At 59.0% G+C, this 57,671-nt stretch carries 50 protein-coding genes and 1 tRNA gene (2 of these 51 only partly in view); 31 read left to right on the top strand and 20 right to left on the bottom strand.

Annotation, left to right across the window (positions count from 1 at the left end; all coding sequences use genetic code 11):
* The 4 genes from EA797_RS06000 to EA797_RS05985 all read left to right on the top strand — a co-directional run.
* A protein-coding gene (locus EA797_RS06000; RefSeq protein WP_122164217.1) for a glycosyltransferase crosses the window boundary here: on the top strand, positions 1-156 show its final stretch. 954 nt of this gene lie to the left of the window's left edge; only the last 156 of its 1,110 coding nucleotides appear in the window; the start codon falls outside the window, past its left edge; it ends in the stop codon at positions 154-156.
* A 5-nt stretch (positions 157-161) separates the two neighbouring features.
* Positions 162-1,121 carry a UDP-glucose 4-epimerase family protein gene (locus EA797_RS05995; protein WP_122164216.1) on the top strand — a complete coding sequence of 320 codons (960 nt, stop codon included), beginning with the start codon at positions 162-164 and terminating at the stop codon, positions 1,119-1,121.
* Between the two features lie 4 nt (positions 1,122-1,125).
* Positions 1,126-1,674, top strand: a complete 549-nt coding sequence (locus EA797_RS05990; RefSeq protein ID WP_122164215.1) for a sugar transferase — start codon at positions 1,126-1,128, stop codon at positions 1,672-1,674.
* Between the two features lie 244 nt (positions 1,675-1,918).
* Positions 1,919-3,931, top strand: a complete 2,013-nt coding sequence (locus tag EA797_RS05985; protein ID WP_425275564.1) for a polysaccharide biosynthesis protein — start codon at positions 1,919-1,921, stop codon at positions 3,929-3,931.
* A gap of 287 nt (positions 3,932-4,218) precedes the next feature.
* Here EA797_RS05985 and EA797_RS05980 read toward each other — a convergent pair whose 3' ends face one another.
* Together EA797_RS05980 and EA797_RS05975 are read right to left on the bottom strand one after the other, a co-directional pair.
* Positions 4,219-5,145 (bottom strand): hydroxymethylglutaryl-CoA lyase, encoded by a 927-nt coding sequence (locus tag EA797_RS05980; protein ID WP_122164214.1) that lies wholly within the window; start codon positions 5,143-5,145, stop codon positions 4,219-4,221.
* Between the two features lie 123 nt (positions 5,146-5,268).
* Complete coding sequence (locus EA797_RS05975) at positions 5,269-6,471, bottom strand: CaiB/BaiF CoA transferase family protein (RefSeq protein ID WP_122164213.1); 1,203 nt, start codon at positions 6,469-6,471, stop codon at positions 5,269-5,271.
* Between the two features lie 175 nt (positions 6,472-6,646).
* On the opposite strand from EA797_RS05975, the gene EA797_RS05970 reads away from it, so the two are divergent.
* Together EA797_RS05970 and EA797_RS05965 are read left to right on the top strand one after the other, a co-directional pair.
* The gene (locus EA797_RS05970; protein ID WP_122164212.1) at positions 6,647-7,588 is read left to right on the top strand and encodes a LysR family transcriptional regulator; all 942 of its coding nucleotides are present in this window, start codon (positions 6,647-6,649) and stop codon (positions 7,586-7,588) included.
* 104 nt (positions 7,589-7,692) lie between these two features.
* The gene (locus tag EA797_RS05965; RefSeq protein WP_122164211.1) at positions 7,693-8,694 is read left to right on the top strand and encodes a DctP family TRAP transporter solute-binding subunit; all 1,002 of its coding nucleotides are present in this window, start codon (positions 7,693-7,695) and stop codon (positions 8,692-8,694) included.
* Between the two features lie 52 nt (positions 8,695-8,746).
* Here the strand turns inward: EA797_RS05965 and EA797_RS05960 are convergent, their stop codons facing one another.
* Positions 8,747-10,087 carry a DUF2254 domain-containing protein gene (locus EA797_RS05960; RefSeq protein WP_122164210.1) on the bottom strand — a complete coding sequence of 447 codons (1,341 nt, stop codon included), beginning with the start codon at positions 10,085-10,087 and terminating at the stop codon, positions 8,747-8,749.
* 246 nt (positions 10,088-10,333) lie between these two features.
* On the opposite strand from EA797_RS05960, the gene acs reads away from it, so the two are divergent.
* Positions 10,334-12,292 (top strand): acetate--CoA ligase, encoded by a 1,959-nt coding sequence (gene acs, locus EA797_RS05955; protein ID WP_122164710.1) that lies wholly within the window; start codon positions 10,334-10,336, stop codon positions 12,290-12,292.
* 39 nt (positions 12,293-12,331) lie between these two features.
* On the opposite strand, the gene EA797_RS05950 is transcribed toward acs, so the two are convergent.
* The 3 genes from EA797_RS05950 to EA797_RS05940 form a co-directional block, all read right to left on the bottom strand.
* Positions 12,332-13,453, bottom strand: coding sequence for a mechanosensitive ion channel family protein (locus tag EA797_RS05950; protein ID WP_122164209.1), 1,122 nt, complete (start codon positions 13,451-13,453; stop codon positions 12,332-12,334).
* A 136-nt stretch (positions 13,454-13,589) separates the two neighbouring features.
* The gene (locus tag EA797_RS05945) at positions 13,590-13,964 is read right to left on the bottom strand and encodes a rhodanese-like domain-containing protein (RefSeq protein ID WP_425275563.1); all 375 of its coding nucleotides are present in this window, start codon (positions 13,962-13,964) and stop codon (positions 13,590-13,592) included.
* A gap of 639 nt (positions 13,965-14,603) precedes the next feature.
* A tRNA-Ser gene (locus EA797_RS05940) sits at positions 14,604-14,693 on the bottom strand.
* A gap of 230 nt (positions 14,694-14,923) precedes the next feature.
* Between EA797_RS05940 and EA797_RS05935 the strand changes: the two genes are divergently transcribed.
* From EA797_RS05935 to EA797_RS05915, 5 genes are all read left to right on the top strand, one after another.
* Complete coding sequence (locus EA797_RS05935) at positions 14,924-16,228, top strand: HD-GYP domain-containing protein (protein ID WP_122164208.1); 1,305 nt, start codon at positions 14,924-14,926, stop codon at positions 16,226-16,228.
* A gap of 130 nt (positions 16,229-16,358) precedes the next feature.
* Positions 16,359-17,054, top strand: coding sequence for a crotonase/enoyl-CoA hydratase family protein (locus tag EA797_RS05930; RefSeq protein ID WP_122164207.1), 696 nt, complete (start codon positions 16,359-16,361; stop codon positions 17,052-17,054).
* Between the two features lie 118 nt (positions 17,055-17,172).
* A complete protein-coding gene (locus EA797_RS05925; RefSeq protein ID WP_122164206.1) occupies positions 17,173-18,393 on the top strand; it encodes an aspartate aminotransferase family protein in 1,221 nt (406 codons plus the stop codon).
* Between the two features lie 58 nt (positions 18,394-18,451).
* Positions 18,452-18,739 carry a topoisomerase II gene (locus EA797_RS05920; protein ID WP_122164205.1) on the top strand — a complete coding sequence of 96 codons (288 nt, stop codon included), beginning with the start codon at positions 18,452-18,454 and terminating at the stop codon, positions 18,737-18,739.
* Positions 18,711-19,736, top strand: coding sequence for a succinylglutamate desuccinylase (locus EA797_RS05915; RefSeq protein WP_305127014.1), 1,026 nt, complete (start codon positions 18,711-18,713; stop codon positions 19,734-19,736). The genes EA797_RS05920 and EA797_RS05915 overlap by 29 nt, the downstream gene beginning before the upstream one ends.
* Before the next feature lie 91 nt (positions 19,737-19,827).
* On the opposite strand, the gene EA797_RS05910 is transcribed toward EA797_RS05915, so the two are convergent.
* A complete protein-coding gene (locus tag EA797_RS05910; RefSeq protein WP_122164204.1) occupies positions 19,828-20,184 on the bottom strand; it encodes a YgaP-like transmembrane domain in 357 nt (118 codons plus the stop codon).
* 123 nt (positions 20,185-20,307) lie between these two features.
* Positions 20,308-22,341, bottom strand: coding sequence for a S9 family peptidase (locus EA797_RS05905; RefSeq protein ID WP_122164203.1), 2,034 nt, complete (start codon positions 22,339-22,341; stop codon positions 20,308-20,310).
* A 440-nt stretch (positions 22,342-22,781) separates the two neighbouring features.
* Here EA797_RS05905 and fadB point away from each other — a divergent pair, with 440 nt between their 5' ends.
* From fadB to EA797_RS05875, 5 genes are all read left to right on the top strand, one after another.
* A complete protein-coding gene (gene fadB / locus EA797_RS05895; protein WP_122164201.1) occupies positions 22,782-24,929 on the top strand; it encodes a fatty acid oxidation complex subunit alpha FadB in 2,148 nt (715 codons plus the stop codon).
* 17 nt (positions 24,930-24,946) lie between these two features.
* Positions 24,947-26,122 (top strand): acetyl-CoA C-acyltransferase FadA, encoded by a 1,176-nt coding sequence (gene fadA / locus EA797_RS05890; protein WP_122164200.1) that lies wholly within the window; start codon positions 24,947-24,949, stop codon positions 26,120-26,122.
* A gap of 80 nt (positions 26,123-26,202) precedes the next feature.
* Positions 26,203-26,430 carry a DUF1653 domain-containing protein gene (locus EA797_RS05885; protein WP_122164199.1) on the top strand — a complete coding sequence of 76 codons (228 nt, stop codon included), beginning with the start codon at positions 26,203-26,205 and terminating at the stop codon, positions 26,428-26,430.
* Positions 26,431-26,741: 311 nt separating this feature from the next.
* Entirely contained in the window at positions 26,742-29,354 is a 2,613-nt protein-coding gene (topA, locus tag EA797_RS05880; RefSeq protein ID WP_122164198.1) for a type I DNA topoisomerase, read from the top strand.
* Between the two features lie 53 nt (positions 29,355-29,407).
* Positions 29,408-29,926, top strand: coding sequence for a DUF6586 family protein (locus tag EA797_RS05875; protein WP_122164197.1), 519 nt, complete (start codon positions 29,408-29,410; stop codon positions 29,924-29,926).
* Positions 29,927-29,962: 36 nt separating this feature from the next.
* Here EA797_RS05875 and EA797_RS05870 read toward each other — a convergent pair whose 3' ends face one another.
* Entirely contained in the window at positions 29,963-30,802 is an 840-nt protein-coding gene (locus EA797_RS05870; RefSeq protein WP_122164196.1) for a DMT family transporter, read from the bottom strand.
* Between the two features lie 154 nt (positions 30,803-30,956).
* Here EA797_RS05870 and EA797_RS05865 point away from each other — a divergent pair, with 154 nt between their 5' ends.
* Entirely contained in the window at positions 30,957-31,193 is a 237-nt protein-coding gene (locus EA797_RS05865; RefSeq protein ID WP_122164195.1) for a hypothetical protein, read from the top strand.
* 52 nt (positions 31,194-31,245) lie between these two features.
* On the opposite strand, the gene sulA is transcribed toward EA797_RS05865, so the two are convergent.
* A complete protein-coding gene (sulA, locus tag EA797_RS05860; protein WP_122164194.1) occupies positions 31,246-31,722 on the bottom strand; it encodes an SOS-induced cell division inhibitor SulA in 477 nt (158 codons plus the stop codon).
* Positions 31,723-31,732: 10 nt separating this feature from the next.
* Entirely contained in the window at positions 31,733-32,341 is a 609-nt protein-coding gene (gene lexA, locus EA797_RS05855; protein WP_122164193.1) for a transcriptional repressor LexA, read from the bottom strand.
* A 195-nt stretch (positions 32,342-32,536) separates the two neighbouring features.
* Here lexA and EA797_RS05850 point away from each other — a divergent pair, with 195 nt between their 5' ends.
* From EA797_RS05850 to EA797_RS05815, 8 genes are all read left to right on the top strand, one after another.
* Complete coding sequence (locus tag EA797_RS05850; RefSeq protein WP_122164192.1) at positions 32,537-33,244, top strand: TetR/AcrR family transcriptional regulator; 708 nt, start codon at positions 32,537-32,539, stop codon at positions 33,242-33,244.
* 39 nt (positions 33,245-33,283) lie between these two features.
* Positions 33,284-33,808 (top strand): L,D-transpeptidase, encoded by a 525-nt coding sequence (locus EA797_RS05845; RefSeq protein WP_122164191.1) that lies wholly within the window; start codon positions 33,284-33,286, stop codon positions 33,806-33,808.
* Between the two features lie 16 nt (positions 33,809-33,824).
* The gene (gene nagZ / locus EA797_RS05840; protein WP_122164190.1) at positions 33,825-34,823 is read left to right on the top strand and encodes a beta-N-acetylhexosaminidase; all 999 of its coding nucleotides are present in this window, start codon (positions 33,825-33,827) and stop codon (positions 34,821-34,823) included.
* Between the two features lie 14 nt (positions 34,824-34,837).
* Positions 34,838-35,575, top strand: a complete 738-nt coding sequence (locus EA797_RS05835; protein WP_122164189.1) for an S-methyl-5'-thioinosine phosphorylase — start codon at positions 34,838-34,840, stop codon at positions 35,573-35,575.
* A 195-nt stretch (positions 35,576-35,770) separates the two neighbouring features.
* Positions 35,771-36,268: an LEA/WHy family protein gene (locus EA797_RS05830; protein WP_122164188.1), complete on the top strand. Its 498-nt coding sequence runs from the start codon at positions 35,771-35,773 to the stop codon at positions 36,266-36,268.
* An 8-nt stretch (positions 36,269-36,276) separates the two neighbouring features.
* Positions 36,277-36,468 (top strand): SEC-C metal-binding domain-containing protein, encoded by a 192-nt coding sequence (locus EA797_RS05825; RefSeq protein WP_122164187.1) that lies wholly within the window; start codon positions 36,277-36,279, stop codon positions 36,466-36,468.
* 7 nt (positions 36,469-36,475) lie between these two features.
* Positions 36,476-36,940 carry a DUF2489 domain-containing protein gene (locus EA797_RS05820; protein ID WP_122164186.1) on the top strand — a complete coding sequence of 155 codons (465 nt, stop codon included), beginning with the start codon at positions 36,476-36,478 and terminating at the stop codon, positions 36,938-36,940.
* Between the two features lie 70 nt (positions 36,941-37,010).
* Positions 37,011-39,548, top strand: a complete 2,538-nt coding sequence (locus EA797_RS05815; protein ID WP_122164185.1) for a penicillin acylase family protein — start codon at positions 37,011-37,013, stop codon at positions 39,546-39,548.
* A gap of 56 nt (positions 39,549-39,604) precedes the next feature.
* Here EA797_RS05815 and tsaA read toward each other — a convergent pair whose 3' ends face one another.
* Complete coding sequence (gene tsaA, locus EA797_RS05810; RefSeq protein ID WP_122164184.1) at positions 39,605-40,303, bottom strand: tRNA (N6-threonylcarbamoyladenosine(37)-N6)-methyltransferase TrmO; 699 nt, start codon at positions 40,301-40,303, stop codon at positions 39,605-39,607.
* 377 nt (positions 40,304-40,680) lie between these two features.
* On the opposite strand from tsaA, the gene EA797_RS05805 reads away from it, so the two are divergent.
* The 3 genes from EA797_RS05805 (at position 40,681) to betA (ending at position 46,056) form a co-directional block, all read left to right on the top strand.
* The gene (locus tag EA797_RS05805) at positions 40,681-42,747 is read left to right on the top strand and encodes a choline transporter (protein ID WP_122164183.1); all 2,067 of its coding nucleotides are present in this window, start codon (positions 40,681-40,683) and stop codon (positions 42,745-42,747) included.
* Positions 42,748-42,847: 100 nt separating this feature from the next.
* Positions 42,848-44,320 carry a betaine-aldehyde dehydrogenase gene (betB, locus tag EA797_RS05800; protein ID WP_122164182.1) on the top strand — a complete coding sequence of 491 codons (1,473 nt, stop codon included), beginning with the start codon at positions 42,848-42,850 and terminating at the stop codon, positions 44,318-44,320.
* A 59-nt stretch (positions 44,321-44,379) separates the two neighbouring features.
* Positions 44,380-46,056 carry a choline dehydrogenase gene (gene betA / locus EA797_RS05795; RefSeq protein ID WP_122164181.1) on the top strand — a complete coding sequence of 559 codons (1,677 nt, stop codon included), beginning with the start codon at positions 44,380-44,382 and terminating at the stop codon, positions 46,054-46,056.
* Between the two features lie 127 nt (positions 46,057-46,183).
* On the opposite strand, the gene EA797_RS05790 is transcribed toward betA, so the two are convergent.
* From EA797_RS05790 to EA797_RS05780, 3 genes are all read right to left on the bottom strand, one after another.
* Complete coding sequence (locus tag EA797_RS05790) at positions 46,184-47,155, bottom strand: 2-oxoglutarate and iron-dependent oxygenase domain-containing protein (protein WP_122164180.1); 972 nt, start codon at positions 47,153-47,155, stop codon at positions 46,184-46,186.
* Between the two features lie 150 nt (positions 47,156-47,305).
* Positions 47,306-48,397, bottom strand: a complete 1,092-nt coding sequence (locus tag EA797_RS05785; RefSeq protein ID WP_122164179.1) for a BMP family ABC transporter substrate-binding protein — start codon at positions 48,395-48,397, stop codon at positions 47,306-47,308.
* Positions 48,398-48,774: 377 nt separating this feature from the next.
* Complete coding sequence (locus tag EA797_RS05780) at positions 48,775-49,455, bottom strand: SDR family oxidoreductase (protein ID WP_122164178.1); 681 nt, start codon at positions 49,453-49,455, stop codon at positions 48,775-48,777.
* A 203-nt stretch (positions 49,456-49,658) separates the two neighbouring features.
* On the opposite strand from EA797_RS05780, the gene EA797_RS05775 reads away from it, so the two are divergent.
* Entirely contained in the window at positions 49,659-52,376 is a 2,718-nt protein-coding gene (locus tag EA797_RS05775) for a cation-transporting P-type ATPase (protein ID WP_122164177.1), read from the top strand.
* Positions 52,377-52,436: 60 nt separating this feature from the next.
* Here EA797_RS05775 and EA797_RS05770 read toward each other — a convergent pair whose 3' ends face one another.
* From EA797_RS05770 to EA797_RS05750, 5 genes are all read right to left on the bottom strand, one after another.
* The gene (locus EA797_RS05770) at positions 52,437-53,363 is read right to left on the bottom strand and encodes an ABC transporter permease (protein ID WP_122164176.1); all 927 of its coding nucleotides are present in this window, start codon (positions 53,361-53,363) and stop codon (positions 52,437-52,439) included.
* A 55-nt stretch (positions 53,364-53,418) separates the two neighbouring features.
* Positions 53,419-54,525 (bottom strand): ABC transporter permease, encoded by a 1,107-nt coding sequence (locus tag EA797_RS05765; protein WP_122164175.1) that lies wholly within the window; start codon positions 54,523-54,525, stop codon positions 53,419-53,421.
* Between the two features lie 10 nt (positions 54,526-54,535).
* A complete protein-coding gene (locus EA797_RS05760) occupies positions 54,536-56,080 on the bottom strand; it encodes an ABC transporter ATP-binding protein (protein WP_122164174.1) in 1,545 nt (514 codons plus the stop codon).
* A gap of 256 nt (positions 56,081-56,336) precedes the next feature.
* Entirely contained in the window at positions 56,337-56,789 is a 453-nt protein-coding gene (locus tag EA797_RS05755) for a carboxymuconolactone decarboxylase family protein (protein ID WP_122164173.1), read from the bottom strand.
* 10 nt (positions 56,790-56,799) lie between these two features.
* Positions 56,800-57,537, bottom strand: a complete 738-nt coding sequence (locus EA797_RS05750; RefSeq protein ID WP_122164172.1) for an SDR family oxidoreductase — start codon at positions 57,535-57,537, stop codon at positions 56,800-56,802.
* 80 nt (positions 57,538-57,617) lie between these two features.
* Here EA797_RS05750 and EA797_RS22100 point away from each other — a divergent pair, with 80 nt between their 5' ends.
* On the top strand, positions 57,618-57,671 hold the 5' end (the start) of the coding sequence (locus tag EA797_RS22100) for a hypothetical protein (protein WP_255830579.1). Its footprint extends 72 nt past the window's final position; 54 of the gene's 126 nt are visible here — the first part of the coding sequence; it begins with the start codon at positions 57,618-57,620; its stop codon lies beyond the right edge, outside the window.

Below are 57,671 nucleotides of genomic sequence, written 5' to 3'. Positions count from 1 at the left end.
GATCATGTGGCGCTGCGTCAGGCGATGCTGCGTTTGCACCATGAACCGGAACTATCGGCACGCATGGGTGAGAAGGCAGCGCAGCGGTTCGAGCGGGTGTTTCGTGCCGAGTCGATGCTGTCGGCGTATGGCGACCTCTATCGCGAACTGGTGTAGCGGTCATGCGCATACTGGTGACCGGCGCTTCAGGCTTTTTGGCTTCGGCATTGCTGCCGGGGCTGAAGCAACAAGGTCATGACGTGGTCGCTACAACGCGAAGTTCTGTATCAGCACGTGTTGATGGAGTCGACTATCATCTTGGCGGAGATCTGAGCGAAGCTCAGGACTGGCATTTGCCATTGCAGGACGTTGAAGTCGTGGTTCATACAGCTGCTCGTGTCCATGTCATGGACGAGTCTAGCGATGACCCATTACAAGCCTTTCGCCGAATCAACGTTTTCGCAACGCTCGACTTAGCGCGCCAAGCGGCGGAGGCCGGGGTAAGCCGCTTCGTGTTCATCAGCTCTATTAAGGTATCGGGTGAGCAGACCCGGCTGGGCATGCCCTTTCGTCCGGACGATGTACCTCGCCCCGCCGATCCGTATGGAGTCTCCAAGCGGGAGGCGGAGGACGGTCTTTTGGCGCTGGCGGCCGAATCCGGCATGGAGGTGGTAATCGTCCGCCCGCCGTTGGTATATGGCCCAGGCGTAAAGGGCAACTTTGCCAGCATGATAGAACTGTTGGATAAGGGGGTGCCGCTCCCGCTGGGCGCTGTCTACAACAAGCGCTCGCTGGTGGGCATCGGCAACCTTGTCGATCTAATCATCCTTTGTCTCGACCACTCGGCAGCGGCTAATCAGGTCTTTTTTGTGAGCGATGATGAAGATCTGTCAACCACCGAAATGCTGAGGTGCGTAGCCGAGGCGATGGGCAAGCCTGTACGGCTGGTTCGTGTTCCCGCAAGCATGCTCCAGATCGGCGCTACGTTGCTTGGAAAAAAGGCGATGGCTCAACGATTGCTGGGCTCGTTGCAGGTAGATATCACCAAGACGCGCGGGCTTCTGGGTTGGACGCCACCATATACAGTAGAAGAGGGGCTCAGGTACTGCTTCGAGTCTTTCAAACCGTCCGTAGGTAGGTGAACGTTTGATTCGCATCTTTGATTTGATCTTTTCGGTGCTGGGCTTGATTGTCTGTTTTCCGGTGCTGCTGGCGTTGGCGATAATCGGCCTGTTCGATACAGGCTCTCCTGTTTTTCGGCAGGTGCGTGTCGGGCGTCACCAGAAGCCCTTCACCCTGGTCAAGTTCCGGACCATGAAGGTAGATACCGCTTCGGTTGCGACGCATCTTGCCAGCAGTGCTTCCGTAACTCCGTTCGGTCGTTTTCTGCGCAAGACCAAACTGGACGAACTGCCCCAGTTGTGGAATGTGCTTAAAGGCGATATGAGTCTGGTCGGTCCGCGTCCTGGCTTGTTCAATCAAGTAGAGCTGACCGAGCATCGCGCCGAACGCGGGGTGTTCGAGGTTCGCCCGGGGATCACCGGGCTAGCGCAGGTGAGCGCAATCGATATGTCGACACCAGCATTGTTAGCCGAAACAGACCAAAAGATGATCCAGAGCCTAACGCTGGTGGATTACTTCAAATACATCTTCATGACTGTAACAGGCAGAGGCGCAGGAGACCGGATTAGGTAGTGCGTATGAATGTTGAATATGAGCCTTTGATCCTGGTTTACCTTCAAGGGGCCGCCGAACAAACGATTGCTAAAAGTGCTGGTCTGCTTGCAGACGTACGGCGAGGAGTTCTGCGTTTGCTTCTTCAGCGGCGCAGCTAACGGCACTCCTGACCCTTTCTGCCACCTGATTGATCAAAAAATTTGCATCTATCTTACTGGCTTGTTGCTGGAGCAGCTTCAGCCCGGCGACTTGAGGCTTTTATATGTTGAGGTTGGCTGAAAAATTGCGCATGCATTTAGTGCGTTTACCTAGACGGCAGAAGCGCCTGGTCCAGGTTGCTGCGGATGTGTTGTTGGTCTGGCTTTCGCTGTGGCTGGCTTTTTTTATTCGGCTTGGAGAGGCTGATTTTGTTGAACCGTTTGGCGGCCACGCTTGGTTATTCGCCATCGCTCCCCTTTTGTCGCTCCCATTCTTCATCCGTTTAGGTATGTATCGCGCAGTCATGCGCTATTTCGGAAATGATGCGCTCGTTGCGATAGCCAAGGCTGTAACTCTCTCGACGTTACTGTTGGCGCTGGCTATCTATTGGCGATCCGACGCTCCCAAGTTGATACCCCGTTCGATGGTATTCAACTATTGGTGGCTGAGCCTTGTGATGATCGGAGGCCTGCGGCTGCTGATGCGCCAGTATTTCCTCGGCGATTGGTTCACTGTGGGACAGCCGCTTGGCTTGAGCCGACGGGAAATGGCGCTAACCAGGATAGCCATATATGGCGCCGGAACGGCTGGTAATCAGCTGGCGGCGGCGCTGCGTCTTGGAAGGGTGATGAGGCCGATCGCATTTATTGATGACGACCCCAACCTTGCCAATCGAATCATTGCCGGTATCCGCGTCTATTCGCCAAGGCACATCCAGCAGATGATCGATGAGACGGGCGCCGACGAGATTCTGCTAGCCATTCCTTCGGCCACGCGTGCACGGCGGCGTGAGGTTTTGGAGACGCTCGAGAACTATCCGCTACACGTGCGTAGCGTGCCGGGATTCATGGATCTGGCTAGCGGACGGGTTAAGGTCGAGGACATCCAGGAGGTGGACATCGCCGACCTGCTAGGCCGCGATGCTGTACCGCCGCAGCAAGCGCTGTTTGAGAAGTGCATCCGCGGCAAGGTGGTGATGGTGACCGGGGCTGGCGGGTCGATCGGCTCGGAGCTGTGCCGGCAGATCCTGTCTAACAAGCCCAAGGCGTTACTGCTGTTCGAGCACAGTGAGTTCAACCTTTACAGCATTCACATGGAACTGGAGCGGAGGATCGAGCGGGCCTCGTTGTCCGTCAAGCTGGTTCCAATTATGGGGTCGATTCGTAATCCGGATCGTCTAGTGGACGTGATGCGCACCTGGCAGGTGGAGACTATCTACCATGCTGCGGCATACAAGCATGTGCCGATGGTGGAGCATAACGTCGCCGAGGGCGTACTGAACAACGTGCTGGGCACCATGAATACGGCCCAAGCCGCTGTGCAAGCGGGCGTCGCCAACTTCGTGCTGATCTCCACCGACAAAGCGGTTCGGCCTACCAATGTGATGGGCAGTACCAAGCGCGTCGCGGAGATGATTCTGCAAGCACTGAGCAGAGAGTCTGCGCCTGTGCTGTTCAATGCGGACGGGGCGGTGCATCACGTCAACAAGACCCGCTTCACCATGGTTCGCTTCGGCAACGTGCTGGGCTCGTCCGGGTCGGTGATTCCTCGGTTCTATCAGCAGATTCGCAGCGGTGGGCCGGTGACTGTGACCCACCCGAAGATCACCCGTTACTTCATGACCATCCCCGAGGCGGCGCAGTTGGTGATCCAGGCGGGCTCCATGGGGCAGGGTGGCGATGTGTTCGTATTGGATATGGGGCAGCCCGTGCGCATTGCCGAATTGGCCGAGAAGCTGATTCACCTGTCTGGCTTAAGCGTTCGTTCGGAGAAATGCCCGCACGGCGACATCGCGATCGAATTCACAGGATTGCGTCCAGGTGAGAAGCTCTATGAGGAGCTGCTGATCGGCGACAATGTGAGCCCCACTGAGCATCCAATGATCATGCGTGCCGATGAGGAGTACTTCACCTGGGACGTATTGCGTGGCGTATTGGCCAAACTGCTGAAGGCCGTCGAGCAAGATGATTACCCACAGGTGCGGATGTTGCTGCGCGAAGTGGTGAGCGGATACGTTCCGGAAGGGGAGATAGTCGACTTAATCTATCAGCAACGGCGAGTGGGCCCGACTGAGTGAGGGGCCAGTTGCTTTGGTCGGGGGAATGCCTCCAGTAGCGCGCTTGGTATTTAGCGTGTCGATAGGGCTACTGAAGGTATGAGCTTGCTCGCGATCGCTTGAGTTGCGGGAATGACGGGGCAAAGGTTGGGCGGCAGGGATCACCTCACCGTTGGCAACCCGTTAGCCTCCAAGCCCTTGGCGGCCGCGCGGACGCTTCAATGCAGTCGCTGCGGTAACAGAACGCTTTTCGGGTTAGCCATCGTGACATCAATGCTTGATTGTCGGGTCGGTAGTGCAGTGACAGATCAGACCTCCATCCACTTCGGCTTCGGATAACGGCGGTCCGCTTTACCTGCTTTAAGCACGGCCCCGGGCACCTCATGGCCGACCAGCTCGGGCAGGCTGGCAGCGCATTGAAGCAGCCTGTCCAGATCAACGCCCGTATCCAAACCCATGCGCTGGAACATGTGTACCAAATCCTCTGTGCAGATGTTGCCACTGGCACCGGGTGCGTAGGGGCAGCCGCCGAGGCCGCCAAGCGAGGCGTCGAAGCGGTCGATACCGGCGTTCAGCGCGGCCAGGGCGTTGGCCAGGCCCATGCCCCGTGTGTTGTGGAAGTGCGCGGTGAACACTGCGTCGGGCCAGTGGTTCTTTGCGTGCCGGCATAGCCGTTCGACCTGTGCCGGGTCGGCCATGCCCGTGGTGTCGCAGAGGGTAATGCCTTGCACGCCAATCTCGACTAGGCGCTGTATCAGTTCATGGATTCGCGTATCGGAGACCTCGCCCTCGAACGGGCAACCGAATGCGGTGGACAGCGAGGCATTGATGAAAACATCAGTGCCTCGAGTGACTTCGATTATTTCGCCAAACTGCAGTAGCGATTGCTCTGGCGTCATTCGCAGGTTGGCCAGGCCATGGGTGTCGCTGGCGGACATCACCAGATTGACCTCATCCACATCGCAAGCTAGGGCGCGCTCGCAGCCTTTCACATTGGGTACCAGTACGGTGTATACGACACCCGGAACTCGGCGAATGCCGCGCATAACTTCTTCGGCATCCCGCAAATTTGGGATGGCCTTTGGCGAAGTGAAGGAGGTGACTTCGATCTTGGCGAGCCCTGTTTCGGAGAGACGATCGATCAAGGCGATTTTGTCTTCGGTGGGAATGAAGTTCGCTTCGATCTGAAAGCCGTCGCGGGTGGCGACGTCCTGGATGTAGAGGCGTTTAGTCATGGGTATCTCCGTTCGTGAAAGCGCTGCTTGTTGGAGCGTGATAAAAGGCGACAGCGCCGTGAAGGGGGATCGCAGAAATACTGAAACGTGGGGTGAAGCCCACCCTACGATGGCCGCGGTCGCTTAGATGACCCCGCGTTCACGCAACCCCCTGACTTGCGCTTCGGTCAGGCCAAGCCCCGCCAAAACATCCTCGGTATGCTCGCCCAGTTTCGGGCCTCCAGCGCCGATACGCCCGGGTGTACGACTGAGTTTGGGAAGCACGCCCGGCACCTTGAGCGGGCCGGCGAAAGTCTGCACCTGCTCGATCATCTGCCGGGCCAGGTAGTGCGGGTCCTTGACGATATCGGCGGCGGTGTAGGGGTAGCCGGCCGGGACGCGCGCTGCTTTCAGCGCCTCAATGACGTCATCGCGACTATGTTGAACGGTCCATTCACCAATAGCCGTGTCTATCAGCTCGGCATGTAAGGCGCGGCCATCGTTATGGGCGAAGCGCGGATCGTCGGCCAGATCCTGGCGGCCCATCAGCATCATCAAACGCTTGTAGATACTGTCGCCATTGCCGGCGATCAGCACATAGGCACCATCGCTGCATAGGTAGGAGTTCGATGGCGTGATTCCTGGAAGGGCACTGCCGGCCGGCTCGCGGACATAGTCGAAAGCATCGTACTCAGGCACCAGGCTTTCCATCATCGCGAACACGGATTCGTACAGCGCCACATCGATTTCCTGGCCAATGCCGCTGCGGTTGCGCTCTTGCAGGGCGAGCAGAACACCGATGACGCCATATAGCGATGACAGCGAATCGCCGATGCTTACACCCACGCGTACCGGAGGCTGGCCCGGGTATCCGGACAGGTGCCGCAGGCCGCCCATGGCTTCACCGATTACGCCGAAGCCTGGGAGGTCGCGGTAAGGTCCGGTTTGACCGTAGCCGGAGATGCGCAACATGATCAGGCGTGGGTTGAGCTTCGACAGCTCGTCCCAGCCCAGCCCCCAGCCTTCAAGCGTGCCAGGGCGAAAGTTTTCCACCAACACGTCCGCTTCGGCGACCAGCTGGCGGACGATCTGCTGGCCTTCGGGTTCCTTCAGGTCTAGCGTTACCGACTGTTTGTTGCGTGACTGCACGTGCCACCAGAGCGAGGTGCCGTCCTTGAGTTTGCGCCATTTGCGCAGCGGGTCACCGACGCCCGGCGGTTCGATCTTGACTACTTCCGCACCGAATTCGCCGAGCATTTTGCTTGCGAAGGGTCCGGCAATCAGCTGGCCCATCTCGATGACCTTCAGACCTTGCAGTGGCAGGCCGGCCCCATTCTGTTCACTCATCGCTACACCTGTGGCGGGTCGATTCATGTGTGCAGGATGACCGACCGGATCGCTGCGGACAATTACCGAATAGCAAAGGTTGGTTTCGTAAAGCACGAAGGATGGCGGGTGATGCCTTTTAGCCCTGGCCGGTTTATTGTCCTCGGTTCGTCATCTGCGAATACGAGAGTCAATTATGCTGCGTGTCGATTTCGTAACCCTGCGCCTGTTCGTGGCTGTTGCCGACGAACGCAGCCTTACCCGGGCCGCCGAACGTGAGCACTTGGCGCTTGCGGCAGTGAGCAAGCGCATCAGCGATCTGGAAAGCCAGCTGGGCGTGAACCTGTTGTATCGCCAGCCCAAGGGTGTTGAGTTATCGCCTGCCGGTCACGCGCTGTTGCATCACGCTCGTAATCTGCTCGATGGCCTGCAACAGATGGATGCCGATCTCAGCGAATTCAGCCAGGGCGTGAAGGGCCACGTCCGCATCCACGCCAACACTTCGGCGGTAATCGAGTTCCTCCCTGAGGATCTTAGCGACTTCGCTCGCTTGCATCCTGAGGTGAAGATCGACCTCGAGGAGCGGGTCAGCAGTGACACGTTACGAGCGTTGCGTGAAGGGCTGACCGATATCGGTATCTTCGCTGGGCATATGCCAGCCGACGACCTACAGGTGTTTAGCTATCGCGAGGACAGACTGGTGCTTGTGACGCCGCGAGACCATCCACTGGCCAATCACAGCGACATAGCCCTACGAGATGCTGCCGGTTTCGACTTCATCGGGCTGCAGCAGGATGCTTCGCTTCACGCGCTGTTGCAGCAGTCCGCGCAGCAGGTGGGTACGCCGCTAAGGCTGCGCATTCAGGTGCGCAGCTTTGAAGCGATCTGTCGCATGATTCATACAGGCATGGGAATTGGTGTACTCCCCGAGCAGGTGGTCCGTAACTATTTGCCGGCACTGGATGTGGCGATCGTGCCACTGACGGATCCATGGGCCCTGCGGGAACTGAAGCTGGGTGTGCGCAACCTTGAGAGCCTGTCGGTGACTGCGCGGCAAATGCTCGATCATCTCACCGCCCGCGAAGGCAGTGGTTACAGGGCTACGGAAAGCGACCGGTTTGCATCGAAGCCTTCGTAAGAGGCGAAGCCCTGGTTGGTCAAATATGAATGTCGGCGATAAAGAACCGCAGAGTAGAGTCGTCCTAGCAACCCGGCTCACACAATTACAAAACGGAGCTTTCCATGGCACGACTTTCCCGAGGTTTCACCCTTCTGATTGCTGTATCGGTCCTATCCAGCCTGGTGACCGCTCACGCGGCCGATCCGATTCTCATCAAGTTCTCCCACATCACCGCTGACAGCACGCCGAAAGGGCAGGGCGCTCTGATGTTCAGGAGCCTGGTGGAGGAGCGACTTCCTGGCCAGGTGGAAGTGCAGGTTTACGCCAACTCCTCGTTGTACGGTGATGGCAAGGAGATGGAAGCGCTGCTACTCAACGAAGTCCAGATGCTTGCTCCGGCGCCGTCAAAGCTGGAGCAGTACACCAAGCAGTTGCAGCTCTTCGACCTGATGTTCCTGTTCGATGACGTTGCGGCAGCGCAGCGTTTCCAGCAATCGGACAGGGGCAGGGCCATGCTCAAGTCCATGGAGGACAAGGGCATCACCGGTCTGGCGTTCTGGCTCAACGGCATGCGCCAGTTCACGGCGAACAAACCTTTGAGGGACCCTGCTGATGCTCGGGGCCTGAAGTTCCGCGTACAGCCATCGGATCTTCAAGCGGCTCAGTACACCGCTTTGCGTGCGGTTCCGCGCAAGATGGCCTTCGCCGAGATTTACCAAGGCCTGCAAACCGGTGTGGTCAATGCGCAGGACAACCCCTGGTCGAACATCTACAGCCAGAAGTACTTCGAAGTACAGAAGTACATGACCGAGTCCAACCATGGCGTTGGCAATTATTTGCTGATTACCAATACCCAATTCTGGAATGGCTTACCCAAGCCGGTGCGTGCCGAACTCGAGAAGATCATCGATGAGGTTACCGTTGAGGTGAACAAGCAGGCCGAGGCGCTAAATGAAAAGGCCAAACAGGACATCATCGCGACTGGGAAAAGCGAGCTGTTGGTTTTGACAGACGAACAGCGCAACGCATGGCGCGACGCTGTACGCCCCGCCTGGAAAAAGTTCGAAGCGGGTATTGGCCCGGATCTGATCAAAGCAGCCGAGGCCGCCAATCGGGCGCAGTGATCGAGGCTTTCACCTGCCGTGTCAGGCTTAAAAGGCTGAGCGGCAGTTTGAATCAGTCAGGCACCAGGCTTTTGCTTTCGATTGGCAACAACTGCACGCATGGATGCTTTCTTCCTTCCAGCTTTAACAGCCTCTGAAGTGCATCGTTCACTGCCTGCCGGTCCCGCCAGTTCTCCACATGGGCGTCTGCCTGATCGCGCAAGGCCCGGATCTCCTCATGGATGGCAGCTATCTGTTCTTCGCTTGGACTGTCGAGGATGGCGTTCTTCATGCATTGCAGCAGCGTGATCATTACTAGCGGATCCTGACTGGCATAGACCCGAATTGGAGCGATCACCATTTCCAGCATCCGTTGCATGGCTAACTGCGGGTAGTACAAGCGCGGTTGGCCTTGGTCGAAACAGCCGACATCGAATGGTGGGACCCCGCCCAGGCGCTGCAGCAGCACGCTGATCAGGTTGATCGCCCGCATGGCAGTGCCTGGGTCGTTGATTGCCGGGCTGATCGCCTTGACGGCGATTTCAGAGATTTGCCGCATGCCATATGAGACGTTAGCGCTGGCAAATTCGTTATTGTGGAAGTCGAAACAGTCGCTCGCCCTCGCCTGATCGTCTTCGCTCAAAGGCTGGCTGAAACGGATCAGTGGATGGCCCACTACCAGAAAGAAGCCCGGCTCCACCTGCACCACGGCCTTCAGGCTGCGCGTGCTCAACAGTTCGCCCAAGCGTCGCTCGTTCACCGCACGCAGGTAGCCAGGCTTGGCTGCTGGCAAACACCACCAGTCCTGATCATCTGGCATCGCGCCTGCGCTGGCGAGACGTTTCTTGCGTTTGTCCAGCGTCGCGCATGCGCCGCTATAGAGCTGGCTCAGCACCCAGTCGACCTGAATCGATTGCGAAACAGAGCGGATGAACACCACGAACATCGCCAGGCTGAAAATGCCCATCAGTAAAGCGAGTAGCAGTCCGGTCGAGGGGAGATCGTTCGGGTGGCTCTTGTTGATGGTGCTGATCAGCAGCAGATAGTAGAGCGTGCTCCCCAGGTAAATGCCGAGGATCACCCGGTTACGGGTGTCGCTGATCAGCCCCGGAAGGACGCGAGGCGTCAGTCTGGCGGCTGCGCCGTTGAGTACGACCATTACCATGGAGAAGCTGAAGACGGTCAGCGAGACGATACTGGTGATCAACGTGCCGAGAATCTCCCGGCCCGTGTCGGTATCGGTCAGGCCGGACGGGAAATAACCACGTATCGACGCAGCCAATGAAGTCGCCTCGAAGGCGAGCATCCCAGCTGCAAGCATGGCGTAGAGGCTCGTAATCAGCGCCGGATAGAAGGCGATGCTTTCCGAAACTCTCTTGACGAGACGGTAAATGGTGTTCGAGGGGGCTGACATCAGTGAGGCTGATCTGGCGTGGCGGGCTTGGTGCGCCGGTAGTGTTTCGACAGCCTTCTAACGGGAAGTACACATCCGGTGAAGGGTCTATGCTCTTTTGGAGACGGCCGGTCGCGCGCCGGAACACTGCGGCCCGGCGTAGCTCGAATATTAAGTCTGCCAGGCGCTTGGTTTGGATTCGTATGGTTCGCCTGTAAGACAGGGGTTATTCAAACAATAACGAGACCGACGAGTGAGGTAATGACCATGAGCGCTGCGTCACTGTATCCCGTGAATCCTGAAGTGGCCGCCCGGTCGTTGACTGACGAGGCCGCTTATAAGGCCATGTATCAGCAGTCAGTGGTCAACCCTGACGGCTTCTGGCGCGAGCAGGCCTCGCGCCTCGATTGGATAAAACCCTTTACGCGCGTCAAGCAGACCTCCTTTGACGATCATCACGTCGACATCAAATGGTTCGCCGACGGTACGCTAAATGTCTCCTCCAATTGCCTGGACCGCCATCTGGAACAGCGCGGCGATGAGGTGGCGATCATCTGGGAAGGCGATGACCCTTCCGAGCATCGCCGCATCACCTATCGTGAACTGCACCATGAAGTGAGCAAATTCGCTAATGCCCTTCGTGGGCAAGATGTGCACCGTGGAGATGTGGTAACCATCTACATGCCGATGATTCCCGAGGTGGCCGTGGCGATGCTCGCCTGTGCGCGTATTGGTGCCATTCATTCGGTAGTGTTCGGTGGCTTTTCGCCCGAGGCGCTCGCCGGGCGTATTATCGACGGCAGTTCCAAAGTGGTGATAACGGCCGACGAAGGTTTGCGCGGTGGTAAGACTGTGCCGCTCAAGGCCAATGTCGACGAGGCCCTGACCAACCCGCAGACCGGCTGCGTTCAGAAGATCATTGTGGTGCGGCGTACTGGCGGTGACATCAAGTGGAATCAGCATCGCGATATCTGGTACGAGGATCTGATGCGGGTCGCGGGGGATGTCTGCGCGCCGAAGGAAATGGGGGCTGAAGAACCGTTATTCATCCTCTATACATCCGGTTCTACCGGAAAGCCCAAGGGCGTGCTGCATACCTCTGGCGGCTACCTGCTATACGCGGCGCTCACCCACGAGCGGGTCTTCGACTACCGGGCTGGCGAGGTCTATTGGTGTACCGCCGATGTGGGCTGGATCACTGGCCATAGCTACCTGGTCTACGGGCCCTTGGCCAACGGCGCGACGACACTGATGTACGAGGGTGTCCCCAACCATCCGGATGTCACCCGTATCGCCAGCATCATCGACAAGCACAAGGTAAATATCCTCTACACCGCGCCCACGGCGATCCGCGCGATGATGGCTGAAGGTGCGGCGGCGATGGAGGGCGCCGATGGTTCGAGCCTGCGGCTGCTCGGCAGTGTCGGCGAACCGATCAACCCTGAGGCTTGGCACTGGTATTACGAGACGGTGGGGAAATCGCGCTGTCCGATCGTCGATACCTGGTGGCAAACCGAGACGGGCGGCATTCTGATCACACCGCTGCCAGGCGCGACTGCGTTGAAACCCGGCTCAGCCACACGGCCTTTCTTTGGTGTGGTGCCGGGTCTGGTGGACAACCTGGGTAATCTGCTCGAGGGCGCGACTGAAGGCAATCTGGTTATCCTCGATTCCTGGCCGGGTCAGATGCGCAGCATCTATCGTGACCACGACCGCTTCGTCGACACCTACTTCAAGACGTTCCGTGGCATGTACTTCACCGGTGATGGCGCGCGGCGCGACGAAGACGGCTACTACTGGATCACCGGGCGGGTAGACGACGTACTCAACGTCTCTGGCCATCGCATGGGCACCGCGGAAATAGAGAGTGCCATGGTCGCTCATCGGAAGGTGGCCGAAGCGGCGGTAGTTGGAGTACCTCATTCGCTCAAGGGCCAGGGCATCTACGTGTATGTGACCTTGGTGGCGGGCGAAGAACCATCTGATCAACTGCGCCAGGAGCTCCAGCAGTGGGTACGTAAGGAGATTGGCCCCATCGCCGTGCCAGATGTGATTCAGTGGGCGCCCGGCTTACCGAAAACGCGGTCCGGCAAGATCATGCGCCGCATCCTGCGCAAGATTGCGACTGACGAGTTTGATCAATTGGGCGACATCTCGACCCTCGCCGATCCGGGGGTCGTTCCGCAATTGATCGATATCCATAAACGGATGCGCGCGCAGGGATGAACACGACGGCGGCCTGTTGTGGGCCGCCGCGCGATGCCTTCACGCAGTTGGGAGGGCGGCTGGTGAGTCCTGATTGGCGGCAGGCTTTTCCTTCGGTACACCGGCGACGGTCAGTTCGGGGAAACTTCCTCCGATGAATTCTACGCTGCGAGTAGGGAAAGCGAATTGCACGCCCATGCCGCGTATGCCGTCAAGCAGCTGCAGGTTGATCTCCTGCTGCGCATCCATGTACTTGTTGTAGTCCGAGACTTGCATGATGTAGACGACCTCGAAGGTCAGCTGGCTGTCATCGAATGCAAGGAAATGCGCGCGGTCGAATTTGGCGTTCTCTACCCCATCAATGATCTGCCTCACCAGTGCCGCAACCTCGCGCACCTTCTCGGAAGGGGTGTTATAGGTGATACCGAACTTGAAGACGATGCGGCGCGTATTCATGCGCTTGTAGTTATGCAAGGTCTGCTTGAGCAGATCGGCATTTGCACAGACGATCTGCTCGCCGCTGAGCGCGCGGATGCGTGTGGTCTTCAGGCCGATGTGCTCGATGTTGCCCGCGACCTCACCGAATACTACGAAGTCGCCGATCTCGAACGGCTTGTCCACGCCGATGGACAGTGAGGCGAACACATCACTGAGCAGCGTCTGGACGGCCAGGGCAATAGCGATACCGCCGACGCCAAGGCTGGCGACCATTGCGGTAATGTCGACGCCGAGGTTGGCGAGGACCGATAGCAGCATCATCGTCCATACAACGATGCGCACCATGATGCCGATGATCGTAGTCGTTACCGGGTTACGCGTCTTGCCGTCATGGGTCAGGCTATCCATCCACAGGCGTACGCCTGTATCAAGCCAAAGCGCGATTTGAAATGCCAGAGCGATGAACCAGCCATGGGACATCGCCGATTCCCAGCGCTCCGGTAGTTGCACAACCTTCAGTGCAACCAGCAATGACAACGCGATCAGGAGGATGTGGCTGGTGCGGCTGAGCATTTCAGCGGCAATACCGACGAAACCGCTTCTGGATCCCTTAGCCAGTTTGCGCAATCGATTGGTGACGATTCGCACAACGGTCTGCAACACGAGATAGCTGGCTATGGTGACGCCGGCGATTATGGCGATGTTGATCCAAAGGCCTTCGTTCAACATCACATCCCAATTCATCAATTCGTTTCCTCCGGGCATGCGCAACCAGGCGCTGAAGCTGTGGGTCCTTTTTCAGTAGCCACGGCCGCGCATTAGTTCCCGCAAATCGAAGGGAAGGCGAAACGAGGTGGAGATGACGCTGAGCGTAAACTGGTCAGGGATACTGCACGACTGTTTTCAGATCATCATAAGCACCCGCATTGATGACCCTGCTGTAGCCCAGCTCCTGAAGCAGATCCTGAGCAGCCGATGAACGCCTTCCGCTGCGACAGTACAAAACGATTGGCGCATCCTTGTCAGGTGCGACGGAGCCAATACGCTCAGAGAGCTCTGCTGTCTCGATCCGCTTGGCGCCGGGAAGGGCACCTTCGGCATGTTCCTGCTCCGTGCGTACATCGATCAATACGCTGTTGGACTCCTGCAGGGCCGAGAGGGCTGCAGGCTTGTCGATGTCGCCAGCATTTGCGGTCACTGCTGTGGCGAGTAGCAGGGGAGTGAAGCGATACATGCCTGCGCGCGTTTTCTTCATGATGATCTCAACTGAAAAGACGGGTCAGATTCGGAAGGACCAGTATTATCGTTGTGGCCAAAAGGATCATCGTAGCCTGTCTGATCTTTTTCTCTTTGAACATGATGGCGGCCTTGTTGATTGTTATAACGCTTTGCCTCCGGCACCGGAATGTATGGCGGCGGAGAAGCGGCCCTCGTACTTGTCTGGTTTGAGTCAAGCAATATGCAGACCAAAGGATCGAAGGTATGCCTTGCATGCCTGGGGGCGAGTGAAGCGCGTTGACTGACTTCCAGGTTGGCGACATGTTCTTTTACCGGGATGGCTACTACGGGCCATCACTGCGAAACGGTCGGCCTCTCTGGCTTTGGCATTAGCAAGCGTGGCTTGGGCAGGTTCGCGAACTGGGCTGTGACCACTTGTCAGTACGCGCTCGAAGTACGAAGAGCAGCTTCGGCAATGACTGCAAAGCCATCGTGTGGTCAATCGATGTTGGCTCGATTGGAAACGCCGTGCTCGCGGATCGCGCATGGCGGGTCGAATCGAAACAGTCGAGGCGATGTATATGCAGGGTGGTGATACAGGAGCTCAAGGCTGACTATGGCCGTATCGCAACCCGCAAACGACAAGGCCCCGATAAACGGGGCCTTGTGTTCGATCTGGCGGTGAGGGTGGGATTCGAACCCACGATACGATTTCTCGTATACACACTTTCCAGGCGTGCTCCTTCAACCGCTCGGACACCTCACCGGGTCTCGACGGGCTTGATGTCCGTCGAGGCGCGCTAATGTAGCCGAACAGTTTCAGTATGGCAAAAAGTTTTTTAGTTTTTTCATGCGCTTAAGCGGCTGTTCGGGTACTGGCAAAGTGGTCGTTGGCGATGAACCTTATGTTGCTCTAAGGTTCATAGGGCTATTGGCATCGAATCCTGCGGTCCCGCAGCTGAGCATAGTGAATATGAAGAGCCAGGAAAGGCTTTTATGAAGTTATTCAAAAGCAAGCGCAAGCGACCCAACGTCGTCGAGGTTGCGACAAAGCGTCGCCTGCATGTCAGCCATCTGGAGCTCGGCATGTATATCTGCGAGCTGGATCGGCCGTGGCGTCAGACCGATTTTCTGTTTCAGGGGTTCCCCCTGTTGAAGCTCGAGCATATCCAGGCAGTTCGCGAGCGCTGCGACTATGTATTCGTTGATGACACCCGCCGGGTCTTGGTCGACCAGGGGCAGATGATCTTACCGTCTGCGACCCCGCTGCGCGTCACCCGCAAGATGACCCGAATACCGCTCTCGCTGGAAGTGCAGGAGGCGCGTGAAGCCTATCGCAGCAGCACATTAGTCCTGGATCAGGTTCTCCTCGACGTTCAGCAGGGACGGGCCATCGATACCAAAGCCTGTCAGGCTTTGGTTAAGCGAAACCTAGAGAGCATGTTGCGCAATGAAAGTGCGATGCTCTGGCTAACACGGCTAAAATCGCAGGACCTTTACACCAGCCTTCACTGCCTTTCCGTCTCTATTTTGGCGATGGGCTTCGGGACACACCTTGGTTTGTCGGACGATAAGATCGAGACGCTCGGTATCGCCGGTCTGCTGCATGACGTAGGCAAGATGAAGATCGACCCGGCTGTCCTGAACAAGCCAGGCAAGCTGACCGAGGAAGAGTTTCGCCACATCAAGCTGCACCCCACCTTTGGGTATGAGGCGCTCCGAGGCCAGGACGACATTCCTGCGGCGGCAGTGCAGGCCGCGCATGGACACCACGAGCGGCTGGATGGCAAAGGCTACCCGTTGGGACTGGATGACTACCAAATCCCGTTCACAACCCGAGTTATCACCATCGTCGATGCATTCGATGCAATCACCAGCCATCGTTCCTATGACAACGCACGGCCGATTCAAGCTGCTTACGATGTACTTCGTAGCAGTGCCGGGCAGCAATTCGATGATGCGCTGGTGCAAGAATTCATACGCTGGCTCGGCGTGTTCCCGGTGGGCACGTTGGTAGAGCTGCATACGGGCGAAGTGGGTTTGGTGTTGGAAAAACATCCTCAGCTGCATCTGCGCCCCAAAGTGGTCGTTCTTCGGGACGCGAACAAGAATCCCTGCGAAGCGCGCTACCTGGACCTTTCCCAGCTCACGGTCGACGCTGACGGAACGCCTTATCGGATCAGCAGCGGAATTCCCGATGGTGCACACGGGTTATTCATTGCCGATCCGCAGCTACAGACAATCATGCATCCAGAGCTGCTCGCAGTGCTCGAACTCGAGCCAGAGTACACAGAAAGCTGACCGTCCATGCTGGATGACGTCTGCTTTGATGGAGCGTCGCAGCATGCATGACTTGTCAGTCAGCCATGACGCTTTACCTTGTGAGCCTTGCTAAGTAACGTCTGCGGACTTTTAACAAGGAATAATCGTCATGAGTGATCTGGTTTCCTACGAACTCGAAGACGGCATCGCCACGCTGACTCTCAATAATGGCAAGGTCAACGCCTTGTCACCGACTGTGTTCGACGCGCTAAATGATGCGTTCGATCGGGCGGAAAAGGACCGTGCCGTCATTATCATCACCGGCCAGCCTGGAATCCTCTCTGGTGGTTACGACCTAAAGGTGATGACCTCCAGTCCTGAAAATGCCATCGCATTGGTAACCACGGGTTCGACCTTCACCCGGCGGATGCTTGCGCACCCATTTCCGATCATCGTTGCATGCCCTGGCCACGCAATTGCCAAGGGTGCCTTCCTCTTGCTGTCCGCTGACTATCGGATCGGGGTGGAAGGTCCGTTCAATATCGGCCTCAACGAAGTGCTGATCGGCATGACGATGCACCATTCGGGCATTGAGGTCGCCCGGGATCGGTTGACCAAACCGGCGTTCCATCGCTCAGTGATCAATGGTGAGATCTTCAATCCTCAGGATGCGCGCGACGCCGGGTTCATCGACAAGATCGTCCAGCCCGAAGAGTTGATGGAAGTCGCCAAGGCAACCGCGCAGCAGCTGAAGAAGATCAATATGACCGCCCACAAGAACACCAAGCTCAAGGCGCGCAAGGGCCTGCTCGAAACGCTGGATCAGGCGATACTGCTGGACCAGCAGCACTCTGTCGTCTCCTGAAGAGAATTTTCGGCAGCGTACCCAAACCTGCTGAAGCTGCGTTTAAACTGCGCTAGCAACGCCCCGCCACGGTGGGGCGTTTTATTTCCTATTCGTGTTGCATCGCAGGAGAGTCACGATGTCCGCCCCGCACACCCCGGTAGAACGCGCTGATTTCGACCAGGTCATAGTTCCCACTTTCGCACCTGCTGCCTTCATTCCGGTGCGTGGCCAGGGTTCGCGAGTATGGGACCAGAGCGGGCGAGAGCTGATCGACTTCACCGGAGGCATCGCCGTCAACGTGCTCGGCCATGCTCATCCGGCGCTAGTGGCTGCGCTGACCGAGCAGGCCGGCAAGCTCTGGCACATCTCCAATATATTCACCAACGAGCCGGCGCTGCGTCTTGCCAAGAAGCTTACAGCCGCGACCTTCGCCGATCGCGCTTTTTTCTGTAACTCAGGCGCAGAAGCCAACGAGGCGGCTTTCAAACTTGCGCGCCGCTACGCGCATGACAAGTTCGGGCCGGAAAAATGCGAGATCATCTCGGCAGTCAACAGCTTCCATGGCCGCACTTTATTTACTGTCACAGTGGGCGGCCAGCCCAAGTATTCCGACGGATTCGGTCCGAAGATCCAAGGCATCAGCCATGTCGGCTACAACGATCTGGACGCGCTTGCTGCTGCCATATCGGACAAGACATGCGCCGTAGTGCTGGAGCCTATCCAGGGTGAAAGTGGAGTATTACCGGCTGACCAGGCATACCTCGAAGGCGCGCGTAAATTGTGCGACCAGCACGATGCTTTGCTGATTCTTGATGAAGTCCAAACCGGCATGGGCCGCACCGGTGAGCTGTTTGCTTATATGAATTACGGCGTCACGCCAGACATTCTTACCAACGCCAAGAGCCTGGGCGGTGGCTTCCCGATCGGCATGATGCTAACCACCAACGAGATTGCCGCACACTTCAGCGTTGGTACCCATGGCACCACATACGGCGGCAATCCACTGGCGTGCGCTGTGGCCGAGGCAGTTGTCGATATCGTCAACACGCCTGAGGTGCTGAGCGGGGTCCGAGATCGGCATGAGCGTTTCAAGCGTGGCCTGCTGGAGATCGGCCAGCGCTACGGCCTGTTCGATCAGGTGCGCGGTATGGGCATGTTGATTGGCTGCGTGCTGAACGACGCCTGGAAAGGCCGTGCACGTGAGATATTCGACGCAGCAGAGCGCGAGGCGCTGATGATCCTGCAGGCCGGTCCCGACGTAATACGCCTGGCCCCTAGCCTTATCATCGAAGAGGCCGATATCGCCGAAGGCCTGACCCGCTTCGACCGTGCTGCCGCAAAATTGACCCAGGCCTGAGTAAGGCGTGTTCTGGCAGGAGTCGATTCCTGCCTCAACTTTATTCGAGAGTGTAACTATGAGCGACAGCCTGCAACTGATCCTGGAAGACGTGGATGGCACACAGCTTGAGACGTCCTGCACCCGTTTTGCCGTGATGTGGCAGGGGCGGGAAGTCTGGATTCAGCAAGTCGGAAACAACCAGCTAATGATCGGCGTGGATGTGGAAGACGGGGACACCGAGTACGCCAACCTGCTGCTTCGTCCACTGGCAACCAATCTGGTCAGCCTCGAGCTTGAGATGGAGCCGGTTGAGGCGACCGACGACGATCATGTCCATGGACCTGACTGCAATCACGACCACTGACCGTCGTTGCATCCCGGTGCTCGCTCAGCTGTTGGAGCTAACGCTGAGCGGGCGCGAGCCGGACGAAAAAATCCAGTTCAGCGCCAGTGGCGCCAAGTTGGAATGGCTGGCCGAAGGTGTCATGCAGGTGTCGCCGCCCCAAGGGCAGGATAAAGGGCTCGATCTGGTGCTCTCAGCCGGGGTGCATGGCTGTGAAGTCGTCCCGATCAAGCTTCTCGACAGCCTGATAAAGGCCATCGGACGCGGCGAGGTTCACCCGCGTGCTCGATTGCTGTTGATGTTCTGTAATCCGCCCGCCATGCGGCAAGGGGTGCGGCGGGTTGGCCAGGATCTGAATCGTCTGTTCTGTGGCAAGCACGCAGGGGGGGAGAGCGATGAAGCCCGCCGCGCCTCTGAACTCGAAGCCCTGGTTGCAGCCTTCTTTGATGAGCCGGATCGGCGCCGCTGGCACTACGATCTGCACTCGGCCATGCGCGCCTCCAAGCTGCCTCAGTTCGCGATAAGCCCGTGGGTGCCAGGTCGCGAGATAACGTCAGAGAGCTTGAGGCGTCTTGAGCAGGCTGCGGTGGACGGGTTGCTGTTACAACATAAACCATCGGGGACGTTCAGCGCACATACCGCGGCTCGTCACCAAGCAGAAGCCTTCACTCTCGAAGTGGCTGAGGCGCCTGATGACACTTGGCCGGCCTGTCTTGACGAGCTTCTCCAGGCTGCGCGGGATTGGATAGAGGCTGTCGAGCCTGTTCGCATTGGTCAGTCTGGCTCTTTGATGAAGTTCCGTTTGGCCCGGGAGATCGTCAAGTACAGCGAGCACTTTTCGCTGCTTCTGCCTGCAGATATCGAGAACTTCACGCCAATTCCACCCGGCATGCTCTTGGCGGAGGATGAGAATGGTCTGAGCTGGGTGGTGGAGGAGCGAGATGCTCGAATCCTGTTTCCAATGATGGATGTGGCGATCGGCGAACGCGCCGGTCTCATCGTGGTGCCGCTAGATTAACCGCTTGGTTCTGGAGGCTCGGATCTGGAGCCAAACTCAGGCGATGATCAACGGGCAAAGAGGCGCGCCTCGATCGCGCGCCACCTTGAACTCAGACACCCGCTGGCGGGTTGGCGAGTGAGTCGTTACCCGTAACGGTCGCCGTCCCTGTGGCCGCCTGCGCGTTGGCCTTCATGCGAGCATCGTCAGCTTCACTGCGTTCCAGAGGCATGCTGCGCGAGTTCCCTTCGGCCATCTTGGTTTGCTCATTTACATCGCAGAGCACGCGTTTCGCTTCGCAGTGACCGGTTACGCCCCGAGCTAATGCCATGCCACCCATGCCCAACTGAATCAGCCCGCCCAAACCTCCGCGGCTGAGTCCCTTACCAAGGAAGTACAAGCCGCCGGCGATCGAGGCTGCGCGTTCCCAGCCGTGCACGTTTTGTGAAGCCTTGTCAGATTTGTTCATGTGTAATCACTCCAAGACGATGGTGTGATAGATGACCCTGGCGCGTTGAACCTGTTCCAACCACAAGTCGGTAAAGCCCAGGATCAGAGTCAGGGCTGACGGAGCCCGCCCCGGTCGACAACGTTAGCGAGCAGCCATTTCGAACACTTTAAGGACGAACGCATATTCAAGAGCTACGTCCTTGAGCGCCTGGTAACGTCCGCTCATGCCGCCGTGCCCGGCACCGAATTCAGTTTTGAGCAGTAGCAGGTTGTCGTCGGTTTTGTGGGCGCGCAACTTGGCCACCCACTTGGCCGCTTCCCAGTACTGCACGCGGCTGTCGTTGTAGCCGGCTACGGCGAGAATAGCCGGGTACGGTTGATCTCTAACGTTTTCATAAGGGGCGTAAGCTTTTATTCGTGCATGAACGTCTGGCTGGTTAGGATCGCCCCATTCATCGTATTCGGTGACCGTTAGTGGCAGGTCAGCGTTGAGCATCGTGTTCAGCACATCGACGAAGGGCACTTCAGCAATTGCGGCGCCAAACAGCTCAGGCCGCTGATTCAAGACCGCCCCGATCAGCAGTCCGCCGGCGCTGCCACCACTGATGGCGAGTCGACCCGGCTCGGTATAGCCGTCGGCGATGAGCTTCTCGGCGCAAGCGATGAAGTCGGTGAAGGTGTTCGCCTTGTGCTCCAGCTTCCCGGCGCGATACCAGGCCTCGCCAAGATCACCGCCCCCTCGTACATGGGCGATGGCAAATATGAATCCGCGGTCCAACAGTGACAGCCGCGCATGGGAAAACCAGGGGTCGAGGCTGTGGCCATACGCGCCGTAACCGTTAAGATAAAGCGGTGACGGTTTTCCCAGCAGCTCGCGGCGCCCCACCAGGCTGATCGGCACTTGGGTACCGTCGGCGGTTGTCGCCCAGATACGACGGCTTTCGTAGGCATCGGCATCGAAGGGGCCCTCCACCGGCGTTTCCTTGAGAACCGTCTGCTCGCCATCGGCCAGGTTCAATTGGCGAATCTGAGCAGGCCGGTTCAAGGCTTCATACCGTAGACGAATTACCGGGCTGTGAAACTCAAGTGTGTTGTGAACGTGCAGACTGTAGGCTGCATCGGGCAGCTGCACGCGGTAGTGGAATCCCGCTGCGGGGCGAACCTCGATGATCGGAAGCCCTGCTTCACGCAGGCTCAACGTGATGGCGCCTGCATTGAGGCTTACATCCTCGAGCATCACTGACGCGCTATGGCCAATCAGCTCTTGCCACTGATCTCGCTGTGGCGCGCGCTCAGGTGCATGGTAAAGCGCGAAGTTGATTCCGGCCTGGTTGCTGCGGATCAGCCAGCTCCACTGACCATCTAGCAAGCCATGGTCCGGGTAGTACTCATGCTCTTCCTGGCGCGGCGCAAGGCAAATCCAGTCGCCATCGGGTCGATCCGCTGACAGCACCCAGGCTTCGCTGGTCGTCTTGCTGTTGGAGAGAATCACTAGCTGACGTTCGGAGCTGGCCCGGTAGCAGTGCACGAAATAGCGACCATCCGGGTCGTGATAGACCTCGGCGCGATCGCTGTCGCCCAGGCGGTGGCGGTAGATCTTGTGCGGCCGATGGGTTTCGTCGAGTTCGCCGAAGAACAGTGTTCGATTGTCGTTGGCCCAGGTCATGCTCCCGTCGCAATCTTCGAAAGGCAGGGCAATCACGTCGCCGGTTTGCAAGTCCTTGACGAACAGTTGATAGATCTCGTCGCCCTGCGTGTCGAGGCTGTAGGCCAGTTTGCTATGGTCCTGGCTGACGCTGAACGCGCCCAGAGACAGAAATTTTCCAGCTGCCAGTTCATTGGGGTCGAGCAGCAGCTGTTCGGCGGTCTCAACCACTGTGAACGAACCGTCCGCTGGCCGTGGGCAGCGATAGTGGCGTGGGTACTCATCGCCGGCGGTGGTGCGTTGGTAGTAGAGCCACCCACCCCAGGGGGAGGGCAGTGAAAGGTCGGTTTCCCTGATGCGGCCCTTGATCTCCTGAAACAGCTTTTCACGGAGCTCTGCCTGCTCGGCCAATTGGTCGTCCAGATAAGCATTCTCGGCTTTGAGGTAGTCGATGACCTCAGGTGCATCACGGTTTTCCATCCATTTGTACAGATCGACACCAGCATCCACTCGAGCAATCGGGGCAGACATTTATAACTCCTGAGCGCCGCCGCGACTGGCGCAGCGGTACGAAAATGGGCGGCTGCACTGAGTGTACTGTTGCAAACCCGTCTGTGACGATCCTTGCGGTAGGTGTTCATTGGCCCCATCAACGCATTAACTGCGTGAATGCCCACCGATGAAATACATGCGGTCTCCACTGCAGTGTGGCCGGCCTTGGCTAGGCTTACCGCTCTGATTGCCAGTGAGCCGCCTGGTGTGATCAGTCAGCTGATTGACAATGGATCGCTTTTCCATGAAGGTGTGCTCACCCAAATCAAACGGGCGTATGAATCGAGCGTTTGCCACGCAAATGCCGTCAGCCCGGTTTATCGTGTCGGTGGGTGTCGTTTCACCGGGAACGGTGACGGTCTTCAGGCCGATGACGTGCGACACGTAACGTTCAGCTTCCATACCGTGGAGATCAGTTGATGATTTACGAAGGTAAAGCCATCACGGTTAAGGCTCTTGAGAGCGGCATCGTCGAATTGAATTTCGACCTCAAGGGTGAGTCCGTCAACAAGTTCAACCGCCTCACCCTCAATGACCTTCGCCAGGCAGTCGACGCCATCAAGGCCGATGCTTCGGTCAAGGGCGTAATCGTTACCAGCGGCAAGGATGTATTCATCGTCGGTGCAGACATCACCGAATTCGTCGATAACTTCAAGCTGTCCGACGAGGAGCTGGTCGCCGGTAACCTCGAAGCGAACAAGATTTTCAGTGATTTCGAAGACCTCGGTGTCCCGACTGTCGCCGCCATCAACGGCATCGCATTGGGTGGTGGTTTCGAAATGTGCATGGCTGCTGACTACCGCGTCATGTCCGCCGTCGCCAAGGTCGGCTTGCCGGAAGTGAAACTGGGCATTTATCCAGGCTTCGGCGGCACCGTTCGCTTGCCACGTCTGATCGGCGTCGATAACGCCGTCGAGTGGATCGCTTCCGGTAAGGAAAACCGTGCTGAAGACGCTCTCAAGGTTCGCGCCGTCGATGCCGTAGTCGCTCCCGATCAGCTGCAAGCCGCCGCTCTGGATCTGGTCAAGCGCGCTATCTCCGGCGAACTCGACTACAAGGCCAAGCGTCAGCCGAAGCTGGACAAGCTAAAGCTCAACGCAATCGAGCAGATGATGGCTTTCGAAACCTCGAAAGGTTTCGTGGCCGGTCAAGCTGGCCCGAACTACCCGGCGCCTGTCGAAGCGATCAAGACCATTCAGAAAGCCGCCAATTTTGGCCGCGACAAGGCGATCGAAGTCGAGGCTGCAGGCTTCGTCAAACTCGCCAAGACTTCGGTCGCGCAGAGCTTGGTCGGTCTGTTCCTTAGCGATCAGGAGCTGAAGAAAAAAGCCAAGGCCTACGACAAGCAAGCCCGTGAAGTGAAGCTGGCCGCGGTGCTGGGCGCCGGCATCATGGGTGGTGGCATCGCCTATCAGTCGGCTGTCAAAGGCACGCCGATCCTGATGAAGGACATCCGCGAAGAAGGCATTCAGATGGGCCTGAACGAGGCCTCCAAGCTCCTCGGCAAGCGCGTCGAAAAAGGTCGTCTCTCTCCGGAAAAGATGGCAGAAGCCCTCAACGCCATCCGCCCAACCATGTCCTACGGTGATTTCGGTCACGTCGACATCGTGGTTGAAGCCGTGGTCGAGAACCCGAAGATCAAGCAGTCGGTTCTTGCCGAGGTCGAAGGCCTGGTGCGTGAGGATGCGATCATCGCCTCCAACACATCCACCATCTCCATCAGCCTGTTGGCCCAGGCGCTCAAGCGTCCGGAAAATTTCTGCGGCATGCACTTCTTCAACCCGGTACACATGATGCCGCTGGTGGAAGTGATTCGTGGCGAGAAGACCAGCGAAACGGCGATTGCCACCACCGTTGCTTACGCCAAGAAGATGGGCAAGAGTCCGGTTGTGGTCAACGATTGCCCAGGCTTCCTGGTCAACCGCGTTCTGTTCCCGTACTTCGGCGGCTTTGCTCGCGCCATCGCTCATGGTGTGGATTTCGTCCGCGCTGACAAGGTGATGGAGAAGTTCGGCTGGCCTATGGGTCCGGCTTATCTGATGGATGTCGTTGGCATGGACACTGGCCATCACGGCCGTGACGTCATGGCTGAAGGCTTCCCGGATCGCATGAAGGACGACACCCGAACGGCCGTCGACGTGATGTACGACGCCAACCGCCTCGGCCAGAAGAACGGCAAGGGCTTCTATGTCTACGAGATGGACAAGAAAGGCAAGCCGAAGAAGGTAGTGGATCCGCAGTCCTACGAGCTGCTGAAGCCGGTTGTCAGCGAGACCCGCGAGCTCTCTGACGAAGACGTCATCAATTACATGATGATTCCGCTTTGCCTGGAAACCGTCCGCTGCCTGGAAGACAACATCGTCGAAACGGCTGCCGAGGCCGATATGGGTCTGATCTACGGCATCGGCTTCCCTCCCTTCCGTGGTGGTGCGCTGCGCTACATCGATTCGATCGGTGTTGCCGAGTTCGTAGCCCTGGCCGACAAGTACGCCGACCTTGGCCCGCTGTATCACCCGACTGCGAAGCTGCGTGAGATGGCTGCCAGCGGCCAGAGCTTCTACGGTTAATTGAGGAAAGAAGAGATATGAGCCTTAATCCGAGAGACGTCGTCATTGTCGACTTCGGCCGCACCCCGATGGGTCGTTCCAAGGGCGGCATGCACCGCAACACCCGCGCCGAGACCATGTCCGCGCACCTGATCGATGGCTTGTTGGCACGCAACTCCAAAATCGACCCGGCCGAAGTGGAAGATGTGATCTGGGGCTGCGTCAACCAGACCCTGGAGCAGGGCTGGAACGTGGCCCGCATGGCCTCGCTGCTGACCCGTATCCCGCATACCAGCGCTGCACAGACCGTCAGCCGCCTGTGCGGCTCCTCCATGAGTGCGCTGCATACCGCCGCTCAGGCGATCATGACCGGTAACGGTGATGTCTTCGTCGTAGGTGGTGTCGAGCACATGGGCCACGTCGGCATGATGCATGGTGTCGATCCAAACCCGCAGCTGTCGCTGTACGCTGCCAAAGCGTCCGGCATGATGGGTCTGACCGCTGAGATGTTGGGCAAGATGCATGGCATCACCCGCGAGCAGCAGGATGCCTTCGGCGAACGTTCTCATCGTCTGGCGCACAAAGCGACCGTCGACGGCATGTTCAAGGATGAAATCATCCCGATGGAGGGCTACGACGAGAACGGTTTCCTCAAGGTCTTCGACTACGATGAAACCATTCGCCCGGAGACCACCCTCGAGAGCCTCGCCGCGCTAAAGCCAGCGTTCAATCCGAAGGGCGGTACCGTGACTGCTGGCACGTCTTCGCAGATCACCGACGGTGCGTCCTGCATGATCGTCATGTCGGCACAGCGGGCGCAGGATCTGGGTATCCAGCCGATGGCTGTGATTCGCTCCATGGCCTTGGCCGGTGTGGATCCGGCGATCATGGGTTACGGCCCTGTGCCGGCCACTCAGAAAGCACTCAAGCGTGCCGGTCTGACTATGGATGACATCGATTACGTGGAGCTCAACGAAGCCTTCGCTGCCCAGGCGTTGCCTGTCCTGAAGGATTTGAAGCTTCTCGACAAGATGGAGCAGAAGGTCAACCTGCATGGCGGCGCCATCGCACTGGGGCACCCGTTCGGTTGCTCGGGCGCTCGTATTTCGGGCACCCTGTTGAACGTGATGAAGCAGAACGGCGGTACGCTTGGCGTGGCTACGATGTGTATCGGCCTGGGTCAAGGTATCACCACGGTGTTCGAACGCGTCTAAGCTGTTCGTGACACGGAAACCGGGGCCACGTGCCCCGGTTTTCATTTTCAGAGATGCAATGTTTTTTGGAGACCTATCCGATGCAGGTTACCCCAGGCCGCTATCGTCACTATAAAGGGCCAGAATATAGGGTGTATGCCGTCGCCATGCATTCCGAAACCGAAGAACCGGTAGTGTTCTATCAGGCGCTGTATGGGGATTTCGGTCTATGGGTTCGGCCATTGTCGATGTTCACCGAGACGGTGGAAGTCGACGGCGAAACGCTTCCCCGTTTTGCTCTGATCGAAGCGGAACCGAGCCGATTTTGAGGCTCCTTCGGGCGTATTGGCTTAACCCTTGCGCTTGACCTCAGCTCTGTCGCCACTATATATAGCGGTGCTTTTCGGACAGAGTACAGGCAATGCCGCTCGGTTTCGGACGTTGAAAACCCACCGGGCCGCATGGTGGTCATCGGATATAGCAGCGAGTTCAAAGAAGTTGGCGTGAGCGTTCGCCCCTTCGGCAGTGCTGGAATTCGCTGCATTGCTTCTCTAGTTTTGGCAGGCTGACGTCGTTCGCGACACTGCAGCTACCATCTAAATTTCTCAGTTCACCTCTCGATTCAGGAACTCTCCTCTCCATGGGTAAATCGCTGGTCATCGTGGAATCACCGGCCAAGGCCAAGACAATCAACAAGTATTTGGGCAACCAATACGTGGTGAAGTCGAGTATCGGCCACATCCGCGACCTTCCCACCAGCGGCTCTGCCAACAAGGAGCCGGTCAAGCGCGGCAAGGCCGCATCGGCAGAAGCCCCTGCGCTCTCGCCGAAGGAGAAAGCCAAGCGTCAGCTTTTCACGCGGATGGGCATCGACCCAGAGCACGGTTGGAAGGCCAAGTACGAGATCCTGCCCGGCAAGGAAAAGGTCATCGATGAACTTCGTCGCCTGGCCAAGGAAGCCGATACCATCTATCTCGCGACCGACTTGGATAGAGAGGGGGAGGCCATCGCATGGCATCTGCGTGAGTCCATTGGTGGCGACGATAGCCGCTACAAGCGTGTGGTGTTCAACGAAATCACCAAGAAGGCCATTCAAGAGGCTTTTTCCAAGCCGGGTGATCTAGATATCAACCGGGTCAACGCTCAACAGGCTCGTCGCTTTCTCGATCGTGTGGTGGGCTACATGGTTTCCCCGCTGCTTTGGGCGAAGATTGCCCGCGGCTTGTCTGCCGGCCGTGTTCAATCTGTCGCCGTGAAGCTGGTGGTCGAGCGCGAACGGGAAATCCGTGCCTTCGTGCCAGAGGAATATTGGGAGGTGCACGCAGACCTCGCCACGGCGGACAACGCCACGGTTCGCTTCGAGGTCGCCCGTGAAAACGGCGAAGCCTTCAAGCCGCTCAATCAGTCCCATGCGATGGCTGCACTTGAGCAACTCAAGGATTCGAGCTACAGCGTTAGCAAGCGCGAAGACAAGCCGACCAGCAGCAAGCCGTCGGCGCCGTTCATCACCTCGACCCTGCAACAGGCTGCAAGCAACCGCCTCGGCTTCGGCGTGAAAAAGACCATGATGATGGCGCAGCGTCTGTACGAGGCGGGCTACATCACTTACATGCGTACCGACTCGACCAATCTGTCGGCTGATGCCCTGACCATGGTCCGTGGTTTCATCGAGGATGAGTTCGGCAACAAGTACCTGCCGGAAAAGCCAAACTTCTATTCCAGCAAAGAGGGCGCTCAGGAGGCGCACGAAGCGATTCGTCCTTCCGACGTCAATCTTCGTCCCGCTCAGCTGTCTGGCATGGAGCGCGACGCCGAGCGTCTCTATGACCTTATCTGGCGTCAGTTCGTCGCGTGCCAGATGCCGCCCGCCCAGTATCTGTCCACAAGCGTGACGGTTACCGCTGGCAATTTCGAGCTTCGTGCCAAAGGCCGCATTCTCAAGTTCGACGGTTACACCAAGGTCATGCCGCAGCAGAGCAAGAGCGGTGAAGACGACGTGCTGCCTGATATGAACAAGGGCGACGGGATGAAGCTGATCAAGCTCGACCCGAGTCAGCATTTCACCAAGCCACCGGCTCGCTTCTCCGAAGCGAGCCTGGTCAAGGAGATGGAAAAGCGCGGCATTGGGCGACCTTCTACCTATGCGGCAATCATCTCCACGATTCAGGACCGAGGATATGTCTCGCTGCATAACCGCCGGTTCTACTCAGAGAAGATGGGAGATATCGTTACCGAACGCCTCTCGGAAAGCTTCAACAACCTCATGGATTACGGCTTCACGGCCGGCATGGAGGAGAACCTCGACGACGTCGCCCAAGGTGAACGTGAGTGGAAGCACGTACTCGACGAGTTCTATGGGGACTTCAAGAAGAAGCTTGAGGTCGCCGAGGCCAGCGAGAACGGAATGCGCGCCAATCAGCCAACCCCGACGGATATCCCGTGCAAGGTTTGCGGTCGCCCGATGATGATTCGCACGGCCTCTACCGGTGTCTTCCTTGGCTGCTCTGGCTACAGCCTGCCGCCAAAGGAACGTTGCAAATCAACGGTTAATCTCATTCCGGGCGATGAGATCGCCGCGGATGACGAAGGTGAGTCGGAATCACGTGTTCTGCTGGGTAAGCATCGCTGTTCGATTTGCAGCACGGCAATGGACGCTTATCTCCTCGATGAGACCCATAAATTGCACATCTGCGGCAACAACCCGGATTGCACCGGCTACGAGATCGAGGAAGGTCAGTACCGCATCAAAGGCTACGAGGGGCCGAGTCTCGAGTGCGATAAGTGCGGAAGTGAAATGCAGCTCAAGACCGGTCGCTTCGGCAAGTTCTTTGGCTGCACCAATGCCGAGTGCAAGAACACGCGTAAATTGCTTCGCAGCGGCGAGGCGGCACCGCCAAAAATGGATGCCGTGAAGATGCCTGAGCTCAAATGCGAAAAAGTGGACGACACTTATGTACTCCGAGACGGCGCCTCCGGCTTGTTCCTGGCTGCGAGCCAGTTTCCGAAGAATCGCGAAACTCGTGCGCCCTTGGTCAAAGAGCTGCTTCCCCACAAGGATGAGATTGATCCGAAGTATCACTTCCTGCTGAGCGCACCGCAGAAGGACAATGAAGGCCGTCCTGCTGTCATCAGGTTCAGCCGCAAGACCAAGGAGCAGTATGTTCAGACAGAGGTCAACGGCAAGCCTACTGGCTGGAAGGCATTCTTCGATGGCGGAAAGTGGAAGATCGAAGACAAGAGCACCGGTAAATAGGCCTTAGCGGCAGGCTCAACCTGTAGCGTTTCAACCCTTGGGAGAGGTGCGTCATGGCTCACGAGCTCTACACCCGAACGAACCAGAAAATCTACTTTGCTGGGCTTGCCCTCGAGAACTGGCGTAGAGCTGAAGAAAAAGGCGCCATGAACGCACCAGGTCTAATCCAGGCGGAGCGCGAGGCGAGCATTTTCCATCTCTATGGTGCGTTGCTGAGTCTCTGCCATGAGATTGCCGGCTACTATCGGCTGCCCGACGCTGCCGCGCCGCGCGCAGAACTTCTGTTGGTGCGCTCTGCACAAAGCTCTTCACCGAGCCCCGAGTTGGCAGAGCTGATCGAAATGGCCGAGCACTCGGAAACCTGGCTGGCACAGCTGCTCAAGGCCAATGGCGGTTTGTTCGAGCCGCCACGAGCGCCGCTAAAGGCAAAGACGGACCCAACCATGCCCTTGATTGAAGCGGTTAGCGTGGGGGAGGAGATACCGGCGTTGGGGCGTGATGAGGTTGAGTCCTGGCGGCGCAACCTCAAAGAGCTTGCGCTGCGCTTTCGCGAGTCACTTACCGAGTGGTGAATACTTGTTCAGGTGACTATGCGATCGGGCGCACCTTCAAGTGCGAGACTTGAAACGCAACACCAATATGATGCCGCCCAGGATTGCCAAGCCAGCTGCGAGCAATCTGCCGGTCATGGCTTCGCCCAACAGCAAGATCCCACCTAGCGTAGTGATGAGCGGGACGCTCAGCTGCACACTTGCTGCTTGAACCGCTGCAAGGCCTGGAATCGCGGCGTACCAGATGGCATAACCAATTCCAGAGGCCAAGCCACCGGAGAGTAGCGCATAGATGACGCCAGCTTTGTCCCACTCCGCATCGTTCCAGGCTATCAGGCATAACACTGCTACCATCGGCAAAGTACGAATGAAGTTTCCTGCGGTTGCCGCCAGTGGGTCGGGCGTTCTTTTTCCGAGCAGCGAGTAAGCTCCCCAAGCACTCCCGGCGATTACCATCAATAGCGAGGATGAGGCCGAAGGTGTACTCGTACCCGGCACCAGCAGAGCGGTTAGTCCGCCTGCTGCCATGATCATGCCCCCGATCTGCAGTCGGCTCAGGCGCTCACCTTGTATGAGGCCCCATGAAACCATGCTCAACTGCACTGCACCGAAGAGCAGCAGGGCGCCGGCACCTGCATCGAGTTCTACGTAAGCATAGGAAAAAGCGGCTGCGTAACCGAACAGCGCAATTGCGCCGAACCAGTTGCCAGATCCCTTGGCATGCTGGCGGCGAATGAGCAGTAGCAGCCACAACACCAGAGCGCCAGCGGCCAGGCGCAATGCTGTGAAGCTGGCTGGGTCGATTTGGCTTTCACGCAGCGCCACCCGGCATAGCAGGGAATTGCCCGCGAAGGCGAGCATGGCCAACATGGTTAGCAACAGCGTTCTTAGGGTCATCTGGGCTAGGTTCGTCTTACAGGCGGGCCATCCTACTGTGCCTGCGCGCTCAGAAGCATCAGATTCCTGCTATCTGCGCGACCCGCTACGAATCCGAGGGCTGCCGAGAGGTTGGTCGACTGGTACAATGCGCCGTTTCACGGGGAGCAGATACATGCCAACGTCTTTTCTGGAAATCGTCGAGCTACCCGACGGCACCATCGTGCTGCGTCGCGCTGAGGATGAAGGCGTGTTGGTGACACTGGGATTTTCCGATGACGCCAAGACTTTTCTGCAGGGTCAGCACGTCGAAATCGCCAAGGCGATGTTCAATATAGGCGTGCAGATGGCAGGGCGCGTGTCAGAGGGGGAATTCGAGCGAGATGAAGAGGGGCCGCAAACGTTGCATTGAGCGCGCTTCGGGAAGGGCTTTCGGCACATCCATATGCCGGTGATATCAGCGGTCAGCCCAGTCGTATGTTCAGGCTTTGCGCATTGCCTTGAGCTGCTGCCACACGCAGCTTCAAGCGACTGGCTTTATCGAGACGCGGAAACCAGGTAATCACGGTGTGGCTGCACCCTGACACCAGTGCTTTGCATGCCAATTCGAGTGCACCCTGGGTTTCTCGAGCTTGCAGCAACAGAATGCGATCACGGTTGAATCCGGTCTCCCGCAGCCAGCTCTGCGAGAGCGCTGGAGGCGGAGCTATCAAGGTCAACCAGCGTGTGTCTGCTGCCTCGCTGAGGTCTCTGAGGATAGGGGCGAGTAACAGGCGGCAATGATCACCGCTGCCGCTCAGGGTCATTTCACTGAGACGATCGTCGGCAGGCTTGGGCGCAGGTATGACATCCCCAAACGGCGTTCGACGGTGTGCGATCAGCCCCTCGAATAGAGAGAGCTGCGGCGGCTTGCCAGCGGTGGGTTGGGGTTGATACTGCATGAACCTCTCCTTATCGACGAATCACGCCGACGCTCAAACCTTCGATAACCAGTTCCTGTTGCTCGAGATCGACCTCGATTGGTGCAAACTCGGTGTTCTCTGCCAGCAGCCACACCTTGCTGCCTTCGCGCTTGAAGCGTTTAACCGTGACTTCATCGTCGATGCGGGCTACTACGATTTGCCCGTTACGCGCTTCCCGTGTGGTGTGAACAGCCAAGAGATCGCCATCGAAAATGCCGATGTCTTTCATGCTCATACCCTGCACACGCAATAGGTAATCGGCCTTTGGCTGAAAAAATGAAGGATCAATCTGGCAGGATGTTTCGACATGCTGTTGCGCTAGAATTGGCGCGCCAGCAGCTACGCGACCAATCACAGGCAGACCGCTCTCTTCGGCAGCTGGCTCGAACCCCGGAATGCGTATTCCCCGTGAGGCGCCTGGCGTCATCTCGATAGCGCCCTTGCGGGACAGGGCTTTGAGGTGTTCCTCGGCAGCGTTGGGCGACTTGAAACCCAGCTCCTGAGCAATTTCGGCCCGCGTCGGCGGATAACCGTTGTCTTCAAGGCTTCTCTTGATGAAGGCAAGAATTTCTGACTGGCGGGGGGTCAGCTTGATCATGGGTGGTCTCTGTTCTTTTATACAGTGACTGGGATTATATACAGTGCCTTGTGCTTGGCAATCGTTGTTTCGTTGAAGGTTGGTGGGCGTTCGGGCAAGCTTTATATGCTTGGAAAGTTCCTCGGACGCTTTCTTTATTGACTTGCCAGGGGTTGAAACGTAAGTTTCAAACAGTCGTTCGTCGGGGGAGGGGGCATGGCGCAGTCGGAAACAGTGGAGCGTATTCTTGATGCAGCGGAACAACTGTTCGCTGAGAAAGGCTTCGCCGAAACTTCGCTTCGCCTGATCACCAGCAAGGCTGGCGTCAATCTCGCAGCTGTGAACTATCACTTCGGCTCCAAGAAGGCTCTCATTCAAGCTGTGTTCTCGCGATTCCTGGGCCCGTTCTGCATGAGTCTCGAGCGTGAGCTGGACCGGCGTGAAGCCCAGTCGGACAGGAAAGAAAATCTTGAAGAGCTGCTCGAGATCCTTGTCGAGCAAGCGCTAGCGGTTACTCCCCGCAGCGGCAATGACCTGTCGATTTTCATGCGTCTACTGGGGCTGTCCTTCAGCCAAAGCCAGGGCCACTTGCGGCGCTATCTCGAAGACATGTATGGCAAGGTGTTCCGCCGCTACATGCAACGCGTACACGAAGCCGCACCTGCTATTCCGCCGATCGAGCTGTTCTGGCGCGTACATTTCATGCTCGGGGCCGCCGCGTTCAGCATGTCTGGTATCAAGGCGCTGCGTGCCATTGCAGAAAATGACTTTGGCGCACGGACTTCGATCGAGCAGGTCATGCGCATGATGGTTCCTTTTCTGGCAGCGGGCATGCGGGCGGACTCAGGTGTAGCCGATCCAAACCTGGCCCAGGCCCATCCGATCGCTCGGCGTAACGCACTCGCCATGCCGGCCAAGGGCTAGGGTGCACGGTCAGGGACTGATCGGCTAAGCTTGCCGCCCATGACCACACTCGATTTTCTCCACATATCTATCGCTGACCAGATGCTCTACGGCTTCGTGGGCTCCCGACTTCGGGTCAGGATGCCTGTGTCGACCGCTCGCAACGGCGCAGGCGAACGTAATGGTTCCGGGTGCACGCCGCGTGGCGCCCATCGGGTACGGGCGCGCATAGGTGATGGTCTGCCATTTGGCGCGGTATTGCGAGGCCGGCGTTGGACGGGCGAGGTCTGGACACCCGTGTTGCACGAACAACACCCGGGGCGCGACTGGATTCTTACCCGTATCCTCTGGCTCAGCGGCTCTGAACCCGGATACAACCGCCTGGGGGATGTCGATACCTTCCGCCGCTACATCTATCTACACGGCACGCCTGATTCAGAACCCATGGGTGTGCCGCTCTCACACGGCTGCGTCAGATTGCGCAATGCTGACTTGCTCGATCTGTTCGATCTGGTGCCTACCGGTTGCGCCGTTTATATCGGCGAAGCTGCATGCCCGGATTGGTCGAGCGCAACGCTAGATTAAGGACTCGCTCACTTATATGCATGGCTCGTTAATGCTGGACATTGCAGGCACCTGGCTTACCGCTGAGGATCGTCACCTGCTGCGCCAGCCGGAAGTAGGTGGGCTGATCCTGTTCGCCCGCAATATAGAAAACCCGCGTCAGGTGCTGGCGTTATGCCGAGCGATTCGCGCGGTACGGCCAGACATTTTGCTGGCGGTGGACCAGGAAGGCGGGCGCGTTCAGCGATTGCGAAACGAGTTCGTGCGGCTTCCAGCGATGCGCGAGTTCGCAACGCGCGCCGATGCGCTTGAGCTGGCCGAAACGTGCGGATGGGTGATGGCGACTGAGGTACTCGGCGTCGGGCTGGACATCAGCTTCGCTCCGGTACTTGATCTCGATTACCAGCGCAGTGCCGTAGTTGGCTCTCGTGCGTTCGAGGGCGAACCGCAGCGCGCCGCCGAGCTGGCCGGGGCGTTTATCAGAGGCATGCATAGCGCCGGGATGGCTGCTACCGGTAAGCATTTCCCAGGCCATGGCTGGGCTGAAGCGGACTCCCACGTCGCGATTCCTGTCGACGTGCGTAGCCTGGACGAGCTCCGTGCGCGTGACATGTTGCCGTTCCGGCAATTGGCTAGAGAGCTTGATGCGGTCATGCCTGCGCATGTGATCTACCCGCAAGTCGACGATAAACCGGCCGGATTTTCTCGGCGTTGGCTGCAGGATATCCTCCGGGGCGAGCTCGGCTTTCACGGCGTGATCTTCAGCGATGATCTGTCGATGGCCGGAGCCCATGTGGTCGGTGATGCGGCGAGTCGCATCGAGGCGGCACTGATGGCTGGCTGTGACATGGGCCTGGTCTGCAACGACCGTGGCGCGGCTGAACTGGCGCTTTCTGCCCTTCAGCGCCTGGGCGTACAGCCATCTCCGGCACTAATCAAGATGCAGGCCCGCGAAGTGTGCTCGATGGAGTACAAGCAGAATCCGCGTTGGCGTGCCTCGCTTGCGGTGCTTAAGTCCGCTGAACTGATTGCATGATTAAGGAAATGAAGATGACAGTTCACGCCATTATCGGCGGCACCGGCCTGACTGAACTCCCTGGGTTGACCATCGATGAAGCAGTGCCGATGGAAACGCCTTTTGGTTCGCCCTCTGCCGATATCCTACGTGGTCGCTATGCAGAGCGTGATGTGCTGTTCCTTGCTCGTCATGGCCACCCGCATCGCATACCGCCGCATCAGGTGAATTATCGAGCCAACCTGTGGGCGCTGAAGAATGCGGGAGCTCAGGCGATCATTGCTGTGAATGCGGTGGGCGGCATTCACTCTGCGATGGGAGCCGGGCATCTGTGCGTGCCCCATCAGGTTATCGATTACACCTATGGCCGCGAACATACATTCTTCGAGGGCAACATCGATCATGTCACCCATATCGACTTCAGCTATCCCTACGATGAACCGCTGCGTCAACGTCTGATAGCCGGGCTTGCGGCCGAGGGTTTTCTCTTCAGCAGTCACGGTGTCTATGGCTGTACCCAGGGGCCGCGGTTAGAGACGGTTGCGGAAATCGCCAGGATGGAGCGTGATGGTTGTGACATCGTCGGGATGACCGGGATGCCCGAGGCGGTCCTCGCTCGAGAGCTTGAATTGCCCTATGCCTGCCTGGCGCTTGTGGTCAATCCCGCCGCCGGCAAGACCAGCGGCGTCATCACCATGGCGCAGATCGAAGCCGCGCTGGCCGAAGGTATAGTCAAAACACGGGCGGTGCTTGCTCGGGCACTGGCAAGCTAATTTGACCGGCAAGCTAATTTGGAAGGTGTCGTGCGGCATTGGAAGGCGCGATGTCAGTGACCGTATTGGGCACCGGTTCGCAACAACGGTATGGTAGTGGTAGCAAAGACGTAGCAGGTGGCTGCTAATTTCGCCAAACATCCATTGCAGGCGATTCGCTGCTTGCTACACTTGGGCGTCCTATGGAGTACCGGAATGCTTTGCCACGCACCTATAAGAAGAACATTCAGAGCTGTGGTTTTATTGAGCCTGCTGTCCGGCCTCGTGGGCTGCTCAACCTGGTTCAGTAGTGACTTCCAGGACCCTCGCGTTCAACTCAAGGACGTCGAGATCATCAAGGCAAGACTTCTCGAGCAGCAGTTCATGCTGCGTTTTCGCATCGACAACCCGAATGAGCAGAGCCTGCCTGTGCGCGGCCTGCTCTATACCGTCCACCTCAATGACATCGAGTTGGCGAGCGGGGAGTCCAGTGGCTGGACGACGGTGGCAGGCAAAAGCTTCGAATATTACGAAGTGCCGATCCATACCAATCTCTGGAAGCACATGAAGTACATCGTTCGATTGCTTGAAAAGCCGGACCGGCCCATTGCCTATCGTCTGGATGGAGAGTTGAAAACGGGCCTAATGCTGGGTCGGCGCGTGCACATCTCCACCAATGGCGAGATAATCCCCGGCAACTTTATCCCGGAGTAGCAGTACCGATGAATCAGGAAGCTCACGTGCACGGTCCCGATTGCAACCATGATCACGACCATGACCATCATGGCCATGTGCATGGTCCACATTGCAACCATAGTCATGACCCGGTTCGAAACCCGCTAAAGGATGTGGGTCGTAACGATCCCTGCCCGTGCGGCAGCCATAAGAAGTTCAAGAAGTGCCACGGAGCCTGAGCCGAGTATGACGCCCCTTGCCATCACATTACTCTTGACCGGCCTGCTGCTGATAGCGGCACTGGCCGGTTACGCGTTGTATCTGTGGCGGCGGGTCTGGGGCAGAGAGCGCCAGCTGGCGGACCAGCAGGCTCAGCAGCATGCCGCTCTGGCAGCTGACCTGCGGGTCCTTGCCGGCAGCTTGCTGCAAGAGCAGGTACCTCTGATCGAAGGCGCGATTCGAATCAAGGTGCTGCTCGACAATTACGATTCGAACCTGGGTCAGGATCCTCGCTGCCAGGTCTTTCAGTTGTTGTTCGAGGCCACCGAGCAGGTACCGACACACTCAGCCTGGAAGGCGCTGGATAAAACCGAGCGCCGCCGGCATGAGGCCAACTTCAGCGCGCTGGAACTGCAGCACAAGGCTGAGGCGCGTCGTTCCGCACGCTGGTTGCTGGACGAAGTACTGCCGAAGAACAGCGAAGCCGCCTGAGCAAGGCGGCACAACGCGCCACACCATCTATCCTCTGTTTTCGTACTGCCCTGCCTGTAAGGAGCCGTTGATGTCTCTGCGCCTGTCGTTTGTTCTGGTTCGTCTGACGCTCGGCGCTGCTTTGGCGGCTAGCGGTCTCACTGGCTGTCAGGCTTATCTGGACAGTCGCTACAGCGACAGCCTGCCGCCCGCGCAAGGTGTTCAGGCCATCACGGGGCTGGACAAGAGCGTTAGCATCCGGCGCAACTCGCTCGGTATGCCTTTGATCGAGACAGCCACCTTTCACGATGCGCTGTTCGGGTTGGGGTACATTCACGCAACCGACCGTTTGAGTCAGATGGTCAGTATGCGGCTGATGGCAGAGGGGCGTCTGGCCGAGATGGCCGGGCCCGGCGTTCTGGAAATAGACCGATTCATGCGCGCCGCAAATCTGCGGCAAAGCGCAGCCGTGCTGTACCGCGACAGCTCGCCGCGACTCAAGCGCTTCTTCGAGGTCTACGCTCGAGGGGTCAATGCCTACATGTTCCGCCATCGGGACAAGTTGCCGATGGACCTGGCCGCAGCCGGATATACGCCCGAGTACTGGAAGGCAGAAGATTCGGTCCTGGTTTTCTGCCTGCTCAACTTCGGGCTGGCGGTCAATCTTCAGGAAGAGCTGGCAGCACTGGTGCTTGCGCAGAAAGTTGGCAGCGACAGGCTCCCTTGGCTGCTACCCACCTACCCGGACGAGTCGCTGCCGTTCGCAGAGGCTGACAAGCTCAAGGGTCTGAAGCTGGGCGGTGACATTCCGGGGCTCGCGGCGGTTGATGCGGCAGCCTCGCAGGTCGCTTCGCTGAACATGCTGGGTGTCGCTGCCTCCAACAACTGGGCGATCTCCGGCAGCAACACCCGCAGTGGAAAGCCGTTGATGGCAAACGACACGCACCTTCCGTTATCCATGCCTTCTTACTGGAATTTCGTGCAGATCCGCTCGCCGAAATTCCAGGCCGCAGGGGTAACGATCGCCGGCGTGCCAGCCGTGGTAGCAGGCTTCAATGGCAAGCTCGGCTGGGGCATGACCATGGTCATGGGCGATACGCAGGATGTGTACCTCGAACAGGTGCGTCGCGAAGGTGGTCGCCTGCAATATCTTGCCGATGGCAAATGGCTGCCGGCCCGCGAACGCCACGAAACCTTCATCATAAAGGGCGAGCGACCGATCCGTGAAACGGTCTACGAGACGCGAAACGGGCCGCTGCTCAATAGCGTCCTTGGTGAGCGCAAGCATCCTCTGCAGCCCTTGCAGCTGAGCAGTGGCTACGGCTTGGCGCTGAAAACCGCGGCGTTGGATGGGGACCAGACATTGGACGCCTTCTTCGATCTGACCCGCGCGCAATCGGTCGATCAGGCGTTCGAAGCGACCCGAGACATTCGGGCAGCGGCGCTGAACGTCGTGTTTGCCGACCAGAACGGGACGGGGTGGCAAGTCACCGGGCGTTATCCCAATCGCCGCGCAGGACTGGGCCTGATGCCTTCTCCGGGCTGGGATGGCCGTTACGACTGGGACGGTTATGCAGATCCCATGCTGCATCCCTACGATCAGGATCCGGGCAAGGGCTGGTTGGCGACGGCTAACGAACGCACCGTTGCGAAGGGTTATGGCATGCAGCTCTCCAATTCATGGTATTACCCGGAGCGAGCCGAGCGCATCGCCCAACTGCTGGCTCAGGGCAGGCACGACACGCGCAGTGTCATAGCGATGCAGTACGACCAGACGACAACTTTCGCCGCCAAGCTGCAGACCATGCTTCAGGCGCCAGGAATGTCTGGCCCACTGAAGTCGGCCATCGATTCGCTGGCCGAGCCTGAACGAAGCAGGGCGCGCGAAGCGCTTTCTCGGCTACTGAGCTTCGACGGCAAGCTCGCAGCCGACTCATCCGATGCAGCGCTTTACGAAGCCTTTCTGATGGAATCGGCGCGCCAGATATTTCTCGACGAGCTGGGGCCGGAGAGCAGCGCTGCGTGGAAAGCTCTGGTCGAGACAGCCAACTCCTCCTATTCAGCCCAGGCGGACCACTTGTTAGGGCGTGACGACAGCCCCTTCTGGAACGATCAACGCACGCCTCAGCAGGAAGACAAGCCCGCGATCCTGGCGCGATCCCTTGCGGCTGCAGTCGCCCGCATGGAAGCTGCACAGGGTGTTGATCGCAACGCGTGGAGCTGGGGGCGCTTGCATACCTACAGCTGGAAAACCGGCACTACGCAGCTGGCACCTTACATGGCAGCCAGCCAGCGAGCCGGCATCAATACCATCAGCAATTACCTGGACCGCGGTCCCATTGCCGCCGGTGGTGATCACAGCACCCTCAACGTGGCCGCCTACCGCTGGGGGGACAGTTTCGACACCTGGTTGGTACCTGCGATGCGCATCATCGTCGACTTCGGACGCGATGAGCCAATGATCGGGCTCAATAGCTCCGGCCAGTCCGGCAACCCTGCCAGCCCGCATTACGCTGATGGCATCGAAGCCTGGCTGAAAGGTGGGTATATGAGCTTCCCCTTCAAGTCTGAAAACTTGGATAAGGTCTACGGTACCCAGCGCCTGCTGCTCACCCCCGCAACGCCGTAATGTGGATCTGCGCCGCCTGCAGCATGTGCGGCGCAGGTCCAGGCTTCGCCAGCCCTCTAGCTTTCCGCCCTGACCACTTCCAGCACGGTAATGGTCGTCAGATTGGTGTAGTGCCAGCGTACATCTACATCCCATAACCGAGTGCCATAGCGTCGCTCCGGTGAGGGTGTCTGATAGGCCGGCCGTGGGTCCTGCGCCAGGCATTGCTCGATGAGGGCGTGCAGCGGCTCATTCAGCCGCGCCGCTTCGCTGCGGGCCTGGTACAGGCTGGTTTCCGTCCACTGCACTTCAATGCGTTTCGGTGCGCCCTCAGCCAGCCCGTTATGGGCATCTGTGATGGCGTCGGCGTAAGGCACATAAGGCTTGATGTCGATAACCGGTGTGCCATCGAGCAAGTCAATACCAGACAGGTAAAGGCGGCCAGGTTCGATCCGCTCGAGTCTGACGACAGACTGCCCGATGCCATTTGGGCGATGTGTCGAGCGAGTTGCGAATACCCCCACCATTGTGTTCCCACCCAGCCGCGGTGGTCGCACGCGCAGGCGCGGTTCGGCCTCAAGCGCCTGGTGAAACAGAAACAGCAGCCAGACATGACTGACCTGTTCCAGTCCATCCAGCGCGTGGGCCTGGTCGAATGGAGGAATCAGCTCCAGCATGCCGCGCGCCGCTGGCGCTAGATGAGGTTGTCTCGGTATGGCGAATTTCTCCTTGAAGCAGGAGCGCATATAGCCAACTGGGGAAACGGTATGAGTCATGGCCGCTGCTTGGGTTCTGAAAGTCGCATCTTAACCAAAGCGCGCTTATAGGGCTTCAATGCTTGTATGGCGCCATGCATGTATCTCGAAACGTTTCCTGCTGATGAAGGTCTGAGCAAGGCTTGGTCTGCAAAGTTGAGCGTATTCGAGTATGATGCCCGCCCTTTTTTGGAATATGAGCTACGTTTGAAATTGGCTACGCAGTAGCAGGGTTCGCCGCCGCATCTGCATCGCAGTCGGCATTACTCGGCATATCACCTCTGGTATGGCCATCTTTTGTGCAGCGACTTCGCTGCCACATTGGCAGCGCATAGTCGCTGCCGCTCTCATCGCCTTGCGATGCCCTAATAAGCCAGAAAAGTTCAGGAGAAGAACGGATGAACGAGGCTGAGCTCTCACCCAATGGCACTGATACATCGCCGGACCGCATCAATCCGGTTGTTTTCTACAGTTCCGCCATCGCCATCGTGGTGTTCGCGATATGGACGATGTTCTTTACCGACTCATCGCTGGTCGTGATTAACGCTGTGCTTGGCTGGATATCCAACACTTTCGGTTGGTTCTACTTTCTGGCCGTACTGATATACCTTCTCTTCGTGGTCGTTATCGCCACCAGTCGCTACGGCAAGATCAGGCTTGGCCCTGATCACTCCAAGCCTGAATTCAACGTCGTGACTTGGGCGGCAATGCTGTTTTCGGCGGGTATCGGGATCGACCTGCTGTTTTTCTGCATCGCAGAACCCATCACCCAATTCCTCGAACCGCCAGTGGGCGAGGGTGGCACCGTGCAGGCCGCCCGCCACGCCATGGAACTTACCTTTCTGCATTGGGGCCTGTCTGGCTGGGGCGTGTATACGCTTGTCGGCATGTCCTTGGCCTATTTCAGTTACCGCCAGGGTTTGCCGCTGTCGATTCGTTCATCGCTGTATCCGATTTTCGGCAAGAAAATCTACGGGCCGATCGGGCACACCGTCGACACTGCAGCAGTACTCGGCACAGTCTTCGGTATCGCGACCAGCCTTGGCATCGGCATCATCCAGCTGAACTTCGGGCTCAATTACATCTTCGGCGTACCAGAGGGCACTGTGACTCAGGCCGTACTGGTGGTGCTGATCGTAGTGTTCTCGGCGATATCAGCCGCGACCGGCGTGGAGCGTGGGATTCGCCGGCTATCGGAATTCAACATGCTGTTGGCCGTGGGCCTGTTGTTGTTCGTGCTCTTCGCCGGGCAGACGACCTTTCTGCTGAATGCGCTGGTGATGAACATTGGCGATTATTTTTCCAACTTCATCAGTTTGTCGTTCGATACCTACGCCTACGATCAACCCACCGACTGGTTGAACGCCTGGACAGTGTTCTTCTGGGCCTGGTGGATTGCGTGGGGGCCATTCGTTGGCTTGTTCCTGGCGCGTATCTCGCGCGGCCGGACCATTCGTGAATTCGTCGTGGGTACGTTATTACTGCCCTTGGCATTCATGATGGCCTGGATGTCGATCATGGGTAACAGCGCTATCGACATGGTCATGGATGGCGCAGTCGAGTTCGGCGCTGAAGCGATAGCCAACCCTGGATCCTCGATCTATCTGTTCCTGCAGAGCCTGCCCTGGGCGGGGCTCACCACAGCAGTGGCGACCATTCTGGCCATCGTGTTTTTCGTGACATCGGGCGACTCGGGTTCGCTCGTCCTGTCCAACTTCACCTCCATCCTCAAAGATGCCAACAGCGATGCGCCAGTCTGGATGCGCATACTCTGGGCGGCAATCATCGGCGTGTTGACACTGGCACTGCTGATAGCCGGCGGGCTCACTGCGCTACAGGGCACGGTCGTCATCATGGGCTTGCCGTTCTCCATCGTCCTCCTGTTCATGATGGTCGGGTTGTTCAAGGCCCTGCATGTGGAAGGGGTGATGACGGACAGTTACCAGAAGAGCCTGTCGGGCCAGCTGTCGGGGCGCGCGACGCTGGAGCACGCGCACATGAACTGGAGTCAGCGGCTTTCGCGTGCCATGAGTTTCCCCAGCCTGTCGCAGATCCGCCGCTACCTCAAAGAGGTGTGCAAGCCAGCCATGGAAGAGATCCAGAAAGCGCTTGGCGAGAAAGGCGTGCCGGTGGAAATCATCGAAGGTGAGGCAGGCAATGAGCATCTGATCCTCAACGTCAACCTGGGCAGCGAGATGGATTTCACCTATCAGATCTGGCCGGTGCGCAGCTCGATGCCGTCATTCGCTGTGCGCACGCAGAGCAGCAGTGCGCATTACTACCGACTCGAGGTGCATCTGCGCCAGGGTAGCCTGGGTTACGACCTGATGGGCTACTCGCGCCGTCAGCTGATCGAGGACATCCTCGACCACTACGAACACCACATGCAGTTTCTGCATCTGCAGCGCGAGAAAGGCACCTTGGCTGATGGCGCGTCCGAGCCGGGCGCCCCTGGCGTCAGCTGACTCCTGGCCATGACGGGCCTACCGGCCCGGCCATGGCATTTCCACACATCAGCGGTGACCCACGAGGTCTCCGCTGCCTGGACATTGCAAGAGGTATGAAATGGCCCGTTATCCGCGGCAACAACTCTATATAGACGGCACCTACGTCGATGCGAGCGGCGGGAAGTTCTTCGAGAGCATCAACCCGGCCAACGGCGAAGTGCTCGCAGAGGTCGCTCAAGCCTCCGCGGCTGATCTTGAACGAGCAGTCGTCAGCGCAGAAAAAGGCCAGAAGATCTGGGCCGCGATGACCGCCATGGAGCGGTCGCGTGTATTGCGCAAGGCCGTCGACCTGCTCCGTGAGCGTAACGACGAGCTGGCGCTGCTGGAAACGCTCGACACCGGCAAGCCGCTGATGGAAACACGCAGCGTCGATATCGTTACCGGCGCCGATGTGCTGGAGTACTACGCGGGCCTAGCGCCGGCCATCGAAGGGGAGCAAATCCCGCTGCGGGACACCAGCTTCGTCTATACCCGGAGAGAACCCTTGGGCGTGGTCGCAGGTATAGGGGCCTGGAACTACCCGATCCAGATTGCGTTGTGGAAAGCCGCGCCGGCGCTGGCTGCCGGCAATGCGATGATCTTCAAGCCCAGCGAAGTGACCTCGCTGAGTGCGCTCAAGCTTGCCGAGATCTTTACCGAGGCTGGTTTGCCGGCGGGTGTGTTCAACGTACTGACTGGCACGGGCGCTGAGATCGGCGCGCTGCTTACCGAGCATCCACGCATCGTCAAGGTCTCCTTCACAGGCGGCGTGACGACTGGCAAGAAGGTCATGGCCGGCGCGGCGAGCTCTTCGTTGAAGGACGTAACCATGGAGTTGGGCGGCAAGTCGCCGCTGATCGTTTGCGACGATGCAGACCTGGACCGGGCTGCAGATATCGCTGTGATGGCCAATTTCTTCAGCTCCGGCCAGGTCTGCACCAACGGTACCCGCGTATTCGTACCGCGCGCTTTGATGGGCGAGTTCGAAGCCAGGCTGCTGGAGCGGGTAGAACGCATTCGTATGGGTGACCCGCAGGATGAGCGGACCACCTTCGGTCCTATGGTCAGCTTCGCGCACATGCAGAACGTGCTCGGTTATATCGCCAAGGGCAAGGCGCAGGGTGCGCGACTGCTGTGTGGTGGCGAGCGTGTCACCAGCGGCGAGTTCGGCCGGGGCGCCTACATCGCGCCGACAATCTTCAGCGACTGCACCGACGACATGATCATCGCCCGCGAAGAAATCTTCGGGCCGGTGCTCAGCCTGCTGGCCTACGACGATGAGGACGAGGCAGTCCGCCGCGCCAACGATACCGACTATGGGCTCGCCGCCGGTGTCGTGACACGTGATCTGGTCCGCGCGCACCGCATCATCCATCAGATGGAAGCTGGGATCTGTTGGATCAATACCTGGGGTGAGTCCGCCGCGCAGATGCCCGTCGGTGGCTACAAGCAATCCGGAATCGGCCGCGAGAACGGTATCTCGTCGCTGGCGCACTACACGCGGTTGAAATCCGTGCAAGTGGAACTGGGCGAGTTCGCTTCGGTTTTTTAGAGCGATCGAGCAGGTCCGGGCGCGCAACACAGCTGCTCGCCCGGGCAACAGGAGGATTCATGGAATACGACTACATCATTATCGGTGCCGGTTCTGCTGGGAACACGCTGGCTGCACGCCTGACCGAGGACGCCGAGGTCAGCGTATTGCTGCTGGAGGCGGGCGGCCCGGACTATCGGCTGGATTTCCGCACCCAGATGCCAGCGGCGCTGGCATATCCGCTGCAGGGCACCCGCTATAACTGGGCTTATAAAACAGATCCTGAACCGCACATGAACAACCGCCGCATGGATTGTGGGCGCGGCAAGGGATTGGGCGGGTCGTCATTGATCAATGGCATGTGCTACATCCGCGGTAATGCGATGGACTACGACAACTGGGCGACGATGCCCGGCCTCGATGACTGGTCTTATCTGGATTGCTTGCCCTACTTCCGCAAGGCCGAAACTCGCGATATCGGCCCTAACGATTATCACGGCGGCGATGGGCCGGTCAGCGTGGCCACGCCCAAGCCCGGCAATAACGTGCTGTTCAATGCAATGGTCGAGGCTGGGGTTCAGGCCGGTTATCCCAAGACCGATGACCTCAATGGTTACCAGCAGGAAGGCTTCGGTCCGATGGACCGCACCGTCACGCCGAATGGGCGTCGTGCCAGCACTGCACGTGGTTACCTTGACCAGGCCAAGGATCGTCCGAACCTGACCATCGTTACCCATGCCGTGACCGACCGTGTGTTGTTCGAAGGCAAGCGTGCCATCGGCGTGAAATATCTGCGTGGCCGTGAACAGCCGACCACGGCTCGGGCACGGCGTGAAGTACTGTTATGCGGCGGCGCCATCGCCTCGCCGCAGGTGCTGCAACGTTCTGGTATTGGCCCGGCGCCACTGCTCAAGGGATTGGGTATTCAGGTTGTCCATGATCTGCCTGGTGTTGGGCAGAACCTGCAGGACCATCTGGAAATGTATCTGCAGTACGAGTGCAAGCAGCCGGTTTCGCTATATCCGGCCCTCAAGTGGTGGAACCAGCCGGCCATCGGCGCTGAATGGCTTTTTCTTGGCTCCGGGGTCGGCGCCAGCAACCAGTTCGAAGCCGGCGGCTTCATTCGCAGCCGTGAAGCGTTCGAGTGGCCGAATATCCAGTTTCACTTCCTGCCGGTGGCGGTCAGCTATAACGGCAGTAACGCTCATGACGGCCACAGCTTTCAGGCGCATGTTGGGTCGATGCGCTCGCCGAGCCGCGGAAGGATCCAGATTCGTTCGACGGACCCTAAAGTCGATCCCAGCATCCTGTTCAACTACATGTCCCACGAACAGGACTGGGAGGAGTTTCGTGATGGCATACGCCTGACGCGGGAGATCATCAATCAGCCGGCGCTAGACCCCTTCCGTGGCAAGGAGCTGAGCCCGGGAGCGGATGCGCAGAGCGATGCAGACCTCGACGCCTTCGTCCGTGAACACGCCGAGACGGCATATCACCCATCCTGCTCCTGCAAGATGGGCACGGACGATATGGCGGTGGTGGATGGGCAGGGCCGCGTGCACGGCGTTGAAGGCTTGCGTGTAGTGGATGCGTCGATCATGCCGCAGATCATCACCGGCAACCTCAACGCCACCACCATCATGATCGCCGAGAAAATTGCTGACCACATCCGTGGTCGGCAACCGTTGCCACGCAGCACCGCTGCCTATTACGTCGCCAATGGCTCGCCGGTGCGCAAGCAACCACAGCGAGCCTGATGCGCCAGCGCTGCAGCGGCACGAGCTGGCGGGCAAGCACTTCACCCGCCGGTTTCGTTCGCTATAACCAATGCGGCCATGTGCAGCGGGATACTTGATCCCATCGAGTTTCTAACGCAGGGCAAGCTCAGCTCGCTGCGGCTGGCGCCTCCCGGCGGTAGGCGTAGGTTTCAGCGAAACGCGAAAGCATATAGGCGCTACATGTGGTGTCCGGATACTTGGGCCGATTGGCTTCGTCCTGACAGCCGGGCAGGCAACTGATGAGCGTGTCGGGATTCGGCTCAGCGAAGAATGGCATCGAATAGCGATCGACACCCAGAGGGCTGATCACCCGGTGCGGTGTGGACTTGTACCGATCATTGCTCCAGCGCGCCATCATGTCGCCGATGTTGACCACGAAGGTTCCCTCGATTGGCGGCGCATCGATCCATTCACCACGCACATTCTGAACCTGCAGCCCGCCGGCTTCGTCCTGATAGAGCAGGGTGATGCAGCCATAGTCGGTATGAGCGCCAGCTCCTTGTTGCTCCGGGGACGTAGCCGTCTGACGCGGCGGGTAATGGATCATGCGGAATACGCTGATGGGCTCGATGAAACGCTCATCGAAAAAGGCAGATTCGACGCCGAGCGCGTCGGCCAGCGCTCGCAGCAAGGTGCAGGCAAGCGAATGCATGTCTTGATAATGCTGCTCGAACAGGGTGGGCCAGCCCTCGATATCGGGGTGGCGGTTGGGGCCGCGCAGCGGTTTTCCGGCCAATACGTCAGGGTGGTCGTGCGGCATGTGGAAACCCATGTCGAAGGTTTCCTTGAGGTCGCTTGGCTTGGCTGGATCGAGCTGTTCAGTCGCAACGGCGCCGTATCCCCGGTGATGCGTGCTTTTGGTGATATCGATCTGCAGTTTCTGCTCGACCGGCAAGCCGAAGAACCGTTCTGCAGCGTCCTTCAGCTGAGCGATGCGCTCGGCGCTGATCGGATGATTGCGAATGTAGAAAAAACCCCAGTCACGGCATGCCGTGTCGATCTGTCGGGCGACTTCGTGCCAGCCTGTCTCCTCCGAGGCGAAGAGCGGCGCGATGTCGATGATGGGGAGCGTATTCATGGGTGACTCCGGGGAATGATCGCTGCGGTCTTCTCGTACCGGCAGCCGTTGGGGCTTGGCCCCCTGCCTACGGTCCTCAGAGCGAGGGACGGTGCGGCAATACCTGACGCCGCGCCTGCATCGGCGCGGCTTGCAAAGCTGCCGGACGCCTTACTTCGGCAGTTCGGCTTTGAGGCCGTTTACGTAGTAATCCATTGAGGCCAGTTCAGCGTTGCTGGCGGTTGCGCCTTCAGCAATGCGGACGGCGCCGGACTGATCCATGATGGGACCCGTGAACGGATGGAACTCGCCGCTGCGGATGCCGGCGATGATCTGTTCTGCCTCTGTTTTCACGTCAGCCGGTACCAGGTCACTGATCGGTAGGCTGATGGTTTCTTCTGCCAGGCCGCCCCAGAAGTCCTGTGGCTTCCAGGTACCCTCGATCACGCCTTTTGCCGACTGGGCATAGTGCGGCCCCCAATCGTTGACAATGGAGGTCAGCACAGCTTTCGGGCCGAAATGAGCCATGTCGGATGCGTAACCAACGGAGTAAACGCCACGTCGCTCGGCCGCCTGGATCGGTGCCGGGCTGTCGGTGTGCTGGAAGACCACATCGACACCTTGATCGATCAGCGCGTTGGCCGCATCGGCTTCCTTGCCTGGGTCGAACCAGGAATTCACCCACACCACCTTGATCTCGGTGCCGGGGTTGTACTTGTCCAGTGCCAGCTGAATGGCATTGATATCGCGGATGACCTCGGGTATCGGGAAGGATGCGATGTAGCCGATCTTCTTGCTCTTGGTCATCTTCGCTGCGAGAAAGCCGCCTACATAACGTCCTTCATACGATCGGGACAGATAGGTGCCGAGGTTCTTGTCCTGCTTGTAGCCAGTAGCGTGCTCGAAGGTCACCTTGGGGAATTGTTTAGCAACCTTGAGCGTCGGGTTCATGTAACCGAAGGATGTGGTGAAGATCAGGTCATAGCCCCCCTTGGCCATGTTGCGAATCACCCGCTCGGCATCGGCGCCTTCGGCTACGTTCTCCACGAAGGTCGTTTTGACCTGATCACCGAGCTCTTTTTCCAAGTACTGACGACCCATTTCGTGCTGATAGGTCCAGCCGTGGTCACCAATCGGGCCGACGTATACGAAGCCGACTTTCAACGGATCGGCCGCGATGGCAGCGCCGGTGGACAATGCGGTGGTGAAGCCGATGGCGGCGACGAGGCTGCGCAGCAAGGTGCTCCGTGGTTTGTTCTGCATGTGGATGACGCTCCTGTGTGTCATACGCCGTAGCGGCTGCTTGCCAGATTGCAAAAAGCTGACCAGTTGGACAGTTCGCCGTATGGGCACGCGATACTTGGCAACGATGAGTAAGTGCGCGTGCCTTTCTGGAACACAAGTGGTGCGCAGCGCGTTGCCTGCGCACTAGGGCGGTGCGGCAGTCTGGGGCGATGAGGGCGGTTGGGCGCGCGGTATTCAACGATGGACGGTCCGCAACACGCTCATTGCATGCGGGACAAATGCGGCAGCGGTGAGACAAGACGATGGGGGCCAGTCAGATACGGCTGAACGTATCAGGACCAACGCAGCACCAGAGGCTGCGAAGGCAACGAACGACGCCGCGTCTGGATGGCGAATCACCAGGGCAAGTGATCGCCTTTGTAGTCGAGGTAGTGATGACCACCACGGCCCAGCGCCTTGGTAACCTGTCCGACCATACCGCGTGTACTGGTCTCGACATCCAACGGAGCTTCATCACCCCCCATGTCGGTCTTCACCCAACCCGGGTGCATGGACAATATGGTGAGCCCGGTCTCGCCCAGCTCCGACACGAATGTGCGAGTCATATGATTGAGTGCAGCCTTGCTTGCGCCATAGAGCGACATGCCCATGCCAGGTCCGGTTTCCACGCTGCCCAGGATGGAGCTCATGAAAACGATGGCGCCTCGCTCGGCATTGACCATTGGCAGCAGCTGTTTGGCCAGCCGCAGCGGCGCGACGGCGTTGGTGAAGAACAGCTGCCCAACCTCCGTTTCGTTGACCTCGGTGGCCGGCTTGTTTTGCGGCCCGGCAACGCCGGCATTGACGAACAGCACATCCAGTCGCATGCCTGCCAGGCGCTTGCCAAGCGCTTCGATGCTCTGCGCATCGGTCATGTCGAGGGTTTCTACACGTACCTGCGGGATTTGCTTGAGCGCATCCGACTGTTGCGGATTACGTATCGTGGCAATCACCTGCCAGCCCTCGTTGGAAAACTGCTTGGCCAGGCCGAGGCCCAGACCACGGGAAGCGCCAACGACAAGTACGGTTTTTTGCATGAGAGATCCTTGAGTGTGGGATTGGCGATCAAGCATAGCGCGGTGCCGCGACATTGAGGTGGGGCGTGCCAGTGCGACATTCCACCGCTGCATCTGTGTTGCAATGCATGTCCCCGCGATGGCTATGTTGATCCTTATTCGGCTCTCATGTGGCAACGGCTTTGTCGCATTTGGCATCAGCGAATCATGATCAGGGGGATCCAATGCCCGAACAGCAATCACAAACCAATCGCTGGCATGCGCGCCAGGCTGACGAGGCGTTGCGTGAGCTTGAGACCTCGAACACCGGTTTGACCCACGAGCAGGTGCAGGAGCGTCTCTACCGGTACGGCCCAAACCGTCTCGACGAAGCGAAACCCGCGAGCGTGTTGCAACGACTGATGCGTCACCTGAACAACGTGCTGCTCTATGTGCTCATCGCTGCTGCACTGGTGACCGCATTGATGGGGCATTGGGTAGATACCTTCGTGATCCTGGCCGTGGTGGTGCTCAACGTCGCCATCGGTTTTGTGCAGGAAGGCAAGGCGGAGAAAGCGCTACAGGCGATCCGCCACCTGCTCGCTCCACATGCGGTGGTGTTGCGTGATGGACGTCAGCAGGACATCGATGCCGCCGAGCTGGTACCCGGCGATGTGGTGCTGCTGGCTTCCGGCGACAGCCTGCCTGCGGACGTGCGATTACTACAGGCACGCAACCTTCGCATCGACGAGGCGGCGCTCACTGGCGAATCCGTTCCGGTAGACAAGCAGGTCGAGGCGGTGGCCGATGACGCGCCTATCGGTGACCGCGTCTGCATGGGCTACGCCGGTACGCTGGTGACCCAAGGGCAAGCACGCGCAGTGGTCGTCGCTACCGGGGCGGCAACCGAGATTGGTCGGATAGGTCGCATGCTGGAGTCGGTCGAGCAGGGCACCACGCCGCTGCTGCGCAAAATGGAAGAATTCGGCCGCGTTCTGACGATGGTGATCCTCGCGACCAGCGCGATACTTTTTCTGTTCGGGACGCTGATACGCGGCATGGGCGCGGGCGAGATGTTCATTGCCGCCGTAGGACTTGCGGTAGCGGCAATTCCGGAAGGGCTGCCGGCCATCATGACTATCACGCTGGCCATCGGCGTGCAGCGGATGGCGACGCGCAACGCGGTGATCCGGCGGCTGCCAGCGGTGGAGACCCTGGGTTCGGTGACGGTGATCTGCTCCGATAAGACCGGCACCCTTACACGCAATGAGATGACGGTGCAGGAGGTGATCTGCGCGGGTCAATCACTGGTGGTCGAAGGCGCCGGTTACGCGCCGCAGGGAGCGCTGGTGTTCGAAGGCGTGGCAATCGAGCCGGTTGCATTGCTAGAGCGCTCGGTGGCGTTTCTCGGCTTGATGGAAGCAGCTGCCCTATGCAACGACGCCAGTTTGCACGAGACGGACCAGATGTGGACGTTGGCAGGCGACCCGACCGAGGGGGCGTTACTGACCCTGGCGATGAAGGCAGGACTGTCGCCGGCGAGCTTGAAGGTCGATCGTCCGCGGCTGGATGTCATCCCCTTCGAGTCCGAGCATCGCTTCATGGCGACGCTGCACACGACTGACGGTGGCAGCGAAGTGTTGGTCAAGGGCGCGCCAGAACGCATCCTGAGCATGTGCTCGCATCAGCTTATGGCGGACGGTGAGGAGCTCGCTCTGGAACCTGCGCGGTGGCACGCGCACGTCGAGGCTCAGGCGCAAGCAGGTCGTCGCGTTCTCGCGCTTGCTCGGCGCCGCCTGCCCAACGGCAAGGACATGCTTGGGCATGAAGACGTCGCCAGCGAGCTCACTTTGCTCGGGCTGGTCGCCATCATCGATCCGCCACGTGAGGAGGCGATACGCGCGGTGGCACAGTGCGGCGCTGCTGGCATCCGGGTAGTGATGATCACTGGCGACCACGGTGTGACGGCCAGTGCCATCGCCAGGCAGCTCGGAATGGGTGATGACGTCAAGGCGATTACCGGCCCCGAGTTGGAGCAGATGGACGAAGCGGCCATGCGCCAGGCGGTTGCCGAAGCCCGAGTGTTCGCGCGCGCCAGTCCTGAGCACAAGCTGCGCCTGGTGCGTGCGCTACAGGCCAATGGTGAAGTAGTCGCCATGACTGGCGACGGCGTCAACGACGCACCAGCACTGAAGCAGGCCGATGTGGGCGTGGCCATGGGCATGAAGGGAACCGAGGCGGCCAAGCAGGCGGGTTCGATAGTTCTGGCGGACGACAACTTCGCATCGATTGCGCATGCCGTGGAAGAGGGCCGCACTGTCTACGACAACCTGCGCAAGACCGTGACTTTCCTGCTGCCCATCAACGGAGGTGAGTCACTTTCGCTGCTCCTTGCCGTGCTGCTCGGCATCGCGTTGCCGATCACTCCCGTACAGGTGCTATGGGTCAACATGGTCAGCTCGGTCGCGCTGGCGATGGTACTGGCGTTCGAGCCTACCGAAGCGGATGTGATGCAGCGTCCACCGCGACGGCCGGACGAACCTATGCTGTCGCGGTTCGTGATCTGGCGGATCTTCTTTGTCTCGGCGCTGTTCCTGGCTGGCATCTTCGGCATGTACCAGTGGATGCTTTCCCAGGGCGCGACGGTGGAGGCGGCGCGTACCGTAGCCGTCAATACACTGGTCTGCATGGAAGTGTTCTATCTCTTCAGCGTGCGCTACCTGAAGTCGCCCTCGTTTACCCTGGAGGGTGTGAAGGGTACGCCGCGCGTGCTGATGGCCGTGTTCGGTGTGTTCGCACTGCAGTTGCTGTTCACTTACGCGCCATTCATGCAGTCGCTGTTCGCCTCCGAGGCGCTGCCTCTGAGCACCGGCATATTCGTGGTGCTTGCAGGCGTAGCGGTGCTGGTCATTCTGGAAATTGAAAAAATGCTGCTCCGTCGGCTGGGCCTCGGCCCGTCCTGACAGCTGTACGAGAGCCAGGCGGCGAAAGCGGAACCCTGCAGTCTCCGCTTTCGATGCCGATCAATGGCCGGCTTTCCAGGGTTGTCCGAGCGATACCGGTGCGTACAGGCGGGTGCGAATCGCGTCGCGTGACAGCAACACCAGCACGACGATGGTCGCCACGTACGGGAGCATCGCCAGCAAGTTGCCGGGGATCGACAGGCCTATCCCTTGGGCAACCAGATGCAGGATGCTTGCAAGCCCGAACAGGTAGGCCCCGAGCAGCACTCTGCCCACACGCCAGCTGGCGAAGACCACCAGAGCCAGGGCGATCCAGCCGCGCCCCGCGGTCATGTTCTCTGCCCACATCGGGGTGTAAGCGAGCGACAGATAACCCCCAGCCAACCCGGCCATGGCGCCGCCGAAAAGCACTGCCAGCGCGCGAACCCGCAATACCGGCAGGCCCATGGCGCTGGCGGCGTTGGGATTTTCGCCTACCGCCTGGATGATCAGCCCGATGCGGCTTTTCAACAGCACCCAGGCAACCAGGGCGAAAAGCGCAAAGGACAGGTAGACCAGCAGGTCCTGGGCGAAGAGCATGCGGCCGATCAGAGGGATATCGCTGAGAAACGGGATTGCGATCGGCTCGAAGCCGGCAAGCGGTTTGCCGACCCAACCCGCCCCGATGAACGAGGAGAGGCCGACGCCAAAGATGGTCAGCGCCAGGCCGGTAGCGACCTGATTGGCATTGAAGCCCAGCGCGACCAGTGCGAACAGCTGCGACAGGAGCATGCCGCCCAGACACGCGAAAACCACGCCAAGCCAGAGGCTGCCGGTGGCGAAGGCGGCGATGAATCCCGCTACCGCGCCAAACAGCATCATGCCTTCCTGACCCAGGTTGAGGACGCCAGACTTTTCGCAGACCAGCTCGCCGAGCGCCACCAGCAGCAGCGGCGTACCTGTACGGACCATGGCGTAAAAGATATTAGTCAGCAGATCGATATCCATCAAAGCAAGCCTCGAGCTGCGCGCAGCAACCGTTGAGAAGAACAGGGGAGAGTGATCACGCCGTGGCCTCTGGACGGAGCACCGGAGCTTGTGTTCTACGAGTCCACGTCTTGAGGCGCGGTCGATAGAGAATCAGCACGTCGCAGGCCAGCAGAAAGAACAGCACCATGCCCTGGAACAGCTGGGTGATGGACTGAGGCAAGTTGGCAGCCATCTGAGCGTTCTCACCGCCCAGATAGAGCAGGGCCATGAGCAAGCTGGCGCAAACGATACCGACGGGATTGAGGCGGCCGAGGAAGGCGACGGTGATCGCGGCGTAGCCATAACCGGGTGAAACCTGAGGTACCAGCTGGCCGATAGGGCCGACGACCTCCGCAACTCCGGCGAGCCCCGCCAGCGCTCCGCTGATCAGCAGCGCAATCCAGATCAGCCCTTTCTCGCGGAAGCCGACGAAGCCTGCCGCGCGTTTGTCGAGACCAAGCACCTTGATCTGAAAACCAAGAAAGCTCTTCTGCAACAACACCCATACCACCACCAGCGCCAGTAGCGCGAAGTAGAAGCCGCCATGCACGCGCAGGTCCTCGAACAACTGTGGCAGCCGCGTGGCGTCACCAAACATGGCCGACTCGGGGAAGTTGAAACCCTCCGGATCTTTCAACGGCCCGTGCACCGCGAACAGCAGTAGATTCAACGCGATGTAGTTGAGCATGATGCTGGTCAGGATTTCATTGGCATTGAACTGCGTGCGCAGCCAAGCGCAGAGGCCGGCCCAGGCTGCACCGCCGAGCGTGCCGATGAGCAGGCTGAGCACCAGCGCCCAACGCGAATCCCATTCGATGATGTGGACGGCCACAGCGCTGCCCGCCAGGGCGCCAATGAGCAACTGGCCTTCAGCGCCGATATTCCAGATCCGAGCGCTGTAGACCACGGCCAGCCCCAGGGCGCAGAGCAGGATCGGCAGTGCCTTGACCAGCAGTTCAGACACCCCGTAAAGGTCACTGACGGGGTCGATCAACAGCACTCGCAGGGTTTCCAGAGGCGGGTGGCCCAGCGCGGCGAAGAGCAGCGCGCCACTGATCAGGGTCAGCAGGGCGGCGAGCACTGGCGACACCCAGAGCATCGCGCGTGATTCGTAGCCGCGTGGTTCGAGGGATAACAGCATGATGGGGCTCTCAGGCGGCGGTAGGCGTGGTGTGATCGAACTGTCCTGCCATCCAGCGTCCGACATCAGTCGCGGTGGTATGAGCTGTCGACTGCAGCGAAGATAGACGGCCGTGGCTAAGCGCAGCGATCCGGTCGCTGATCTGGAACAACTCCTCTAGGTCTTCGGAAATCACCAGGATGGCGGTGCCTGCATCGCGCAGCTCGATCAGCGCGCGGTGAATTGCGGCCGCTGCGCCGACGTCAACACCCCAGGTCGGGTGCGCGGCGATCAGCAGTTTCGGTTGCTGCAGGATCTCGCGACCGAGGATGAATTTCTGCAGATTACCTCCCGAGAGGCTGCGTGCGGTGGTATGGGTGCCGGGCGCCTTGACCGCAAAGGTGTCGATGATGCGCCGGGCGAACGCCTCGACTCGACCATGGCGAATCAGCCCACTGCTGACCATCCCCTCCTGTTGAAAGCCTGTCAGCAAAGCGTTATCGGCCAGACTCATTTCTGGAACCGCGCCGTGCCCCAGCCGCTCCGCCGGGACGAAGGTCATCCCTAGGCGGCGACGGGTGTCCGGCGGCAGATGGGCTACAGGTGATTCGAGGAAGCGGATGCGCGGACCTTGCTCACGGGGAAGTCGGTGTTCTCCGCAGAGCAGCGCGAGCAGCTCGTCCTGCCCGTTGCCCGCGACCCCGGCGATACCGACAATTTCCCCGGCTCGTACCTCCAGCATCAGGTCTTCTAGCGATACACCGAACGGATCGTCGTTGCGCCAGGACAGCGCCTCGATCCGCAGGAACGGCGCACCACCGCTGGCTTTCGGGTACTCGGCCTCAAGCCCCTCGGCATCGCCAACCATCAGTCGCGCCAGATCCATGTCCGTGCATTCAGCCGGTACGCACTCGCCCGAGACTTTCCCGCCACGCAGCACCGTTGCGTTTTCACAAAGTGCGCGTACCTCGTTCAGCTTGTGGCTGATGAACAGGACGCTGCAGCCCTCTGCAGCCAGCCGGCGTAGCACCACGAACAGATCGTCGGCTTCCTGTGGTGTGAGCACGGATGTGGGCTCGTCGAGAATCAGCAGCTTGATGTCTTGCATCAGGCAGCGGACGATTTCCACTCGTTGGCGCTCGCCGATCGAGAGGCTGTGGACCAGGCGATGCGGCTCTAGCGGCATGCCGTAGCGCTGCGACACCTCCCGAATTTTCGACTCCAGCTGCCTTGGCGTCCCGGCATCGGCACCCAGCGCCAGGGCAACGTTCTCCGCAATGCTCAGGGTTTCGAACAACGAGAAGTGCTGGAACACCATTCCGATCCCGCGATCACGAGCGTATGCCGGGTCACGCATGATCACCGGCTCGCCTTCCCAGCGAATCTCTCCGGCGTCGGGCTGAGTCACCCCGTAGATGATTTTCATCAGGGTGCTCTTCCCAGCACCGTTCTCACCAAGCAGGGCGTGGATCTCTCCTGCGTGAATGCTAAGGTCGATATGGTCGTTGGCCAGGCAGCCCGGGTATCGCTTGGTGATACCGGTCAGCTGCAGACGTGGAGTGGCTGTATCGGGCATGAGGGTGTCCGCTGGGTATTCATGTCCGAGTGAATAGCAAAAAGCTGGCCAGACAGTCAGGATTCCGCTGCGGGCGTTTGACCGGGAGTTAGAGAGTCATGCCCAAAAAGGGTCGGGAGTTGCCAGTGCTTCGAATTGGTGCCGGCGTTGGTGGCGTCGAGCCGTCTTGCACCGGTCTGGGGCGGAGCAAGAATGGGTTGAATGGCGCAGGGCTCGCTGATCGGCTGCTCTCCGAGCAGCGAGCTTTAGCAGCGCGCTATCGTTCGGGATCCGCCACCTCGCGCAGCGCCTGCGCCGCATCGATCGCGCGAGGGAAGCCGGCGGTGACTGTGGTCAGGTACACCACTTCCTTAAGCTCATCGCGGGTGACGCCAAGGCGCAGCGCGTAGCCGGCGTGAACCTGCATGTAAGGCAGATTGCCCTGCGCGGCGAACGCGGCGACCACGGCGAGCTGGCGAGTGCGATCGTCCAGACCGCTGCGCCCCCAGACATCGCCCAGGGCGTACTCGGTAATGCCGTCGGCGAGAAACGGATAGTCCTCGCGCAGCGCTTCGAGGACAGGTTGACCAGCACCGCCAGACAAGTGATCCATGACCTCGACGCCGCGCGCGTGGCGCTCGTTGCCGACCGCTTCCAGCGAGGCGAATGTCAGTGATCCAATCAGCCCAAGGCAGGCTGCGCTTAACGTGTTTCCAGTGAAAAGCCTCATCGCGGAGTCCTCAATAGGGGCTGGCGGTCGGACGTACCACCAGTTCGCTGACATCGACATCAGCCGGTTGCTCGACGGCGTATGCGATCGCGCGAGCAATGGCATCGGCTGGGATGGCGATGCGGCGGAAGTCATCCATGGCTGATCGTGCGCCTTCATCGGAGATACTTTCAGCCAGTTCCGATTCGGTGACACCGGGCGATACCAGCGTGACGCGAATATCGCCACCAACCTCCTGGCGCAGCCCTTCGGAAATGGCACGTACCGCGTACTTGGTGGCGCAGTAGACGGCGGCGGTAGGGCTGACTGCGTAAGCGCCGATGGAGGCGATATTGATGAATTGTCCCGAGCGCTGACGCTGCATCAGTGGCAGTCCGGCTGCGATGCCATGCAACACGCCACGGATGTTCACGTCGATCATCCGATTCCACTCCTCGACCTTCAGGGCGTCGAGCCGCGAAAGGGGCATTACGCCGGCATTGTTGATGATCACGTCGATGCGACCGAATCGTTGCTCGGCGAAGTCGACAAAGGCTTGGGTATCATCGCAATTGGTGACGTCCAGCGCGCGACAGGCCGCACGTCCCCCCGCTTCGGTAATACTGGCGGCGAGCTGTTCAAGCCGCTCCAGGCGTCTTGCGCCCAGTACTACCGTGGCGCCTTTGGCGGCCAGCAGGCGCGCCGTTGCTTCGCCGATACCGCTGCTGGCGCCTGTGATGAGTACGATTTTTCCTTCGATGTTCGACATGTTCAGGTCCTCCGCTTGTTCATCGGTCGGCGCTCATGCGCCGTGAAATCAATGCTAGGCAGAGGGCAGGGTGCGGCGTTATGTCAATCCTGCCGCGGGCTTGCCTGATTCTGGCTCTGTGCCGATATCCGAAG

This window comes from Stutzerimonas zhaodongensis (assembly GCF_003696365.1).
Taxonomy (GTDB): Bacteria; Pseudomonadota; Gammaproteobacteria; order Pseudomonadales; family Pseudomonadaceae; genus Stutzerimonas; species Stutzerimonas zhaodongensis.
This window is presented reverse-complemented; position numbering and strand designations above follow the sequence as displayed.

What these genes read in the sequence shown, in the direction of transcription:
- EA797_RS05825 (WP_122164187.1), top strand. Translation starts at nt 36,277, where the DNA reads ATGAATCAGGAAGCTCACGTGCACGGTCCCGATTGCAACCATGATCAC.
- EA797_RS05750 (WP_122164172.1), bottom strand. Translation starts at nt 57,537, where the DNA reads ATGTCGAACATCGAAGGAAAAATCGTACTCATCACAGGCGCCAGCAGC.
- lexA (WP_122164193.1), bottom strand. Translation starts at nt 32,341, where the DNA reads ATGATCAAGCTGACCCCCCGCCAGTCAGAAATTCTTGCCTTCATCAAG.
- EA797_RS05870 (WP_122164196.1), bottom strand. Translation starts at nt 30,802, where the DNA reads ATGACCCTAAGAACGCTGTTGCTAACCATGTTGGCCATGCTCGCCTTC.
- EA797_RS05960 (WP_122164210.1), bottom strand. Translation starts at nt 10,087, where the DNA reads ATGTCAGCCCCCTCGAACACCATTTACCGTCTCGTCAAGAGAGTTTCG.
- tsaA (WP_122164184.1), bottom strand. Translation starts at nt 40,303, where the DNA reads ATGACTCATACCGTTTCCCCAGTTGGCTATATGCGCTCCTGCTTCAAG.
- fadB (WP_122164201.1), top strand. Translation starts at nt 22,782, where the DNA reads ATGATTTACGAAGGTAAAGCCATCACGGTTAAGGCTCTTGAGAGCGGC.
- EA797_RS05995 (WP_122164216.1), top strand. Translation starts at nt 162, where the DNA reads ATGCGCATACTGGTGACCGGCGCTTCAGGCTTTTTGGCTTCGGCATTG.
- EA797_RS05835 (WP_122164189.1), top strand. Translation starts at nt 34,838, where the DNA reads ATGACAGTTCACGCCATTATCGGCGGCACCGGCCTGACTGAACTCCCT.
- fadA (WP_122164200.1), top strand. Translation starts at nt 24,947, where the DNA reads ATGAGCCTTAATCCGAGAGACGTCGTCATTGTCGACTTCGGCCGCACC.
- EA797_RS05970 (WP_122164212.1), top strand. Translation starts at nt 6,647, where the DNA reads ATGCTGCGTGTCGATTTCGTAACCCTGCGCCTGTTCGTGGCTGTTGCC.
- EA797_RS05905 (WP_122164203.1), bottom strand. Translation starts at nt 22,341, where the DNA reads ATGTCTGCCCCGATTGCTCGAGTGGATGCTGGTGTCGATCTGTACAAA.
- EA797_RS05805 (WP_122164183.1), top strand. Translation starts at nt 40,681, where the DNA reads ATGAACGAGGCTGAGCTCTCACCCAATGGCACTGATACATCGCCGGAC.
- EA797_RS05910 (WP_122164204.1), bottom strand. Translation starts at nt 20,184, where the DNA reads ATGAACAAATCTGACAAGGCTTCACAAAACGTGCACGGCTGGGAACGC.
- EA797_RS05815 (WP_122164185.1), top strand. Translation starts at nt 37,011, where the DNA reads ATGTCTCTGCGCCTGTCGTTTGTTCTGGTTCGTCTGACGCTCGGCGCT.
- EA797_RS05885 (WP_122164199.1), top strand. Translation starts at nt 26,203, where the DNA reads ATGCAGGTTACCCCAGGCCGCTATCGTCACTATAAAGGGCCAGAATAT.
- EA797_RS05790 (WP_122164180.1), bottom strand. Translation starts at nt 47,155, where the DNA reads ATGAATACGCTCCCCATCATCGACATCGCGCCGCTCTTCGCCTCGGAG.
- EA797_RS05760 (WP_122164174.1), bottom strand. Translation starts at nt 56,080, where the DNA reads ATGCCCGATACAGCCACTCCACGTCTGCAGCTGACCGGTATCACCAAG.
- EA797_RS05920 (WP_122164205.1), top strand. Translation starts at nt 18,452, where the DNA reads ATGAGCGACAGCCTGCAACTGATCCTGGAAGACGTGGATGGCACACAG.
- sulA (WP_122164194.1), bottom strand. Translation starts at nt 31,722, where the DNA reads ATGCAGTATCAACCCCAACCCACCGCTGGCAAGCCGCCGCAGCTCTCT.
- EA797_RS05935 (WP_122164208.1), top strand. Translation starts at nt 14,924, where the DNA reads ATGAAGTTATTCAAAAGCAAGCGCAAGCGACCCAACGTCGTCGAGGTT.
- EA797_RS05875 (WP_122164197.1), top strand. Translation starts at nt 29,408, where the DNA reads ATGGCTCACGAGCTCTACACCCGAACGAACCAGAAAATCTACTTTGCT.
- EA797_RS05950 (WP_122164209.1), bottom strand. Translation starts at nt 13,453, where the DNA reads ATGAATTGGGATGTGATGTTGAACGAAGGCCTTTGGATCAACATCGCC.
- EA797_RS05930 (WP_122164207.1), top strand. Translation starts at nt 16,359, where the DNA reads ATGAGTGATCTGGTTTCCTACGAACTCGAAGACGGCATCGCCACGCTG.
- EA797_RS05820 (WP_122164186.1), top strand. Translation starts at nt 36,476, where the DNA reads ATGACGCCCCTTGCCATCACATTACTCTTGACCGGCCTGCTGCTGATA.
- betB (WP_122164182.1), top strand. Translation starts at nt 42,848, where the DNA reads ATGGCCCGTTATCCGCGGCAACAACTCTATATAGACGGCACCTACGTC.
- EA797_RS05780 (WP_122164178.1), bottom strand. Translation starts at nt 49,455, where the DNA reads ATGCAAAAAACCGTACTTGTCGTTGGCGCTTCCCGTGGTCTGGGCCTC.
- EA797_RS05785 (WP_122164179.1), bottom strand. Translation starts at nt 48,397, where the DNA reads ATGCAGAACAAACCACGGAGCACCTTGCTGCGCAGCCTCGTCGCCGCC.
- acs (WP_122164710.1), top strand. Translation starts at nt 10,334, where the DNA reads ATGAGCGCTGCGTCACTGTATCCCGTGAATCCTGAAGTGGCCGCCCGG.
- EA797_RS05765 (WP_122164175.1), bottom strand. Translation starts at nt 54,525, where the DNA reads ATGCTGTTATCCCTCGAACCACGCGGCTACGAATCACGCGCGATGCTC.
- nagZ (WP_122164190.1), top strand. Translation starts at nt 33,825, where the DNA reads ATGCATGGCTCGTTAATGCTGGACATTGCAGGCACCTGGCTTACCGCT.
- EA797_RS05965 (WP_122164211.1), top strand. Translation starts at nt 7,693, where the DNA reads ATGGCACGACTTTCCCGAGGTTTCACCCTTCTGATTGCTGTATCGGTC.
- EA797_RS05830 (WP_122164188.1), top strand. Translation starts at nt 35,771, where the DNA reads ATGCTTTGCCACGCACCTATAAGAAGAACATTCAGAGCTGTGGTTTTA.
- EA797_RS05755 (WP_122164173.1), bottom strand. Translation starts at nt 56,789, where the DNA reads ATGAGGCTTTTCACTGGAAACACGTTAAGCGCAGCCTGCCTTGGGCTG.
- EA797_RS05985 (WP_425275564.1), top strand. Translation starts at nt 1,919, where the DNA reads ATGTTGAGGTTGGCTGAAAAATTGCGCATGCATTTAGTGCGTTTACCT.
- EA797_RS05845 (WP_122164191.1), top strand. Translation starts at nt 33,284, where the DNA reads ATGACCACACTCGATTTTCTCCACATATCTATCGCTGACCAGATGCTC.
- EA797_RS05850 (WP_122164192.1), top strand. Translation starts at nt 32,537, where the DNA reads ATGGCGCAGTCGGAAACAGTGGAGCGTATTCTTGATGCAGCGGAACAA.
- topA (WP_122164198.1), top strand. Translation starts at nt 26,742, where the DNA reads ATGGGTAAATCGCTGGTCATCGTGGAATCACCGGCCAAGGCCAAGACA.
- EA797_RS05865 (WP_122164195.1), top strand. Translation starts at nt 30,957, where the DNA reads ATGCCAACGTCTTTTCTGGAAATCGTCGAGCTACCCGACGGCACCATC.
- EA797_RS05980 (WP_122164214.1), bottom strand. Translation starts at nt 5,145, where the DNA reads ATGACTAAACGCCTCTACATCCAGGACGTCGCCACCCGCGACGGCTTT.
- EA797_RS05770 (WP_122164176.1), bottom strand. Translation starts at nt 53,363, where the DNA reads ATGGATATCGATCTGCTGACTAATATCTTTTACGCCATGGTCCGTACA.
- EA797_RS05925 (WP_122164206.1), top strand. Translation starts at nt 17,173, where the DNA reads ATGTCCGCCCCGCACACCCCGGTAGAACGCGCTGATTTCGACCAGGTC.
- betA (WP_122164181.1), top strand. Translation starts at nt 44,380, where the DNA reads ATGGAATACGACTACATCATTATCGGTGCCGGTTCTGCTGGGAACACG.
- EA797_RS05975 (WP_122164213.1), bottom strand. Translation starts at nt 6,471, where the DNA reads ATGAGTGAACAGAATGGGGCCGGCCTGCCACTGCAAGGTCTGAAGGTC.
- EA797_RS05775 (WP_122164177.1), top strand. Translation starts at nt 49,659, where the DNA reads ATGCCCGAACAGCAATCACAAACCAATCGCTGGCATGCGCGCCAGGCT.
- EA797_RS05945 (WP_425275563.1), bottom strand. Translation starts at nt 13,964, where the DNA reads ATGAAGAAAACGCGCGCAGGCATGTATCGCTTCACTCCCCTGCTACTC.
- EA797_RS05915 (WP_305127014.1), top strand. Translation starts at nt 18,711, where the DNA reads ATGGACCTGACTGCAATCACGACCACTGACCGTCGTTGCATCCCGGTG.